The sequence below is a fragment of the Frateuria sp. GZRR35 genome (assembly GCF_051900415.1).
Taxonomy (GTDB): domain Bacteria; phylum Pseudomonadota; class Gammaproteobacteria; order Xanthomonadales; family Rhodanobacteraceae; genus Frateuria_A.
In genome coordinates, this window is sequence record NZ_JBHZGL010000010.1 from 1 (window position 1) to 57,671 (window position 57,671).

Below are 57,671 nucleotides of genomic sequence, written 5' to 3' on the forward strand. Positions count from 1 at the left end.
CCTGAAACGCGTCGCCCGTCGGCCGCGACAAGCCGCGGCCGACGGGCGACTGCCGCCGCGCAGAACGGCATCCGGACGATGTCGCGGTTCGCCGGACGCACGTTGCCACCCTCACTCGCATCACACGCCAGGACGCTCTCGTGAAACGCTTCTACCTCTCCGGACAGCGCACGTTTCGCAACCGCGGTTGCGAGGCCATCGTGCGCAGTACGGTCGCCCTGCTGAAGGAACAATTCGGCGACGTCGAGGTGCTGGTGCCCTCGGTCAACATCGCGCGTGACAGCGCGCAGTGGCCGACCGCCGCCAGCGACGGCGTGCGCCTGGTACGCGCCTACCTGCCGCCGCCCTCGCGCTACTGGGTGCAGCTGCAAAGCCTTCCGCTGCCGTTGATCAAACGCGCCGGCTGGCCGTTCCCGCTGCCGCGCTGGCTGCGCCGACAGCTCGAATCGGTCGATGCCGTACTGGCCGTCGGCGGCGACAACTATTCGCTCGATTACCGCATCCCTTCGCCGATCATGAGCGTCGACGGCTGGGCCATGGACATGGGCAAGCCGGTGATGCTGTGGGGGGCTTCGGTCGGCCCGTTCGAACGTGAGCCCGAGTTCGTCGAACCGGTCACGCGCCATCTGGCACGCATGCATTTCGTCGCGGCCGGCGAATCGATGAGCCACGACTATCTGGTCCACAAGCTGGGCCTGCGCAACGTGATCCGCATGGCCGAGCCCTCGTTCATGCTCGGCAAGGAGCCGGTCGACCTGGCGCCGTTCTGGCCGCGCGGCGAGGGCCACGTGCTGGGCCTCAACGTGAGCCGGCTGATCGAGCGGCACAAGCGCCAGGACAAGGATCTGCACGCGGAACTTGCCGCCTTCATCCGCCACGCGGTGAAGGAATACCAGTTGGGCGTGCTGCTGATCCCGCACGCCGATCCGCTGCGCGAAGACCCGCGGGGCGGCGATGCGGCCTACATGGAGCCGCTGCTGGCGCGGCTGGCCGACCTGGGCGACTGCGTCAAGATGATGCCCAACGACTTCAACGCGGTGCAGACCAAGTACGTCATCAGCTACCTGCGCTTCTTCATCGGTGCGCGCGCGCATCCGGTGATCTCGGCGCTGTCCAGCGGCGTGCCGACCGTGTCGATCGCCTACAGCGTCAAGGCCTGCGGCATCAACCGCGACATGTTCGGCAACCAGGAAATGGTGCTGCAGGCGCGCAACCTTTCCTCGACCACGTTGCGCGAGGCGCTCGAACAGATGGTGCAGCGCGAGGACACGCTGCGCAGTCTGCTCGAGAAGCGCACCGCCGAGTGGCAACTGGCCGCGCGTGCGGCCGCCGCGCGCGTTCACGACTGCCTGTGCTGACACCGGGAGCCCCCATGCCGACCCTTACCACGGACAACCCGGCGCGCCCGGCGCTCGCCCCCGACAGCAAGGTCGCGCCGGTGAGCGTGGTGGTGCCCTGCTACCGCTGCGTCGACACCATCGGCCCGGCCGTGGCCTCGGTCGCCGCGCAGCGGCTGCCGCCCGCCGAAGTACTGCTGGTCGACGACTGCAGCGGCGACGGCACCCTCGAACGCCTCTACCAGGTCGCCGCCGACTATCCCGACGGCTGGGTGCGCGTATTCACGCTGCCGCGCAACGGCGGGCCCAGTGCGGCGCGCAACCGCGGCTGGGAACAGGCGCGCCAGCCGTACATCGCTTTTCTGGATGCCGACGACACCTGGCATCCGGAGAAACTCGCGATCCAGATGGACGTGCTCGCCAGCGATCCGGGCATCGCCCTGCTGGCGCATGGCATGAACGTGCAGGCACGCACCGATCCGCCACCGGCGTTCCGCCGCCCGGTCGCGGTGCGCGTGCTGCCCAACCGGCTGCCGCTGCTGGGTAGTCCGTTCCCCACCGCCTCGATGGTGCTGCGCCGCGACCTGCCGTTACGCTTCGACGAGCGTCGCCGCCGCGCGGAGGATTTCATGCTGTGGGCGCAGATCCTGCTCTCCGGCTACCGCTGCGCGCGGATCGAGCCGGTGCTGGCGTCCTGGCACAAGCCGCCGTTCGGCGCTGGCGGCCTCAGCGGCGACATGGAGGCGATGTACGCCGCGGCCATCGACGTGCGCCGCGCGCTCCACGAACAGGGCCTGATCGGCGGCGCACGGATGCGCGTGGCCGCCGTGCTGGGCGTGGCCCGTTACGCGCGCCGGCGTGCCATCACCTATGCGCGCCGGTTCTCTTCAGGCACGCGCGCCGCGGGCACCCACGCCACCCAGGCCGACCAGGCGAGCTGACGATGAACACCACCACCATGAACACGCCCATCGCGCTTGTCGACAGCCCCACCAACACCAACGCCCGCGTCCTGCTCGGGCTGATGCTGGTGGCGGCAGTGATCGTCATTGTCGACTTCGCGGTCGCGACCCGCGGCAACATCGGTACCGACACGTCGGTGTATGCAAGCTTCTACGAAAGCCTGATCCACCACGGCGAGGTGCAGAGCCGCTTCGAGCCGGTCTTCTATTACCTGAGCGTGGTCCTGGCCGCCACCGGCATGAGCTTCCCCGCCTACGAGGGCGTGATGTTCTTCGTGATGGCCGGCACCGCGCTGGTCGCGACGCGTCGCTACCACACGTTCCTGGAGAGCGAGACCGGCTACAGCACCTTCCTCGCCGCCTCGCTGCTGTTCCTGTTCATCTCGCCGGTGATGTCCAACGCGACGATCAACGTCATGCGCCAGGGGCTCTCCTCGCTGCTGGTGTTCACCGCGCTGCTGGCGTTCTACCAGCGGCAGTGGCGCGCATTCATCCTGTGGGGGCTGATGGCGACCGGGTTCCACTACTCGGCGCTGCTTTACCTGTTCTTCGCGCCGGTGCTGCTGCTCAACACCAAGCTGCTGCGGGTGGCCGGCATCCTGGCGTTCCTGGCCTACTGCAGCGGCGTGACCATGGTGCTGGTGCGCGCGATCGTGCCCAGCGTCTACACCATGGTGATGGCCTATGACGCCGGTTCGTCCTACAAGGCGGGCGTGCGCCTGGACTTCGCGGTGTTCTCGCTGTTCTGGTACGTGCTGCCGTGGGTGGTCGCGCCGATGGTGCGCGAGCCGGTACGCGAGCGCATCAACCAGAGCACCGCCGTCTACCTGGTGCTGATGCTGCCGTTCTTCGCGGTGGGTTGGGGCAACTTCTCCAACCGCTATCTGCTGCCGGCGTGGCTTTCGGTGTCGCTGATCCTGGCCGCGATCTGCTGCGACAACCGCTTCTCGCCGCTGCGCAACCCGGTCGTGCTTCGCATGGGGCTGGTCGGGGCTGCCGGCGTGTTCTGTTACTACGTCACCCATGGTGTGGTGCTGTGAGATTCGCGCCGCGGCACGCAGGCGCCACCGGCGTGCTTCACCCGTCGCCTGCATCGCGCCTGCTATGGGTAAGCGGGCGCGCGCGTCGCCGAGTGGCACCGTAGCGGCCCGTTCCCCGTCGTGTCCGCGCCAGTCGTCCCACGCCGTCCCGAGGCGTCTGCAAAGGAAAACCTTCCCATGTCCATCGCCACCGCTCCCGTGCAGGATGCCGATCCCCGCATCAAGCTCCGGGTCTCGCCGTACCGCAACGACGCCGACTTTGCGCCGCTGTCGGGACTGGGCGGCGGTCGGCCGCTGGATCCGGTCTCGATCGCCGATGTGCTGCGCAATGCCTTTGTCTATCCGCCGCACACGATCTACCGCGACGTCCGCGTGGCGGTGATCGGCTTCGATCCGGAGCGCGACCTGCACGCGGCACCCGAATACCGCTTTCCGTTCCGCTCCTCGCCCGCGCCGCAGCGCCCGAACGCGCAGGTCGCGGACGAGGATGCGCTGCTTCAGACCTACCATCGCCTGCTGTGCGAGGCGGTCACGCGCTCGACCGCCGGCATGCAGGCGCCCTGGATGCTGCAAAGTGGCGGCAAGGATTCCAGCTCGCTGGCCATCGCCGTGGCCGAAGCGCGGCCGGACACCACCTGCCTGACCTACCTAGGCGGGCGCGAGGAGGACGAAGTCGAGTCCGCGCGCGCGGTCGCGCGCCAGCTCGGCCTGCGCCACGAGGCGCTGGTGTGCGAGCCCGGGCGCGCCTACGACCGCTACCTGGCGATGGTCTCGCGCCTGCCGCTGCTGTCGGCCGACTTCGCCATGCTGTCCTACGCCGACCTGGTCACCGAAATCGCGAAGTCCGGCGGCGATGGCGTCGTCGATGGGCTGGGTTCGGACATCTATTTCGGCACGCCGGTGGATGCGCGCAAGAGCACGCTGTTCCGCATGGCCCGGGACCTGCCGGTGCCGGCGAAGCTGTTCGAGGCCGGCCCGGTCAGCCGCAGTTTCGTCGCCTGCTTCGTGCTGGCCACGCTGGGCATGGACCCGTTCGAGCGTTACTTCCCCGGTTCGCGCTTCAGCGACGCGGAGGTCGACCGCCTGCTCGGGTGCCCGGTGGCAGCGCAATCGCGCCAGCGCCTGCGCGTGTTCCAGGAGGAACTGGCCAACGCCCGCACCATCGAGGCGCGCAAGCGCGTCACGCTGGCCATCGTCGAGGCGGGCGCGGGCTTCCCCAAGGGGCAGTACACCACCACCGCGCTCGGCCTGCGCCAGGCCTATCCCTTCTGCGACGCGCAATTGGCCGAGTGGGTCTACCGCGAGGTGCCCGACGCGTTGCTGATCGACCGCGAGGGCCACAACAAGCCGCTGGTGCGCAAGCACATCGCGCGCCGCTTCGGCGAGCTGCCGTACGTACGGGCCAAGGGCTGCTTCCGCTTCGACCTGTGCGGGCTGGCGGCGGAGCGCTTCGAGCAGGTGCACGCGTTCGCCGTCGAGGCGCGTGACCTGGTCCCCGGCGCCGCGCGCTGGCTGGAGGACTACCGCGGCCGCATGGGCAACAAGTTCTTTGCTTCCAAGTTCTACCTGCTGGCGGTGGTGCTGCCGTGGCTGCTCAGCCGGGCCGACGCCCCGGTGCAGAGGCCAGACGCATGACCGGGCGCGAGGCCAACCCGCGCCGCCTGTTCCTGCAGCGCGCCCTGGCGCTGGGCGCCGCCACGCTGCTGCCGGCGCTGCCTTGCATGGCCACGGCCGCGGCCGCAGCCAACCAGATCGACGTGCGCTCCAAGGGCGCGCGCGGTGACGGCAAGACCGACGACACCGCCGCGATCCAGGCCGCCATCGACGCCATTGCCACCACTGGCGGCACCGTGCGCGTGCCGGCGGGCAACTACATGATCGACGCCGCGCGCGCGATCAGCCTGCGCTCGAACATACGGCTGGAAATGGCGCCCGACGCGCAGCTCACCGCCTTGCCCAACACGCTCAAGCGCTACCACGTGATCCGCGTGTGGCGGGCAAGCAACGTGCAGATCATCGGCGGCCGCGTGGTCGGCGAGCGCGACCAGCATCGCGGCGACAAGGGCGAGTGGGGCTACGGCATCAACATCCAGGCTTCGCACAACGTGCTGGTCGACGGCACCCACATCGCCGACTGCTGGGGCGACGGCATGTGGATCGGTGCGTTCGGCCGCGGCGCCAAGGCCGACATCTCCACCGACGTCACCGTGCAGAACGTGGTGAGCACCAACAACCGCCGCCAGGGGCTGTCGCTGGGGCCGTGCCAGCGGGTGCGCATCCTCAACAGCACCTTCAGCAACACCCACGGCACCAAGCCGCAGTCGGGCATCGACCTGGAACCCATGGGGCAGGGCGACACCAAGGACGTGCTGATCGAGGGCTGCACCCTGACCGGCAACTACGGCTGCGGCGTGGAGATCCACCACAACGTGTCGGGCGTGGTGATCCGTCGCTGCACGATCCACGACAACCATGGCTACGGCGTGCTGGCCGCGCAGATGAACGACCTGTGGGTGGACGACAACGTCATCACCAGCAACGGAATGAACGGGGTCAAGCTCGCCGGCCACACCCGCGACGTGAAGGTCACCGACAACACCCTGACCTCCAACAGCGCGCGCTCGCTGCGCCGCGCCCTCAAGGCCATGGTCTCCGACGCGGGCGGTGCGCATCCGGCGCAGCTGCACGTCGGCGACAAGACGTCCAACGTGCACGTGTCCGGCAACACGTTCTAGCGCGGCACGCGCCCAGGAGCGCAACAGCAAAGGAACCCGAGCGATGAAATTCGTCTTCTACGCCAACACCGACTGGTATCTGTACAACTTCCGCCTGTCGACCGCGCAGCGGCTGCAGGCGGACGGGCACGACGTGGTGATGCTCTCGCCGCCGGGCCCGTTCGGCGGGCGCTTCGCCGCGCGCGGCTTCCGCTGGCTCACCCTGCCGATGGACCGGGCGAGCCTGAACCCGCTGCGCGAGGCGGTGACCCTCAAGCACCTGGTGCGCATTCTGCGCCGTGAGAAGCCGGACCTGCTGCACAACTTCACGGTCAAGTGCGCCGTCTACGGCGGCGCCGCCGCGCGCATGGCCGGCGTGCCGGCCACGGTCAACGCGGTGGCCGGCATGGGCTACGTGTTCACCAGCAACGACCTGAAGGCGCGTTGCCTGCGCCCGATGGTGCAGGCGCTGATGCGCGGCACGCTCGATCATCGTCGCTCGCTGCTGGTGCTGCAGAATCCGGACGACGCGGAGATCTTCCGCCGCTCGCGGCTGGTTGCACGCGAACGCATCCACGTGATCCGGAGCTCCGGCGTGGACACCTCGCGCTTCCGGCCCAGCTCGATGTCCGGCCGCGACGGCCGCCTGCGCGTGCTGCTCGCCGCGCGCCTGCTGTGGGAGAAGGGCATCGGTGAATACGTCGAGGCCGCTCGCCAGCTCAAGGCGCAGGGACGCGACATCGAATTCGTGCTGGCCGGCGCGCCTGACCCTGGCAACCCGCGTTCGGTGAGCGACCAGCAGGTGCAGCGCTGGGCGGAAGAAGGCGTGATCACCTGGCTGGGCCACGTCGAGGACATGCCCGCGTTGCTGTCCACGATCGACGTGATGGCGCTGCCGAGCTACTACCGCGAGGGCGTGCCCAAGAGCCTGATCGAAGGCGCCGCAGCGGGCCTGGCGTTGATCACCACCGATCAGCCCGGTTGCCGCGAAGTGGTCACCCGGCACGGCATGGACGGCCTGGTGGTGCCGCCACGCAACGCCACCGCGCTCGCCACGCTGGTGGCACGGCTGGACGACGACCGCGACTTGCTGGCCCGGCTGGGTGCGACGGCGCGCGAGAAGGCGGTAAGCGAGTTCGACGAGCGCGCGGTGATCCAGCGCACCCTCGACGTCTACGAGCGCCTGCTGGGGACGGACATGCCGGGCGGTTCGCTGGCCGGGTCGGCCTCGTAGGGCGCCTACTACCTGCGGCGGGCCTGTAGGAGCGCCCTTGGGCGCGACCGCGGGGTCTGAATGTGCATGGCGGTCGCGCCCAAGGGCGCTCCTACAAAAGGCCGAGTACTCTGCGGTGGTTCTTGCAAGCAAAGAAAACGCCGGGGCAGCGTGGCTGCCCCGGCGCGAGGTCGTGCGTTCACGCGGCAGCCTGGCGGCTGCGCGTGGCGCGGATTACTTCCGCTTGGGCGAAAGCGTGTTGTTGGACTGGGTGATCGAATACGCCTTTTTGCTGATCTGGATGTCGCGGCTGGTGCCGCCACCGGCGCTGCTGGCAGACATGTAGCGGGTGCTGTTGTACTGCAGCTTGTTGTTGGCGATGTTCACATGGTGGGTCTTGGCGCTCATGCGAAGACCGGCCAGGCCGTTCCTGGTGGCGTGGTTGCCATGGATCTTCATGTGGTGCGCGTTGATCGACATCAGGCCGAAACCGCGATTGCCCGTGAACGTATTGCCCGCGAAGGTCACGTCGGAGACGTGGGCGTGCATCTCGATGCCGTTGCCATGGTTGCCGGAGATGATGTTGTTCTCCAGGCGAATGGTGTCGGCCGGGCCCTGCTCCTGCGGCTCGAAGTCGATGCCGGCTTCGGGCAGCGTGCCCTTGGTGTCCTTGAAGGTGCTGTTGACGATGTAGACGTGCTGCGCCGGTCCGATCGACAGGCCCTGGCGGCGGTTGTGCGAGGAGGTGACGTTGTTGAGCGTCACGTAGTTGGAGCGATCCAGGCGGCTGTTGCGTCCCAGGGCGCCGATCCACATGCCGTCGCCCCAGAACTCGGACAGGTGCACGTTGCGCACCAGCACGTGGTCGGAGCCGGAGATGTTGATGCCGTAACCCCACTCGCCGCGGCTGCCCTTGTGGCGGGCGCGGTCGCCGGTCATCTTGCCGCCGACGATCTCGACGTTGTTCGCGTTGTGCACCTTGACAACCCAGTAGCGGCTGGCGCCGTTGGGGATCACGCGCAGCTCGGCGCTGGGGTCGAGCTTCAGGCGCGTGTGCGAGTGCAGCTTGAGCGCCTTGGTCGCATCGATCATGTAGCGGCCAGCCGGGACGAACACGGTGCCGCCACTATTGGGGAGCGAATCGATCGCCTTCTGGATGGCCGCGGTGTCGTTGTGCGAACCGTTGCCGCGGGCACCGAAGTTCTTGACGTTGACCGTGCGCGAGCCGATCGAGATGTTGGGGGTGGCATCCCACCAGGAAGCAGCAGCAGCAGGAAGTGCCACGGCAGACAGTGCCAGCGAAGCAGCAATCACCAGGGGCTTTGCGAGGAACGAGCGCTTGGCGGTGGCCGGCTTCGCCGAGGACTGGGTGTCGTGCAAATGCATCATCAGGTTTTGACCCTCTCGTCACGTGGAAGTGACACGAACCATGCAGGACGTTCACGTGCCCTAACAAGCTCGACCATTGGGCTCTATTCATGAAAATCCGGACAGGCCAAGTGGAGCCCGAAGGCGTGACGTGACTCGCCCGTAAGCTTTCCGTTTCATGAGCGCAATCAACGTGTTAAATGTGAACGCCCGGGGTGCGTTCCGAGGGGTAATCGACATAGTCGTGCGATCGCGGTCACACCCTGCCGCCGCGGGGTGTCGCGGGGTCTTGTAGACGCTATCTTGACGCAGTGAAGCCAGGCTCGACGGGCATTCCTTCGGTGTCGAAGCGACTCCCCGGGGCCACTTCGGTCACGCGCGGTCGGCGGTCCAAAAAGGCATTGGCGGAGAAGGGCTGTCGGGCATGGCGAAGGGACCATGGCGGTCAAGCCAGTGGCTCCGCCTGCCCCTGGACAGGAGCGCGCACGGTTCAACGGGGTTCCGCTACCGGAGGTCGATGACGCATCGGCGATCCATGGATAAGGAATCCCGCCCGTGGCTCTGTAGAGCGCACCCTGTGCGCGACCGGCCGCCTGCCGCTTCGGGTGGTCGCACACAGGGTGCGTCCCTTTGAGGGTCAGGCCGGGCTGTTGCCTGCGTGGACAACGGTTGTATGCATACCGTGGGCACAAAAAAAACGCCGGGCAATGCTGCCCGGCGTTTGTCGTGCGGCAGGCCGTATCCGGCCGAGGCTCAGTTGGGCGTCAGCTGGTTGCCCGAGATGGTGTTGGAGTAAGTCTTCTTGCCGAGCTTGATGTCGCGGTTGTCCGCGCCGCCGGAGCGGGTGGGCGACATGTAGTGGGTGCTGTTGTACTGCAGCTTGTTGCTCTTGACCGATGAATGGTGCGTCTTGCCGCTCAGGCCCACGCCGGCCAGGCCGTTGCGCGTGGCGTAGTTGTTGGTGATGGTCAGGTACGGCGCGCTGATGGCCAGCATGCCGAAGCCGTCGTTGCCGCTGAGCGTGTTGCCGGTGATCGTGATCTGCGAAATGTTGTAGTGCAGCTCGATGCCGTTGCCCGCATTGCCCGAGAAGGTGTTGTTCTCCAGGCGGATGGTGTCGGCCGGGCCCTGGTCCTGCGGCTCGATGTCGATGCCGGCCTCGGGCAGCGTGCCCTGGGTGTTCTTGAAGGTGCTGTTGACGATGTAGACGTGCTGCGACGGTCCGATCGACAGGCCCTGACGACGGTTGTGCGAGGAGGTGACGTTGTTGACGGTCACGTAGTTGGAGCGGGTCAGCTTGCCGCCGGACTTCACCGCGCCGATCCACATGCCGTCGCCCCAGAACTCCGACAGGTTGACGTTGCGCACCAGCACGTTGCTGGAACCGGAGATGTTGATGCCGTAGCCCCACTCGCCGGTGTTGCCCTTGTGCTGGGCGCGGTCGCCGGTCACCTTGCCGCCGACGATCTCGACGTTGTTGACCTCGAACACCTTGACCACCCAGTAGCGGCCGGCGCTGTTCGGGATGACCTTCAGTTCGGCGCTCGGATCAAGCTGCAGACGCGTGTGCGAGCGCAGGGTGAGCGGCTTGAGCGCGTTGATCATGTAGCGGCCGGCGGGAACGACGACGGTGCCGCCGCTGCTCGGCAGCGAGTTGATGGCGGCCTGGATGGCGGCGGTGTCGTCGTGCGAACCGTTGCCCAGCGCGCCCTTGTTCTTGACGTTCACGGAAGCGGAACCGATCGAGATGTTCGGGTTCGCGTTCCACCAGTTGGAAGCGGCAGCAGGAAGTGCCACGGCAGACAGCGTCAGCGAAGCAATAGCGATCATCAAGGACTTTTTCATGGAGAAATCTCGCTTGGTGGTGCCCGGCTTGGCCGAGGACTGGGTGTCGTGTTGGTTGGTCATCAGGAGGTTGACTCGCTCGTCACATGGAAGCGACGCGAAAGATGCAAGTCCTTCACGGCGCTAACAAGCTCGACCATTGGTTTCGGTTCATGGAAATCGGGCGGGCCCGTGTGTGGCAAACCCTTGATCCACCGGGGCTGGCGGGCGACGCGCCGCTGCGGGCGCGTGCGTGCGATTGCCCGGGAATGGGCAGCGATGGCGGCTGCACGAAGCGCGCAGGTAGCCGTGGGACAGGCAGGCGCCCGCCTGATGCGGATGTATGCAGGGAAGCGGCGCTTCCTATACCCGCGGTTGACGTGCCTCGCTATTCACTGAATAGGTGCCTAGGACGGCACCTCCACTGCGGCTCCCCGGAACTGTTCTGGCCGCGTCGAAAGTCTGTATTCCTGCGTGAGGTCTCGTCCCCACATCCGTGCCGGGCAATCCGGGCGCGTTGATCCGCGAGACCCGCTTGCCCCATGGAGGACACCATGATTTCAAGAAGGCGTTTTCTTCAATCGTCCGCTTCCCTTGCCCTGTTGCCGCTGTTGCCCCGCGTGGTCAGGTCCGCCGATGCGGTGGTGCGCACCCGGCCCAGCTGGGAGACGTTCTGCACGGGTCCCTTGTACGAACCCTTCGTCGCCGCGATCGGCGCCATGCGGGACAACCGTGGCACCACCACGCCCGCGAACTGGGGTTACTGGGTGTCCGTCCACCAGAACTTCTGTCCGCACAAGCTGCCGTACTTCCTGGCCTGGCATCGCGGATTCCTGTATCGCTTCGAGGAGAACCTGCGCACCGTCTCGGGCATACCGGACATGGTGCTGCCGTACTGGGACTACTACACCCACCCGCAGATCCCGCCGGAGTTCCTCGACACCACCTCGCCGCTGTGGCGCAAGGAGCGCACGGGCGACGATGTCACCGAGGCGCTGAGCCTCGATCCGTTCGCCGACGACGTGATCAACTTCCAGCGCGGCAGCGGCAACGCGTTCGAGACCAAGCTTGAGAACGCGCCGCACAACCCGGTGCACAACCTCATCGGCGGCGCGATGGGCGACGTGGCCATCTCGCCGCGCGACCCGCTGTTCTGGGTGCACCACGCCAATATCGACCGGTTGTGGCTGGCCTGGTTCGAGGCCGGCGACGGGCGCCACATGCCACGGGCCTACCAGAACTACTGGCAGGGTTCGTTCCAGTACGGCGACGCGGTGGAGGACGTGCCGCGCGTATGGGCACGGAACCCGTCGCGGTACATGTTCTACCTGTACGAGAACGAGGCCATGCCCGCCGCGCTGCCACCCACCGAGCCGCCGCCGAGCACCTCCACGGCGACCGCGCGCGCCACCACGCTGTCGACCTTCTCCATGCGGGGCACCGCCCCGCTGCGGCCGGCAAGCGTGGGTACCACCGCGCTGGGCACGTCGCAGTCGCTGGTGCTGGACGAACACTCGGTCACCGTCGATGTCGCGCTGACCGCGCAGGACGCCAGCCAGGTGCGTTCGATGCTGCTGCAACCGCAGGCCGCACAGGCCACCGCCAAGCCCGATCCGCTGCGGCTGGTGCTCGATGGCGTGCAGCTCACCGGGCTGGGCGCCAAGGGCGGGTACTTCTACAAGATCTACGTCAACCTGCCCGAGCAGGCCGGCGTGAACCAGCCCGAGCGCACCTACCTGCTCGGCATGCTGGGGTCCTTCGAGATCGGCGTGGCGCAGATGCAGGCGGCCATGCAGGGCAAGGGCATGCAGGGCATGCACGACATGCGCGCGGCCGGCGGCAAGCCGGACGCACGCTTCGTGTTCCCGCTGAGCGAGGCGCTGCGCGGCATCTGGCCGACGGACCTGGACACGCTCAGCATTTCCTTCGTACGTGCCAACGGCCGTGCGCATCCGGCCAAGGGCCACACCATCCACGTCAAGTCGCTGCGTGTGGAGGCGGACGACTGAGCGGTTCGTACCGCTGATCGAACGGCCGGCCCATGCCGGCCAGCCAGGGGCGCCGTAGCGGTACGGCGCCCTTGTCGTTCGTGGTGGCTCCCGTCCGTCCGGGCGGGGGATTTCTTGCGGTCCGTGCAACGCGTGACCGGGGCGGTGGCGGCGAAGTGGCAGCCGCCTGCCAGCGTGCTCTACAGCCCTTGTGTGATGCGCTTCTCGCCCGGCCGGGCGGGGTTTCGGGGCGTCCGGGAGCCTTTTGCCAACCTGATCATATTTCGCTCACTTGGGTGTTTCGGTCGAGCTTGCTTAGGTACGTGACGATCGCGCATTTTTTGCGTGAGCTTCGCGTGACGAAGCCCTACCCGACAAAACACCTGAGACACCGCCCGATCATGAACACTTCCTTTAAGAATCAGCAGCTTGCCGCCTCTGTCCGTACCTCCGTCACGGTGAAGAACTTTGTGAAGAAGCCGCTGATGCTGGCGTTTGCCGCGCTGGCCCTTTCCGCCGTCGCCGCTCCCTCGTTCGCCGCCGACTGGTGGACCGCGATGCCCAAGCCGGTCATCGGCAAGACCATGACCGTCGACGTGCGCACCAAGGGTGCCTTGGGCAACGGCGTGCACGACGACACCGCCGCCATCCAGGCTGCCGTCGACGCGCTGCCGACCTCTGGCGGCACGGTGTTCGTGCCGGCCGGCCACTACATGGTCAACGCCACCAAGCCGATCAAGCTGCGCTCGCACACCCGCCTGCTGATGGACCCGGCGGCTACCCTGGAAGTGATCCCGACCAGCAACAGCCGCTACATGGTCATCCAGATCTACAACGCCACCGACGTGCGCGTGGTCGGCGGCAACCTGGTCGGCGACCGCGTCAAGCACCTGGGCGACACCGGCGAGTGGGGCTACGGCATCAACGTCACCGCTTCGACCAACGTCGTGCTGAAGAATGTCAACCTCTCCAACTTCTGGGGCGACGGCGTGTGGATCGGCGCCAAGGACGTCAACAAGGTTCACGTGCGTTCGGACTACGTGACCGTCGACGGCATCGTGTCCAGCAACAACCGCCGCCAGGGCCTGTCGATCGGGCCGTCGCAGCACGTCTATATCGTCAACAGCACCTTCCAGGGCACCAACGGCACGCTGCCGGAGGCGGGCATCGACATCGAGCCGATGACCGAAGGCCTGACCAACACGATCCGCCTGGAGAACAACACCTTCGCCGACAACCACGGCAACGGTATCGAGATGCACGCCAACATCTCCGACATCGTCATCGTCGGCAACACGATGAAGGGCAACTACGGCTTCGGCGTGCTGGGCGTGTCCGCCCCGGGCGTGACCGTCACCGGCAACTTCATGACCGAGAACGGCCTGGCCGGCGTGCGCCCGAGCGGCCAGTCGCACAACTGGTCGATCACCGGCAACACGCTCAAGTACAACAGCACCCGCTACATGTCGGCCACGAAGGAAGGCGGTGCGCTCAGCCGCGACCTGCAGTTCGGCGCCAACACCTACAACATCTCGGTGTCGGGCAACATCTTCTCCAACGCCAAGTACAACACCTACACCCGCTAAGCCGCATCGGCTGGGTACTCCCCGGGGCAGCCACCAGGCTGCCCCTTTTTTTTGCCCGCGCGACGCGCCGGCGGCATTGACGACGCATTGATCCGGGCCGGTCAATCCTAGGTCGTTAAATTTCCGCACGGTCGAGGTCGGTCATGAACAAGGAGCGTGAAGCTCACGTCATCCTGGAAGGGGACGCCCAGGCCCGGGTCATGCCTTCGGGTGCGTTTGCACCGGTAAGCGTGGTGGTGCCGTGCTACCGCTGTGCGGAAACCATCGACGACGCAGTCGCCTCGATCGCCGCACAGACATTGCGTCCGGCGGAGGTGCTGCTGGTGGAGGACGCCAGCGGCGACGACACGATCGAAGCGCTGCATCGCGTCGCCGCGGCCTACGGTAGCGACTGGATCCGGGTGATCGCACTGCCCGCCAATCGCGGGCCATCGCACGCGCGCAACGTCGGCTGGCAGCAGGCGCAGCAGCCCTATATCGCGTTTCTGGACGCCGACGACAGCTGGGGCCCGCGCAAGCTGGAGCTGCAGATGGCTGCGCTGGAGGCCGACCCGGAGATCGCGCTGATCGCCCACCAGATGCTGGTGCGGCCGCGAGGCACCGTGCTGCCGCCGCCGCAGGCGCCGGTAGGCGTGGACATCGTGGGGCGCGGCACCTTGCTTGTGCGCAACCCTTTTCCGACCGCCTCGGTGGTGTTGCGTCGGGATCTTCCGTTCCGATTCGACGAGGACTTCCGCCGCTCCGAGGACTACCTGCTGTGGTCGCAGATCGTGCTGTCCGGCTACCGCTGCGCCAAGATCGACCAGGTGCTGGCCATCTGGAACCGGCGCGAGAACGGCGAGGTCGGCCTGAGCGACGATTTCGACGCGATCCACCGCGGTCGGCGCGACCTGCGCCGCAAGCTGGTGCGCCAGGGCCTGCTCAGCCGGTACGAATACCTGTTCGCCAGCACCATCGGCCTGGCCAACAAGATGCGCCGCACGGTCGTGCGCGGGCTGCGTCGCCGCGCCCATGCACCGGCCTGACGGGCCCGCGTGGAGGTCGTCGGCGGGCCCGACGCAGACACTCCCTCCACGTTTCCGTCGAAAGAATGGTCGGGGCTTGCCGCCCGCCCGCAGGACACTGCACGGCGCGGCATCCCTCTCCGCGGGCGAGTAAGGAAGACTGCCATGATCGTTTCGCACAAGCACAAGTTCATCTTCCTCAAGACCAACAAGACCGCCGGCACGTCCATCGAGATCGCGCTGTCGAAGTTCTGCGGTCCGGACGACATCATCACGCCCATCTCGCCGGTCGATGAAGAAGTCCGCCAGGCGCTGGGCTACCGCGGGCCGCAACATCACCTGGCCCCGTGGTACGAGTACGGGCTTCGCGACGTCGTGGAACGGGTGTTCAAGGGCAAGCGCCGCTCCCGGTTCTACAACCACATGACCGGTCGGGAAGTACGCGATTTCGTGGGCCCGGAGGTGTGGAACAGCTATTTCAAGTTCTGCTTCGAGCGCAATCCCTACGACCGCCTGATCTCGTACTACCACTGGGCGCACCGCTCGGCATCGTCCCAGTTGCCGTTGTCCCGATTCATCCGTACGCCGCGGGCGTTGATGCTCAAGAAGCGCGGATACGAGGTGTACACGCTGGGCGGCAGGGTGGCGGTCGACCGCATCTGTCGCTTCGAGTCGATCAACGAGGAACTCGAAGAGGTACGCAAGATCATCGGGCTGCCCGAACCGCTCGAGCTGCCCCAGACCAAGGTGAGGAAGCGCAGCGACGCCCGCAGCTACCGCGAGGTGCTGGGCGAGGAAGAGCGCGACTGGGTCGACCGGACCTTCGGCGACGAAATGCGCTTGCTGGGTTATCACTACTGAACCTCACGCGTGGCTTGCTCCTTCAGGGCGAAGGGAACGCTGAACGACACCCGCCGAACCGCCGCGGACATTGGATTCCTCTCTCCTCCGGGGAGAGCGCCCGGGTGAGGGGCGCGCTCGCGGAAGGCGCCCAACGGACCGTGGCTTCTCAGATCCCTCCCTTTTTTAGGGCAACCGGTTCCCCGCGAGCTGGGCTTCTCCCGCAGGGGAGAGGGCTCAGCCTGAGGTACGTCAGGGCTTTGCTCATGCTTGCGCTTCTTGAACGACTATTTCACGGCAAAACCTCAATCATCGGAGCGGCGAACAGGTCGCGCGGACGCCCTCGCGGGGACGTCCGAAAGGCGCCGAGCCTGCCGCTTGCGAAAGCGCGGTACGGCCTGCAATCCGAACGACGTGAAGGGCTTGGCTAGATGGATCCGATCGACCACAAGCACGGCAACAGGCCAGGGGGATGCATGAACCTCAGCGTGGTGGTGCCTGCCTACCGTTCCGAGCGCTGGGTCGAGCGCACGATCCGTTCGGCGATCGCCGAGGGTGTCGCCGAGCACAACATCATCGTGGTCGAGGACGGCGTGCTCGACGGTACCGGCAAGGTCGTCCAGGCCACCGGGGCGCGGCTGTTCTCGCTGCAGCAGAACGGCGGCGCGCCGCGTGCGCGCAACCTGGGGCTGGCCCAGGTGGACACCGACTACGTGATGTTCCTGGATTCGGACGACTACGTGGAGAACGGCCTGCTTGCCGGCCTGGTCGACGCGCTCGAACGCGAGCGCGCGGACGTGGCGATCGGTCCGTGGGTGTACGACGGCGAGGGGCGCGAGCGCGGCATGCTGCGCCAGCCGCCGGCGCTGGACAACGGCGAGCGCATCTTCCACTGGGTGATGCACGCGTTCTTCCCGCCCTGCTGCATCGCCTGGCGCACCGACGCGATCCGCGCGATCGGCGCCTGGGACGAACGGCTGCGCAAGGACCAGGATGGCGAGCTGATGATCCGCGCGCTGATCCGCGGTCTGAAGGTGGCCATCTCCGGCCAGGGCAATGGCGTGTACTGGCAGCACAACTCGCCCCACCGCGTCACCAAGGCGCAGATCAAGGACGTGATGTACGCCGCCGACGTGGTGTTCGAGCAGATCGAGGGCTGGGTGCGCTCGCGCCTGTCCAGCGGCCGCGGGCAGGACGAACGGCTCGCGCTGGGCCGCCTTTGCTGCAAGACGGCCTGGGTCGCCTACGCCTACGGCGACAGTGCATCGGGTGCGCGATGGAGCGCCAAGGCGCGCGCGTTCGGCTTCCACAACCGTGGCTACAACGCCCGCAGCGCGTTGCTGGCTTCTTTCCTGGGCACCCGCATCGCCTCGCGCGTCAAGGCCAGCACCAGTTCGGTATACCGGCGCATCGCGCAGCGATAGGACGTCCCCATGCGCCGCAGCGGCGACCCTTCGTGCCCGGACCGCCGCTATACGGCCGGTTCACGCCAACCCCTCCAACGTTCGCGGCCCCGACCCACGGTCGAGCCCGCCTCCGATCCGCCGATGACCGACACGCACGCAAGCGCCGCCCACCGCATCCTGTTTGAAACGGACCACCTGCACCAGGACCTTCGCAAGCGCAGCGTGCGGGGCGCGGCGGTGACCATTTCCAGTCAGGCGGCGCGGCTGCTGCTGCAGGTCGGCGGTATGGCGTTGCTGGCGCGGCTGCTGTTACCGGAGGACTTCGGCGTCTACGGCAAGACCATCGCACTGACCGGCTTCATCACCACCATCCAGACCGGTGGGCTGTCGCTGGCAACCGTGCAGCAGGCGCAGATCAACCACGGCCAGGTCAGCACGCTGTTCTGGCTCAATGCGTTGCTGGGGCTCACGGCGGCGGCGCTGGTCGCTGCGCTCAGTCCGGCGATGGCGTGGTTCTACAAGGACCCGCGCGTGCTGGCGATCGGCCTGGCCATGGCCGGCGTGGTGCTGATCAGCAGCCTGGGCGTGCAGCACCGCGCACTGCTGCAGCGACAGATGCGCTTCATGCAGAAGGTGAGCGGTGACCTGCTGGCGCTGTTGTCGGGCTTCGTCGCCGCGGTGATCGCCGCGTCGATGGGCGCCGGCTACTGGTCCTTCGTCATCCAGCAATACACCATGGCGCTGGTCACGCTGGTGATGCTCTACGGCTTCTGCCGCTGGGTGCCCGGACTACCTCGCCGCCGCAGCGGCGTGCGCCCGATGGTCAAGCTCGGCGCCAACCAGAGCGCGTCGAGCATCCTCAACTTCGCCAACCGCAACGTCGACAACGTCCTCATCGGCCGCTACATCTCCGATGCGGCACTGGGTTTCTACACGCTGGCCTATCGCCTGCTGCTGTTGCCGATCCAGCAGATCAACGCGCCGCTGTCCTCGGTGATGTTGCCGGCGTTGAGCCGGTTGCAGCACCAGCCCAAGCGCTTCTGCCGGTTCTATTACCGCGCGCTGGGCGCGATCGTGTTCGTCGGCATGCCGATCGTGTGTTTCCTGTGGGTGGATGCGCGCTCGGTCATCCAAATCGCATTGGGGCCGAAGTGGCTGCCCACGGTGCCGTTGTTCCAGGCGCTCGGCGTGGCCGCGTTCATCGGCACCTTCAACATCGCCGGCAACTGGGTCTACACGTCGCTGGGGCGCACCGATCGCCGGTTGTTCTGGCAGGGCATCGCCACGCCGGTGACGCTGGCGGCGTTCTTCATCGGCCTGCCGTGGGGCGCCTTCGGCATCGCCGTCTCCTTCAGCGCCACCCGCGTGCTGCTGGTGGTTCCCTCGTTGCACAACGCCTATCGCGGCACGCCGGTCGACCTGTGGACCACGGCCAAGACGCTGGCGCGACCGGCGGCCACGTCTATCGGCGTAGCGGCCATCCTGTGGGGTCTGCAGCACACGATGACCGAGTGGCCGGTGCGCTGGGTGTTCCTGGATGCGTTGATCTATGGCGGCCTGTACCTCGGAGCGTGGCTGGCCAATGCATCCGGGCGCGCGCACGTGCGCGACCTCATGTCGGTGCTGGAGGAGTTGCGCTCGCGCAAGCGCTGAAAATGCGGCGGGCATGAGATTGCCCGGTCGAGCAGGAGGACACCATGCAGGGAACTTGGTTTCGCGCGTCGCGTCCGCTGCGCCAGGCGGCATCGGGCGCATTCCGCTTCTGCCGGCATCGCACGGCCGCGGTGTTTCCCCGTCCGGTGATCTTCGGCGGCAGCCCCAAGTCGGGCACCACCGCCATCGCGGCGCTGCTGGCCGAAGCGACCGGCCTGTCGATCAGCAACGATCCCTTCTGGCGCGTGCTGCGCAGCGACGGTGACGGCTACCTGTTGCCGGACGTGCTGGAAGGAAACCTCAAGCTCGATGCCTTCGTGCGTCGGTATCCGGCGTACTTCTCCGCGCGCATCGTGAAAGATCCCGATTTTGCCTTCCTCTACCGCGAGCTGCAGCAGGTGTTTCCCGAGTCGCCGCAAGTTTTCATCGTGCGCGATCCACGGGAAAACATCCGCGGCATCCTGGACCGGCTGCACATGCGCGGCGACCTCGATCACCTGGGGCCGGCCGAGAATCGTACGCTCGCCCGCGAAGGCGGCTGGCGCACGATCCTGGACGGCCGGGGACTGGGCCTGGACGGGCGGGCGAACTATATCGGCCGGCTGGCCCAGCGATGGGTGCGGGGTGTCGACGCGTACTTCGCCGCGGGCACGCCGGTGCACCTGGTGCGCTACGAGGATTTCCTGGAGGACCGCGCCGCCTTCATCGCCGACCTCGCCGACCTGCTGGGCCTCGAGCTTCGGGCCGACGTCGACGCGAGGCTGGCCCGGCGGGCGGGCCATCACGGCCAGCGTTCGCTTTCCACGGAAGCCTTTTTCGGCAAGCGCAACCTCTCGGTCATCGAGCGCACCTGCGGCGCGCACATGGCCAGGTTCGGCTATGCCTGACAGCCGTCGGGCGGGGCAGGGAGCCCGACCGTTCACCCGTTTGCGACGGCCCGGATGGCAACGTCTGCTGCGCTGCGGCCAGGGGCCACGGAGCTGCCGGGGCCCCGGCGAACAACAAGGCAACGATGCGCAAAAACGTAGCCGTCGCCTGCAAACCATGCGCGTACCCGATACCGCACACAAGGAGATCCAAGGTGACGGCCAAAGTTTTCTGCATCGGCTTCCACAAGACCGGAACCACCAGCCTCGCCGAGGCGCTGCAGGTGCTCGGCTACCGGGTGACCGGGCCCAATGGCGTGCGGGATCCGGACATCGCCACCAAGGTCCGCCCGATGGCCTGGGAGCTGGTCGAGAAGTACGACGCGTTCCAGGACAACCCGTGGCCGATCCTCTACAAGGAGCTGGACTTGCGCTACCCGGGCAGCAAGTTCGTGCTGACCATGCGCAGTACCGAGTCGTGGCTGCGCAGCCAGCTCAAGCACTTCGGCGAGCGCGAGACAGCCATGCGCAAGTGGATCTACGGCGACACCCACGGCTGCCCGCAAGGCAACGAGGAGGTCTACGTCCGCCGCTACGAGACGCACAATAGCGAGGTGCAGGACTACTTCCGCGATCGTCCGGACGACCTGCTGGTGATGGAATTGGCCAAGGGCGACGGTTGGGAAAAGCTCGCACCGTTCCTGGGCAAGCCGATGCCCGCCATGCCGTTCCCGCACGCCAACAAGGCGGGTGATCGCGCACTGGTCGCGAAGCTGCTGAAGAAGGGCAAGGCACAGCTCGCGCATATGGGCGTGCATCTGGCCTGACGACCGGTAATCAACCGTACCGATACCCAAAACGCCCCGGCCGGGGCGTTTTTTACATGCGGGTCATGCCTTGCCGTCGAGGCACGCTTGCGGGCGATGGTTCTTCGCGACCGCCACAAGCATCGCCGCGCAAGCGGGCTCCTACGGACACCGTCGACTCCTCAGGCTTCGGTGGGGTGCTCGGGCCAGCCGAAGCGCTCGCCCAGCGAGAGGTCCCAGGCTTTGGGCGTGAACACGTAGGTACCGGCGCCCGGGGTAACGGTCAGCTCGCCGACGTAGACCTTGCCCTGGTGCACGTAGAAGTCCACGCGCAAGTAGCCGAACGGCCGGGCAAGCTTCTTCGCCAGTGCCAGCATCTCCGGCAGCGCCTCGGGCTTCTCGGTGGTGCCGGTGCTGGGCCGAAGCAGCGGCAGGTCCATCTCGAAGGGCGCCGGCGACCAGTCCTCCAGGTACAGCTGCTGTTCGAGATCGCGGAAGCGGCCGTGCATGTGCTGGATGAACACGAACGGCTCGCGCCCTGGTGCGTTGAACACGTTGAACTTGTAGTCGTCCGGCGCGTCGTTGCCTTCCAGCAGCGCCTTCTCGAAGAGGATCTTCGGCGGGATCGACAGGTAATGCTTTTCCCGGCTGCGCGAGGCGGCGCCGGCGGCAAGCCAGCCGTTGGCCAGCGCGGCCAGCTGTGCGGGGTCTTCCTTGCGCATGTCGCGGACGATCTTCACCTGCCCGAAGCCGTTGCTCGTCTTCATCACGAACGCGGCGGGCAGGTTGTCGAAGGTCGCAGGCGTCACCGTGTCGCAGGACAGGTACGCCGGCACCACATAGTCCGCACCTACCGTGCGGGCGACGTAGTCGCGCGCGGCGACCTTGTCGGCCAGCGTGGTGAACACGGGCACCGGATAGCGCATCCGGTAGAAGATCTTCTCGGAGAAACGCTTGGGGTTCCGGAAATTGCAGAACCGCCCATGTACCTGCAGGGACTTGTACTGGTAGAACCCAGCGTCCGGAAGCGAATTGAAAAGGCGCTTGATCGCCTTCTTGGGCGCGAGGATCTTCATGACGCTCTCTCTTCCTGTCCTTCCGACAACCCGTTCGGAGACGGTACGCAAGGCGGGTTCTGGTGCCATCCGACGACGCGCCTGACCGGGTGCCTGAACCACGGCCCGGACAGCGGGCCGACTCTACTTCAAGGCCCCGAACCCGTCACGGCGCATGCCTGCCGGTGAGTGCCTCCGGGACGGCGATGGGTTGGGTCGCCGGAGGGAACATCATCTGTGTATTGGGTGGCGCAGGTCCCGGGAGACCCGACGGACGCAACCGAAATCGTCTGTTCGACGCAGCTTCAGATCGCCTGCCGCGCGCGTTGCGCCTGGTCGCAAGCGGCCCGGGCACTCGGGGCGAGATACCCGAACTTCTCCACGATGAACCGGTCGCGGTCGCCAACGAGCTTTTCGGTCTGCTCGTCGTAGTAATAGCCCGGGCCGCGCTTCTTTGATGAGGTATTGGTCTTGGGCCGCTCCATCAACTCGGCGGCCTTCTGTTTGGGCACCTCGACGTTCGCGGCCCGCAGCGCTTCCAGCAGGTCGGCCTCCAGGTGCTCGTTGCGGATGAACCGGTCGACGAAGCAGTGCTGCCGTTCGTGCTCGATCAACTGCTCGGGGGTGGTCACGGCCCGCAGCGTGCCGAACTGGTTCTTGTGGCAGGTGAACAGGCGCATGTAGCGCCAGGTCAGCAGACCCGCGAAGCGGTTGACCGGAAAGCGCCAGTAACCTTCGCCGATATCGCGCCAGTAGCCCGGGTCGTGCAGCATGCGTACCCATTCGCGGAAGGCGCCCGGGTCGTTGATGTCGCGGAACGTGCGCTGCCACTCCCTGGTATGCCAGTTCGGCCGCATGCTCATCACCAGGCGCAGCACGGAGAAGAAGTCCCGCTTCCAGCCGTGGTCGCGCAGGCGGATGCCGGGCGTGCTGAGGTTGCTGTAAAGATCGCCCCGCCCGTCGCAACAGTAGGCCCAGAGCGACACGTGCCAGTCCCATGGATCGCGCACCGAGCCCAGGAAGAAGCGGTCACCGGCAAACACCTCCTCGGGGGCCTGGTTATGGCGCATCACCAGCCGGCCGCCGACGATCTCCTTGAGCAGGTTGCGGATGTGGGTGCATCCGGTCTTCTGCAATTCGAGAAAGACGATCCTGTCGGAAACGAACATAGTTACTCCCGGTTTCTTGGTCAGACGCGCCGCGCCGGCCAGAAGGCTCGCCTGCGCGCCAATGCGCGGGCGTGCCTCCTGGCCGGCAGCGCATCGCGCAGGTGTAGGCGACCGCCGTAGCGGCGACGTTGCCATCGCTTCTGTCGTAGAGCGGTGAACTGCTGACCTCGCTTGCCCGCCACGGCGCATCACACCGCCGATTCACCCACCTACGACAAACGCGATGGCACCGTCCCGGCGTTTCGTGGCACGTCGCCGTGATGCACCGACCGCCATGCACGGATGCCGCCGCCCGCGGGCAACAGCCAACGATGGAGCCGATATGTTTGTTTCCGACAGGATCGTTTTCGTGGAGCTGCAGAAGACCGGATGCACCCACATCCGCAAGCTTCTCAAGGAGATCGTTGGCGGCGAGCTCATCGACAAGCACAACCAGGCCGGATCGCACCTGTTCACCGGCGACCGCTTCTTCCTGGGCTCGATCCGCAACCCGTGGGACTGGTACGTCTCGCACTGGGCCTACGGCTGCGACTGCAAGGGCACCGTCTTCTACAACGTCACCACCGACGGTTGGCGCGGCCGCGGCCGCGGCTGGAAAAAACACCCGATGCAGACGCTGGCCGAGTTCCTGCAGAGCCGCCCAAACCGGCACGCGGAGGAATGGCGGCGGACCTACCGCGACGCCAACGACCCGGGTGCGTTCCGGCAGTGGCTGCACATGCTGCACGACGCCACCTACTGGCCCGACGTCGGCGAGGGCTACTGGAAATGGCCGGCCAGCCGCGTCGCCGGCCTGCTGACCTGGCGCTACATGAAACTGTTCACCTGCCGCGAGGGCGGGCTCGGCGCGCTGAAATCGATCGTGACGCCGGAACAATTGGCGGCTCACGAAGGCCGTCACTGTTTCATCGATGGGTTCATCCGCAACGAGCGGCTGGAATCGGACCTGCTCGATGCCCTGGCGCGCGCCGACATCGCCGTACCGCCGGCCACGGTCGAGGAAATCCGCACGCGCCCGAAGACCAATACGTCCTCGAAGAAACACGGCGCGCAGTTCTATTACGACGCGGCGACCGAGGCGCTGGTCGCCGAGCGCGAAAAGCTGATCGTGGAGAAATTCGGCTACCTCGCCCCGGGGGCCGGGGCGTGCGACCGGCGCGCGACCGCGCCTGTATAGCGGGGCGCGTTCACGCGCGGGTCATCCCGACGGCGCCGCCGATGGCGCCACGGCGCGCCAACGGACCATGTTCCGGCGACCTCCGTTTCATCTCGCCGGCACGCCCTTCTGACAGCGCTTCGACGCTTGCGTTGAAAGAATTGCCCAGCCCGCCGGCGTTTGTTCTACAGGCGTATGCCGGCAGTGAAGTGGGCCCCTTTCCGGCGATGTCCAGACGGCCCCTTGTTCCGGAATCGCATAACGCAAAGCTACCGATTTCTTTCACAAACGCTTGTCCAAGATGCAACGTCACGGTTGCCTTCTTGGCGCCCCACTGCAACAGGACTGCCCATGACCCTGGCCGCCACGCCCCAAGACCACGCCGCCCCGCGCAACGAACCCGCGCGGGATACCGATCTCCAGCGCCTTGCCGCTTCCTCGCACCTGAAGCGGCTGGAGGCCGAGGCCATCCACATCATGCGCGAGGTGGCGGCCGAGTTCGCCAACCCGGTGATGCTGTACTCGGTCGGCAAGGACTCCTCGGTGCTGTTGCACTTGCTGCAGAAGGCGTTCTATCCGGCGCCGCCGCCGATCCCGATGATGCATGTGGACACCACCTGGAAGTTCCGCGAGATGATCGCTTTCCGCGACCGCCGCGCGAAGGAAACCGGCTGCCGGCTGATCGTGCACACCAACCAGGAAGGCGTGGCGCAGGGCGTGAACCCGTTTAGCCACGGCGCCAGCGTGCACACCGACATCATGAAGACCCAGGCGCTTAAGCAGGCGCTGGACAAGTACAAGTTCGACGCGGCCATCGGCGGCGCGCGCCGCGACGAGGAGAAATCCCGCGCCAAGGAGCGCGTGTTCTCCTTCCGCAACGCGCAGCACCGCTGGGATCCGAAGAGCCAGCGCCCGGAGCTGTGGAGCCTCTACAACACGCGCATCCACAAGGGCGAGAGCGTGCGCGTGTTCCCGCTGTCCAACTGGACGGAGCTCGACATCTGGCTCTACATCTACCGCGAGAACATCGAGGTGCCCTCGCTGTATCTGGCGAAAGAGCGCCCGACGGTCGAGCGCGACGGCCAGCTGATCATGGTCGACGACGACCGCATGCCGCTGGAGCCGGGCGAAGTGCCGCAGATGCGCAAGGTGCGCTTCCGCACGCTCGGCTGCTACCCGCTCACCGCGGCGATCGAGTCCGACGCCGACACGCTGCCGGCGGTGATCCAGGAAATGCTCATCGCGCGTACGTCCGAACGCCAGGGTCGCATCATCGACCAGGACGCCTCGGCCTCCATGGAAAAGAAGAAGCAGGAAGGGTATTTCTGATGGATCTGCAAATCACCGACTCCGCGCCGGACAACGCCGTCACCGCGATCAACGATTACCTGCAGCGGCACGAGACCAAGAGCCTGCTGCGCTTCATCACCTGCGGCAGCGTGGACGACGGCAAGAGCACGCTGCTGGGCCGCCTGCTGTACGACACCAAGCTGCTGTTCGACGACCAGTTGGCCGCGCTCGAGGGCGACAGCCTGCGCCATGGCACGCAGAACGGCGCGCTGGATTTCGCGCTGCTGGTCGACGGCCTGTCCGCCGAGCGCGAGCAGGGCATCACCATCGACGTGGCCTACCGCTTCTTCAGCACGGACAAGCGCAAGTTCATCGTCGCCGACTGCCCGGGGCACGAGCAGTACACGCGCAACATGGCGACCGGTGCCTCCACCGCCGACCTTGCGGTCGTGCTGGTCGACGCGCGCAAGGGCCTGATGACGCAGACGCGCCGCCACACCTACATCTGCAGCCTGCTCGGCATCCGCCATGTGCTGCTGGCGGTCAACAAGATGGACCTGGTGGACTACGCGCAGAGCACGTTCAAGCGCATCGAGAGCGACTACCGCCTGGTCGCCGCGCAGATGGGCATCGAGAACGTTACCGCGATCCCGCTCTCCGCGCTGGCGGGCGAGAACGTGTCCAGCCGCTCGCAGGTGATGGGCTGGTACAACGGGCCGAGCCTGCTCGAGCACCTGGAGACCGTGCAGGTCGAGCGGGTCACCAGCAAGCTCGGTTTCCGCATGCCGGTGCAGTGGGTGTGCCGTCCCAACCAGAACTTCCGCGGGTACGCGGGCCAGGTGGTCGCCGGCTCGATCGCGCCCGGCGACGAGATCGTCGCGCTGCCCAGCGGCGTGCGCTCGCGGGTTGCGCGCCTGGTCACCGCCGACGGCGACCTGCCGCGCGCGGCCGCCGGCGACGCCGTGGCGATCCAGCTCGAGGACGAGCGTGACATCAGCCGCGGCGACGTGATCGCGTCGATCTCCTCGCCGCCGCAGGTGGCCGACCAGTTCGCCGCGCACCTGTTGTGGATGGACGCGGCAGCGTTGCTGCCAGGCCGTCCGTACTGGATGAAGATCGGCGCGCGCATGGTCACCGCGCAGGTGACCGAGATCAAGCACCGGGTCGACGTGAACACGCAGGAGAAGCGTGCCGCCAAGCGCCTGGAGCTCAACGAGGTGGGCTTCTGCAACCTGAGCCTGGACCACGCGATCGCGTTCGAGTCCTACGAGGACTGCCGCGAGCTCGGCGCGTTCATCCTGATCGACCGCCAGACCAACGCCACGGTGGCCGCCGGCACGCTCAACTTCGCGTTGCGCCGCGCCGACAACATCCACTGGCAGCACACCGACGTCGATCGCGTGGCGCGTGCGCGCATCAAGGGCCAGATGCCGGCCTGCCTGTGGTTCACCGGCCTGTCCGGTTCGGGCAAGTCGACCATCGCCAACGTGGTGGAGAAGCGCCTGCACGCGATGGGCTACCACACGTACATGCTCGACGGTGACAACGTACGCCACGGCCTGAACCGCGACCTGGGCTTCACCGACGAGGACCGCGTGGAGAACATCCGCCGCGTGGCGGAGGTGTCCAAGCTGATGGTCGATGCGGGCCTGATCGTGATGGTGTCGTTCATCAGCCCGTTCCGCAGCGAGCGTGGCATGGCACGCAGCCTGTTCGAGAACGGCGAGTTCCGCGAGGTATTCGTCGACACGCCGCTGGAGGTGTGTGCACAGCGCGATCCGAAGGGTCTCTACGCGAAGGCGAAGGCCGGACAGATCCGCAACTTCACCGGCATCGACTCGCCCTACGAGCGTCCGGAAAACCCGGAGATGCACCTGGACACCATGGGTGCCTCCGTGGACGAGCTGGCGCAGCGGATCATCGACGGTCTGCTCGGGCAGTAACGCGGTCCCTCGTGGCCGCTACAACCGGACCTGCGGTTCCAAGCCCCCTCCCGTTTCGGGAGGGGGCTTTTTCGTGGGCATGCAGGCTGGGCGAACTCGCCTGGTGCTCTTTAACCCTTTCCCTCCGGGGAGAGGGAGCCGGCTGGTCGCGTTGTCCGAGCTGCGCGTACTTGCTCTTGAACCCTCTCCCCTTCGGGGAGAGGGCAGGGTGAGGGGCCGGGGCTCGCGGGGGAGGGTGTCGGACGAGAGTTCTTCAGAGCTTCTGCGACGAGCAGGCCCCGAGGCTAGTGCGCCCCCTCACCCCAACCCTCTCCCCGGAGGGGAGAGGGAGCCGGTTGCTCGCGTTGCCCGAGCCGTGCGTACTTTGCTCTTGAACCCTCTCCCCTCCGGGGAGAGGGAGCCGGCTGCTCGCGTTGTCCGAGCTGCGCGTACTGGCTCTTGAACCCTCTCCCCTCCGGGGAGAGGGCAGGGTGAGGGGCCGGGGCTCGCGAGGAAGGGTGTCGGGCGGGGAGTTCTTCAGAGCTTCTGCGACGAGCAGGCCCCGAGGCTAGTGCGCCCCCTCACCCCAACCCTCTCACCGGAGGGGAGAGGGAGCTGGCTGCTCGCGTTGTCCGAGCCGTGCGTAATTGCGCTTGAACCCTCTTCCCCCTCGGGGAAGGGGGAGCCAGTCGCTCGTGGCCTCAATCGAGGGTGCTGGCGACATGCGTCGCCGGCGCCGTGGCGTTCCTGCCGTTCGGCGGAACGTCTTCTCCGTAGGGCCCGGGTTCGGGCCAGCCGAACTTCGCGCCCAGCGCCTCGTCCCACGCCTTCGGCTCGAACACGTACCGTCCGGCACCGGGCGTGAGCGTGAGTTCGCCGACGTAGATGCGGCCCTGGTGCAGATAGAGGTCCACGCGCATGTAGCCCAGCGGCTCGGCCAGCTTGCGCGCGACATGCAGCATCTCGTCGAGCTTTTCGGGGCGGGGGGCGACGCAGCCGCTGGTCTTCTGGTGCAGCAGCTGGAAGGGCGCCGGACGCCAGTCCTCAAGGTAGAGATCCTGGGTCAGGTGCTCGAAACGCCCCTGCATGTGCTGGATGAAGACGTACGGCTTCTGTCCCGGGCCGGGGTTGAACACGTTGAACTTGAAGTCGGCCGGCGGCCGGCCATCGGTCAGCAGGGCGTGTTCGAAGATGATGCGCGGGCGGATATAGCGGTAATGCTTCTCGCGCATGCGCATCGGGAATTCCGACGCCATCCACTGGTTGGCCAGACGCGCCAGCACCACCGGGTCCTCGTCGCGCTTGTCCAGCACAATACGAAGCTGACCGAAGCTGTGGTTGGCCTTCATCACGAAGCAGCCGGGCAGGGCGTCGAAGGTTTCCGGGCCGACTTTCTCGGCGATCAGGTAAGCCGGCACCAGATACTGCGAGCCCACCGCGTTGGCCACGTAGCCGCGCACCTCGACCTTGTCCGCCAGCCGGGAGAACAGCGGCGAGGGGTAGCGCATGCGGTGGAAGATTTTTTCCGAGAAACGGCGTGGTTGCTCGAAGCGGCAGGGCCGGCCGTGCGTCATCAGGTATTTGTATTGGTAGAAGGCGCAATCGGGCAACGCCATCACCAGCGGCGACACCTGTTCCCTGAAAGCTTTGAGCTTGCGCGTCATCGTGCTGCCTGCTGCGGGGCGGAGTGTCCGCGACCGCTCCCCGCTCCGGGTCGTCCGCCGTCGCGGTGCTGAGCCCGGGGCGGCAAGCGGTCTTGCGATGTCGGGTGAACGGTCAAACTCACGCTCTGGCGATTTCCATGGATAAGGGATGACGTGATTGTTGGGCGTGCGTAGTCGATGCAACGTGCAATGTCATGGAAGGGCAGGTGTATGCGTGCGCAGGCGGATCGGCCGGTCGCATGGCGGCGGGGGCGGGACTGTGGGCTTGCCTGTGGCGTGGGTCGGCCCGCATGCGTTTCTCGATGCGGGCCGGCCGGGGAGCCGGAGGGGCGAGTCGGGCGTGCCGCAAGCGCCTGGCGGAAAGGTCCTATTTGGCGGCCGAACCGCGCTTGGGGCCCTGGCTGTTCTTGCTGTAGGAGGACAGCAGGGTGACCGACGAGCGCAGGCGCACGACGTTGCTCGGCAGCTCCGCTGGCTCCAGCGCGGGCCGCGGCCGCGGCACGGAAGGTGCCGACTGCTGCTTCTGCCACAGGCGGGCCATTGCCGTCACGTAGATCGTCGTCAATGCGCCGAAGGCGATCAGATTGCTGCCGGGCGCGAGCGAGTGGGTCAGCATGCCGGTCAGCGCAAACAGGATGGCGAGCATCACCAGCGCCACCAGCGTGGTGCGCGGGCCCAGGCCGGCGCGCAACATCATGTGGTGAATGTGGCCGCGGTCCGGCTTGAACGGGCTCTTGCCCTCGCGGATACGGCGCACCACCACCTGCAGCGTGTCGAGCACCGGCAGCGCGACGCACCAGAGTACGTCGATGGTGGAAAGCTCGTTGTCAGGCACGCTCTGACTCAGGTGGATCAGAGTCCAGGCCAGGATGTAGCCCACTACCATGCTGCCGGCGTCGCCGAGGAAGATCTTCTTGCCGACCAGGCCCAGGTTCGCGGCCAGGTAGGGCACCAGCGCGCCGGCCAGCAGCACCAGCACGATGACGCCGGGCCACTGCGGCTGGCCCTGGTACAGGATGATCGCGGCGATGCTGACCAGGGCGAGCATGCCGGCCAGGCCGTCGATGCCGTCCATCATGTTGAAGGCGTTGAGCAGGCCGATCACCGCGACCACCGTCAGCGGGATGCCGAACAAGCCCAGCTCGAACTCGTGTCCGAACAGGTGACCCAGCGTATGGATATGCACGCCGGTGAACGCGACCATGGCCAGCACGGCGGCGGTCTGCACCAGCAGCCTCGCACGCACGCTCAGGTCGAAGCGGTCGTCCAGCGCGCCGACCAACGCCAGCACGGCCGCGGTGGCGAGTAGTACGTTGGTGAAAAGGTGGGTCTGTCCATCGACGACGGCACCGGCAAGCACGCCGAGGAAGGCCGCCAGCCCACCGATCAAGGGGATGTGGCCTACGTGATGCTTGCGTTCATCCGGGCGGTCCACCAGGCCCCAGGCCCCGGCCAACCGATACAGGATGGCGATCGCCAACGCAGACACGCAGGCAGCCGTCAGACAAGCGATAAGTATCCGGGAGTACTGCATAGTGGCTAGTCCCATCGTCCTGATCGGGCCATGCCGGCAGACGTAACTATCCCGTCGCTGACACGGCACCACCTGCATGCGCAGGCAAAACCGGATATCCCCGTTCCCTGGCCCTCGCGAAAGGGCTTCCGAACAGAGTAGGCAGGCACCAGTGCAATTCTCGTCAACAGGAAACAGGCGCGACTTGCCTGCAAGGGAGGGGCCCAGGGGCCTGTCGCGACCGCTTCGCGATTCAGTGAAGAATCAGTCGAAAAGCAGGTTGATGACCACCAGCGTGGCCACCAGCATCGCTAGCGTCAGCGGTATGCCCACGCGCAGGAAATCCTTGCCGCGGTAGCCGCCGGGGCCGGCCACCATCATCAGCGCCGGATGGCCGGAGCTCAGCAGGAACGTGTTGGACGAGGATACCGCCACGATCAGTGCGTAGGCTGAAGGATTGCCGCCGGTGGCGACCGCCACGCTGATGGCGATCGGCACCATCATCACCGTCGCGCCCACGTTGGACATCACCTGCGAGAACAGCAGGGTGAGCACCGCCAGGCATGTCTGCAGCACCCACGGCGAGGCGCCGCCCAGCTTGTCCAGCACCTCCTGGGCCAGCCAGGCGGCCGTGCCGGTGGCATCCATGGACCAACCCAGCGGAATCAGGCACGCGGTCACGAAGATCGTCTTCCAGTTGACCGCCTTGTAGGCCTCGTCCATGTTCAGCACGCCGGTCAGCAGCATGCCGATCGCGCCGGTCATCATCGCCACGGACAGGTCCAGGTGGGTAAACAGCGCCAGGCACTTGGCCAGCAGGAAGAAGCCCACTGCCTGCCAGATCTTGCCCGGGCGCTGCTCTTCCTTGGGAATGTCGGTGACGACGACCAGGTCCTTGTCCTCGGCCGCCAGCGCCAAGTCGCGCCAGCTCGAGTGCAGCACCAGCGTGTCGCCGGCGCGCAGGTTCACGCCGCGCACGTCGTCGCGGAACACCTGGTCGCCACGGTTGATCGCCAGCACCGAAATGCCATAGCGCTTGCGCAGCCGAAGGTCGCCCACGTTCTGCTTGAGGAAGCGCGAGGACGGCGGCAGCACCGCCTCGGAGATGCCCGCGCGGGTCGGGTTGAACAGCTCACCCAGCTGGCGCATGCGCGGGGAGACCTTGCACAGCTGGTTGTTGGCGAAGTGGCTGATCTCCTCGCGCGGCGCGAGCACGCCGAGCACCGAGCCGACCCAGATCACGTAGTCCACCGGCGGCGCCATGCGCGCGTCGTTGCCGCTCTTGATCGCCAGGATCAGCGGCGCGCCGTGCAGTTGTTCCACCTCGCCGATGCTCATGCCGACCAGTGGGCTTTCGGCGGTGACGGTCAGCTCCGCGGTCTCGCCGCCGATGCCGTAGGTTTCGGCGAAGTAGCTTTCGGTGCGGCCCGGGGTGACCTTGAGACGCTCGTCCTCGCGCTCGGGCAACAGCTTGCGGGTGAAGAGCCAGAAATAGGTGATGCCCAGCAGCGCCAGCACCAGGCCGACCGGGGTCACGCTGAACAGGCCGAATTTGGGGATCGTGTGCGCGCCCGGCGGCAGGTTGGCATTCGCGCTGGCGATCAGGTCGTTGAGCACGATCAGCGGCGAGTTGGCGATCAGCGTGGTGTTGGTCGCGGTCAGGATGCAGAAGCCCATCGGCAACAGCAGCCGCGAGATCGGCACGCCGGTACGCGCGGACAGGCGGCTGGTTACCGGGATCATCAGCGCGGCCAGTGCCTGGCTCGGGATCACCGCGCTGAACAGGCTGGTGACCGAGTTGATCACCACGCCCAGACGCGATTCCTTGCCTCGCGCCATGCGCATCACGAAGTTGGCGGTCAGCGAGAGCACGCCGGCACGGTCCAGTCCCGCGCCCATGATCATGATCGCGATGATCGCGATCACCGCATTGCCGGCGAAGCCGTTGAACACGCGGTCGGAGGGGATCAGCCCGGTCAGGCCGATCACCACCACCACCAGCAGCGCCACCATGTCGGCGCGGATCCACTCCAGCACCAGCATCAGCATGGTGAAGCCCACCAGCCCGAGCACCAGGATCATTTCGGGGGTGAGCGCGAGGGCCACTAGCGAGCGTCCAGGTAAGGCTGGAGGTCGAAGGCGATGGTGTTTTGCAGTGGATGCCTCACGCGGCGGCGGCCCGTCCCTGTTTGCCCGCCAGTATAAGCGGGGCGTTGCTGCGGCTGGTGAACCTGGAGGCTGCGCATCGCCACGCCGGTGAACCCTCTCCTCTTCGGGAGAGGGCAGGGTGAGGGCCGGGGCTCGTGGGAAGCCGCCGATGCGCAAAGCCTCAACCCATGGCCCCGTGAGCAGGGCTGGGGCCAGTGCGGCCCCTCACCCCACCCCTCTCCCCGGAGGGGAGAGGGAGCTGTTCACTCGCAATGGGGCCAATACACGCGGCCTTGCTTTTTGAACCCTCTCCCCTCCGGGGAGAGGGCAGGGTGAGGGGTCGGGGCTCGCAGGGAAGCCGACCCATGCGCGAAGCTCTCAACCCATGGCCCGGTGAGCGGGGCCGAGACCAGTGCGGCCCCTCACCCCGACTCTTCCGGGAGAGGAGGCGCCGAGCATCACGCCCTGCGGTAGAGCAGATCCCATACCCCGTGCCCGAGCTTCAGCCCGCGCCGCTCGAAATGCGTCTCGATGCGCCAGGCCGGCTTCTCGGCGTACTGCCCGGGCGCGATGGCATTGCGCCAGGCCGGAGCGGCTTCCATCACTTCCAGCATGTGCTCGGCGTAGGGCTCCCAGTCGGTGGCCAGGTGCAGCAGGCCGCCGGGCGCCATGCGCGTGGCGAGCAGTGCGACGAATTCCGGCTGCACGATGCGCCGCTTGTTGTGGCGCTTCTTGTGCCAGGGGTCGGGGAACCAGATGCGCGCTTCGGCCAGCGAGTCCGGTGCGATCTCGTGCTCGAGCACTTCCACCGCGTCGTGCTTGTAGAGGTGCACGTTGCCGGCCTCGCGTGCGGCCAGCGCATTCATCAGGCGGCCGACGCCGGGGCCGTGCACTTCCACGCCGATGTAATCGCGCACCGGATCGTGCTCGCTCGCCCAGGCCAGCGCCTCGCCGTTGCCGAAGCCGATCTCCAGCACGCGCGGGGCGGCGCGCCCGAAGCGCGCATCGAAGTCCTGCAGCGCGCCGGTGTAGTCGATGCCGAAGCGCGACCAGTGGGCGTCGAAGGCGCGCTGCTGCGCGGGCGTCATGCGGCCCTCGCGCAACACGAAGCTGCGGATGCGGCGCAGGTAGGGGGAGCTCTGGGGATGTTCGGGCTGGTCGTTCACGGCATGCGCCTGGAGTGCGATGGCATGGCGACGGACGCGCCATGCCGCGGGGGGCGCATTGTAGCGGCGGCGCCGCGAGGGCGCCGCCAAGGATCAATGCTCGGGATCGAACCGCCGCGCCGAGACGTGGCGTGGATGCGCCGCCGGCGCCTGCGACCGCGGCGCCTGCCGTGGCGTCGGTGCGGATTCGCGTTGCTGCGCGGGGGCCGCGTGCGGCACGGGCCTCATCTGGCGGAAGTCCGGCGGCCGCTGGAAGCGTTGCGGTTGCGGCGGCGGGGCTGCCCGGTTACGCAGTTCCGCGTCGAAGTCGGGTCGGCGCATGTTCGACGGCAGGGCTCCACGGTCGTTGCCGCGCAAGTCCGGCGCCCGCTGCATGGTCTGCCGGGGCGCGATCCGCGCGTCGGCGGGCGCGCGCTGGAGGTGGGGGCCCACGTCGGCGTCGGGCCGATGCGTCGGTGCCCGCGGCGTGCCGTTGCGCTCGATGCGCGGCACCTGCGGCAGCGTCGGTGCGGTGCGCGCCGCGCGTTCGCGGTCGGCCTCGGCGGTGGCGATGAAGCTCACTCCGGGGCGGGGTTCGGCCGACGGACGCGCCGCATGACTGCGCACGAAGCGCGCCGAGCGCAGTTCGCCCTGGCGAAGCGGGGCGTCGCGCGGTGTCGCGCGTGCGGAGGGCCCGGTGCCGCGAGCCTCACGCATTCCATTGCGATCCGCCCGTGCGTCCAAGCGCGGGCCGCGCACATCGGCAGGGGCTGGGGCGCGCCGCACCCCCGGCGAAGCGTCCGCACGCCTGGCCGGAGCGATGTGCGCGATCGCCGGCAGCGTGTCGGCATGCGGCCGCAGCACGCGCACGTGGGTGGGCGTGGGCGTGGCGGCGCGCGGCCGGGACGCGTCGATACGCCCGGCCACGCGTTCCATGCGCGGCGCATGGCGCGCCACGACTTCACGCCGGAAACCCTGCGCCGGCAACGGTCGCGCCTTCGGGCCGCGTGGCGGCGCGAAGCTGTGCGGCGTGGGTTTCGGCGTGGCGTTGCGGGTCAGCAGGCGAGCGCCGTCGAGCTTGCGAGGGTCGATGTCCAGGCGATGGCGCTGCACGCGGTCGGCGCCGGCGAAGACACGTCCCGGCACGGCCGTGAAGCCGCGCGGACCGCCGCCATGCAAGGCGCGCACCGGCGGGGCGATGCCGCGGTGCCAGTCGCGGTAGCGGCGGTCGACGCGCTTGACGATCACCGTGTTGTGCACGTGGATGTTGGTCACGTTGACCTGGGTGTAGTAACGGCGGCTGCTGCGATACCACGGGTCGTAGACGTCCCCCGGGCCGAGCGGATACCAGCCGACCGGGGCGCTGCCCACCGAAGCGCGCCAGTGGCTGCCGCCGACGAAGGCGACCAGCGCGGGCGCGTAGACCGGTCGCCAGCCGATCGGGCCCGGCACCCAGCACCAGCCGCGGCTGCGCCAGGCCCAGCGGCCGTAGTGATAGGGCGCGAAACCCCAGGGCGCGTCGTCCACCCAGGTCCAGCCCCACGGGCCAACCCAGGCCCAATGGCCGTCGCGGTAGGGCGCCCAGCCGGTATCGACCCGCGCCGGATACCAGACCCGCCCGTACTCGGGATCGCTTTGCCATTCGCCGTACTGGTCCAGGTCCTGATAGCCGATCACGTCCTCTGAGACGTAACGGCGCGATTCGGAATCGGCGTAACGGCGGCTGCGCTCGTCGCACCAAGCATCGAAGTCGTCGCCGCCGGCGATGTCTTCCACGTCCACGCCGGTCAATGCGGAGTCGCCGAAGCGGTAGCTGCGCCCGGCGATCACCAGCCGTCGCGCGTCGTTCTCGCCGTAGACCGTGGCGCTGCCGTCGAAGGCCGTGACGCGGGTGGACCGGCCGTCACGATCCACGTCCACGCGGTAGCTGCCCGGGTGGTCGACCACCAGCGCTACGTTGGGCGTGTCGATCTCGTAACTCTGGCCATCGTCGAGCTGGCGGACGGTGAGATTGAGGGTGCCCTGGGTGAGTTCGAGCTGGGCCAACTGGTCGTCCAGCTGCAGGAAACCCACGTCGGTGCCGCCGTCCAGGCGCACTGCGGCGCCGTCCAGTTCCAGCTCGGCGCGTGCGCCATCGGTGCTGGACAGCCGGTCGCCCGTGGTCAGCGGCCGGTTGATCCCGGCATCGCCCCAGTCCTGCGCGCCCGAAGGAAGCAGGCCGACGTCGCCTTCCAGGTAGGAAAGGCGGGCGACCCGGTCGGGCGGATCGCCCGCGGTGTCGTCGGTCGCCTGCGCGTGCAGGGCGCCGGCGCCGCACAGCAGCAGGGTGGCGGCGCAGGAGCGCCAGAACAGCTGCAGTTTCGAAAGTGCACGCATGGGTCGTCCCTCCGCCGTGTACGCGCCATGGAAACGGCTGACGTCACGAGGCGATGACCGATTATGGGCGGACGCGTGATCCTGTAACGCGCCGGGTCGGCAACGGTTCAGCCGGCCGCCATGTGCGGTTCATGCCCCGTGCGGGAAGCGCGCACCGGGCGCAGGCGGGCGTGGCCCCGTTCCCCAACTCCCGCCTCCCGGGTTACCATCGGCGGCGAATGCGGGTGTAGCTCAATGGTAGAGCTGTAGCTTCCCAAGCTACTGACGAGGGTTCGATTCCCTTCACCCGCTCCAACCCACTTCGTTGGCCCTGGCAGTCGCTGGCAACCATGCGGCTTTGTGCCGTTGGCGATGCGGGAGGCGGCTTCCGGGTCCAAAGGGCAACGCTGGACAACATGGCTGGCGCTGCGATCGCGAAGGCGAGGCGGCTGGCATGCAGCCGGATCATCAAGCACGGAGCCGCCATGCCCCAGATCAAAGCCCAGACGCTGGTCATCGCCATCCAGGCCGTCGATTGGCAGGTGCGTTCCCTGCGCGAAGAGGTGGCCAGCGGCGGTGCAGGCGAAGACGCATACCACCTGCTCGAAGACTGGTCGCGCGCCGCGGAGGACCTGGAACGCGCCTACGACAGCGAGGCGGCTACCGTGATCAACCTGCCGCCTTACCACGAACTGGTCGGCGGTTAACTCACGCCCGCTCGACCGCCATGGCGGAAGCTGCACGTCCCTATCGCTCTCTCCCCGGCCACACGCCCATGACAGACGTGATCACCCTCGGTTGGCGGGAACGGCTGGCGCTGCCGCAGCTGGGTATCGACATGCTCAAGGCCAAGCTCGATACCGGCGCCCGATCCAGCTCGCTGCACGTGGATACTCTCGAGCCGTTCGAGCGCGAGGGTGCGACCTGGCTGCGGTTCTCGATGACCGTCGGCCGGCGCCTGCATCCGCGCAGCGTCCGGTGCGAGGCGCCGGCGCTGGGCCGGCGCGTGGTCACCGACACCGGCGGGCACGGCACCGAGCGCTGGTTCGTGCGTACCGACGTGCTGCTGGCCGGCGAGCGCTATCCGATCGAGGTCAGCCTGACCGACCGCCGGCACATGCTGTTTCCGATGCTGTTGGGCCGCAGCGCGCTGCTTGGGCGTTTCGCGGTCGACCCCTCGCTTTCCTACACCCAGCCACGCCCGCGCCCGGTTTTTGCCGCCGAGCCGGTGGCGCGGATCGCCAACGAACCTCACCACGGCCAGTTTCCATGAAGATCGCGATCCTCTCGCGCAACACGCGGCTCTATTCCACCCGCCGGCTGGTCGAGGCCGCGCGCGATCGCAACCACGTGGTCCGCGTGCTCGACCCGCTTCGCTGTTATGTGCGCATCGCTCCAGGGCAGGCGTCGGTGCGCTACAAGGGCAAGGCGTTGCGCGACATCGACGCGGTGATTCCGCGCATCGGCACTACCGCCACCTTCTACGGCACGGCCGTGCTGCGCCAGCTCGAAATGATGGGCGTATACACGCCCAACTCGTCGGACGCGGTGTTGCGCGCGCGCGACAAACTGCGCTGCCTGCAGATCCTCGCCTCGCACGGGCTGGACATGCCGGTGACCGTGTTCGGCGACAACCCCGACGACACCAACGACGTGCTGGCGATGCTCGGCGAACCGCCCCACGTCATCAAGCTCAACGAAGGCAGCCAGGGCACCGGCGTAGTGCTGGCCGAGAAGCGCAGCGCCTCGCAGAGCGTCATCGAGGCCTTTCGTGGCCTGTACGCCAACTTCCTGGTGCAGGAGTTCATCGCCGAAGCCAAGGGCAGCGACCTGCGCTGCTTCGTGGTCGGCAAGAAGGTGATCGCGGCGATGCAGCGCGAGGCGAGCCCGGGCGACTTCCGCGCCAACCTGCACCGCGGCGGCACCGCGGTGAAGGCCACCCTGAGCGCCGAGGAAAAACGCATCGCCATCCGCGCTGCCGGGGCGCTGGGCTTGGGGATAGCGGGCGTGGACCTGCTGCGCTCGGACCGCGGTCCGCTGCTGCTGGAGGTCAATGCCTCGCCCGGGCTGGAAGGGATCGAGACAGCCACCGGTGTGGACGTCTCCGGCCACATCATCCGGCACCTGGAAGACCAGGCAGGCGCCTGAGCTTTTCTTCACGGGTACTGCACTAGAACGTCCGCGCCGGGCACGTCCGTTAACGGCCATGTGAGACATGGTTAACCGCACCGTAACCGCCTGGGCCCTATAAAGACCCCACTGCATGTGCTGGCGGCGACCGCTTGGTCGACACCGGCAGATTCGGTATCGGGGCAGTAAGCTTGGGCCCAGGTGCAGCGACGACGAGTCGGGCATCTGGGCCTTTTTATTGGCCGCGGCCCGGTCCAGCCGCCATCCGTCGGCGAGCTTGTTAAGCTTGCTGCCCTGATCGACCAGTAGCCTTTGGAGTGGCGCATGCGTGTCCTTGTGATCGAAGACAACAGCGATATCGCGACCAACATTGGCGACTACCTGGAAGACCGCGGACACGTGGTCGACTTCGCCGGCGACGGCGTGACCGGCCTGCACCTGGCCGTGGTGCACGACTTCGACGTGATCGTGCTGGACCTCACCCTGCCGGGCATGGACGGCCTGGACGTGGCGCGCAAGCTGCGTCACGAGGCGCACAAGCAGACCCCGGTGCTGATGCTGACCGCGCGCGACGCGCTGGAACAGAAGCTCACCGGCTTCGAGTCCGGCGCCGACGACTACATGACCAAGCCGTTCGCGCTGCAGGAGCTGGCCGCGCGGCTGGAAGTGCTGGCACGTCGGGGCAAGGGCCCGCAGAGCCGCGTGCTCAAGGTCGCCGACCTCACCTACAACCTGGACACGCTCACCGTCAGCCGCGACGGCAAGTCGATCCAGCTGAACCCGATCGGCCTCAAGCTCCTGCAGGCATTGATGGAAGCCAGTCCGTCGGTGGTCACCCGCCAGGACCTGGAGCAGCGCGTGTGGGGCGAGGAACTGCCCGATTCGGACTCGCTGCGCGTGCACATCCACGGCCTGCGCGCCGCAATCGACAAGCCGTTCGACAAGCCGCTGATCCACACGCGCCACGGCATCGGTTACCGCATGGTCGAGCCGGATGCTGTCCAGGCGTAAGCTGCGGTTCCGCCTGATCGTCTCCTTCGCGCTGTTCGGCTTCGGCCTCAGCGCGTTGTTTGCTTTTGCGGCGCTCAACATCCGTACGCGGGTGGAGGACCAGCTGGTCAACGCCAGCCTGCTCGACGACGCCCGGTACGCGAACCACTACGCCCAGGAGCATCCCAACGCGCCGGGCCCCGGTTCGCAACTGATCACCGGCATGACCAAGAGCGACCGCACGCTCTACAAGGCGCCGCTGGCCTGGCAGGGTCTGGATACCGGTGTCCACGACATCTTCGAGCAGGGCGAGGATGGCAAGCAGCACCACTACAAGCTTGCGGTGTATCGCGAAAACCACATCATCAGCTTCGTTCGCTACGACGTGACGCGCGAGGAGCTGGGCAAGCAGCAGCTGTTGATCAGCGTGATTGCGGCGGTGTTCCTGTTTGGCCTGCTCTCGCTGGCGATCGGCCTGTGGCTGTCGCGCAAGGTGTTGAAACCGGTCAGCGAACTGGCCACGCGCCTGCGCGATTTCCGCAAGGCCGGCAAGGCCGAGCCGCTGGCATCGCATTTTGCCAATGACGAGGTCGGCGAGCTGGCGCTGGCGCTGGATGAATACGCCGCACGGCTCACGGCGATGGTCGAGCGCGACCGCGAGTTCAACTCCGACGTCAGTCACGAACTGCGCACGCCGCTGGCGGTGATCGCCAGCACCACCGAACTGCTGCAGGGCTCACCCGATCTCACGGACAAGCTGCGCGAACGGCTAAAACGCATCGAACGCGCCTCCCGCCAGGCCACCGAGCTGATCGAGGCGCTGTTGCTCCTCTCGCGCGCCGAACGTCGTGGTCCCACCCGCGGCGAGACCACGGAGGTGGCCAAGGTCGCCGCCGACGTGATCGAGAGCCAGCGTCCGCAGATGCGCGACAAGCCGCTGGACATCGAGCTGACCATCCGCGATGCGGTGAGCGTGAACGCACCGGCCTCGGTGCTTTCCGTGGCGCTCACCAACCTGATCGGCAACGCGATCAAGTACACGCTCGAAGGCCAGGTAAAGGTCGAGGTAGGCAGCGGCCGCATCGAGGTGATCGATACCGGCCCGGGCATCAAGCCGGAGGACGCCGAACGGCTGTTCCAGCGCGGCGTGCGCGGCGAGGGTGCCGGCGGCAGCGGCGCCGGCCTCGGTCTGGCGATCGTGCGCCGCTTGTGCGACCTCTACGGCTGGCAGGTGTCGATGCGCCCGCGCAACGACGCCAACGGCGCCATCGCCAGCCTGGTCTTTTAACCCGCGTGACGCTGCTCCCTCTCCCCTGGGGAGAGGGCTGGGGTGAGGGGCCGGGGCTCGCGGGAACATCAAAAAAGAAGGGCCGCATTGCGGCCCTTCTTTTTTTTACGAAGCGCTGCCGTCGCTCAGACCGGCTCCAGCCAGCCCCACTGGTCGTTGGTGCGCCCGTCGAACAACCCGAAGTAAAGCTCCTGCAGCCGCCGCGTCACGCGCCCGGCCGTGCCGTTGCCGACCTGCTTGCCGTCGATCGAGCGGATCGGTGTGACCTCGGCGGCAGTGCCGCACATCAGCACCTCGTCAGCCAGGTACAGGTACTCGCGCGGCAGGTCGCGCTCGACCACCTCGATGCCGTCCTCGCGCGCCAGCGTCTTGAGCGTGTCGCGCGTGATGCCGGTGAGGATCGAGGCGCTGGCCGGCGTGGTGTGCAGCACGCCGTCGAAGACCAGGAAAAGGTTCTCGCCTGCGCCCTCGCTGAGCAGACCGGTGTTTGCCAGCGCGATGCCTTCGCCGAAGCCAAGGCGGCGCGCCTCGCGGGCGATCAGCTGGCCGGACAGGTAATTGCCACCGGCCTTGGCGCCGGCCGGAATGGTGTTCGGCGCGAAGCGCTGCCAGCTCGACACGCAGGCGGTGATGCCCTGTTCCAGCGCCTCCGGCCCCAGGTACGGACCCATCGGCCAGGCGGCCACGGCCACGTCGATCGGCGTTTCGGCCGAAAGGCCGAAGCCGCCCAGACCACGGTAGGCCACCGGGCGCAGGTAGGCGGCGGTGAGGCCGTTCTTCTTGATCACCTCGCGGCAGGCCGCGGCCAGCTCGTCCTGCGAGTAGGGCAGCACCATGTCGTAGATGCGCGCCGACTGGTACAGGCGCTTCAGGTGGTCGGTCAGGCGGAAGATCGCCGCGCCGTCGGGCGTGGCGTAACTGCGGATGCCTTCGAACACGGAGGAACCGTAATGCAGCGCATGCGACATCACGTGGGTGGTGGCCTCGCGCCACGGCTTGATCGTGCCGTTCTGCCAGATCCACTCGGGGTACTGCTGCGCCATGGCGATTCTCCTTGCAGGGGACCGCCCATGATAACCGCTGGGCACCGTTGCCCGCGCGTGCCTACTCCTGGCGCAGCCACAGGCAGCCGGCGCGGGGTTCGATCGCGAAGCGCGTGTCGCCGCTCTCCATGCTGCCGTCCTCGGGCACCGTGTGGACGATCAGTTCGGATGCGCCGGCGTCGCCGGCATCCTCTCCGGGCAGATCGATGCCCACCAACGGCCGCCGCATCAAGGCGGCCAGGGCACGGATGTCGGCCACCACGGCATGCTCGCCGTAGCCACCCCACAGGATCAGCCCCGCCAGGCGGTTGGCGTCGGCGTTGGCAAAAGCGTCGATCACCGCGCCGCGCAGCTGGTCCACGTCGGCGGCGCAGGTGACCGCGGGCGGCCGCAGCGAAGGCGTCTGCGCAGGCGTGGATGACGTGGGCGCCAGCGTGGCCTGCAGGTTGGCGCAGGGCTGGTCGGTGAAAACCGGATGGCCGTCCGCGGCGATGCAGTGGTAGATCGGCGACTGCGCGCGGGCGGGCAGGGCGGCCATGGCCAGCAACAGCAACAAGGCGAGGCGCAGTGGGGGCATCGCCCGAGCATAGCGGCCCGGCCGGAAAGCTTCAGTGCAGTTGCACGAGCACCGCTTGCGTGGCCCTGGCGCGGTTCAGCGTGTAGAAGTGCAGCCCCGGCGCGCCACCGTCGAGCAGGCGCCGGCACAACTGCGCGACCACCTCGGCACCCAGTGCGCGGATCGACTCGGCGTCGTCGCCGTGGGCCTGCATGCGCTTGACGATCCAGCGCGGGATTTCCGCGCCGCAGGCGTCGGAGAAGCGCTTGAGCTGGCTGAAGTTGGTGATCGGCATGATGCCCGGCACGATCGGTACGGCCACGCCCAGGCGCCGCACGTCGTCCACGAAGCGGAAATACGCATCCGGGTTGAAGAAGTACTGCGTGATCGCCCCGTTGGCGCCCGCATCGATCTTGGCCTTGAAATGGGCCAGGTCGCGCAGCGCATCCTCGGCTTGCGGATGGGTTTCCGGGTACGCCGCCACTTCGATTAGGAAGTGATCGCCGGAGTGTTCGCGGATGAACGCGACCAGCTCGGCCGCGTACCGGAAGTCGCCCGGCGAGGCCATGCCGGAGGGCAGGTCGCCGCGCAGCGCCACGATGCGCCGGTATCCGGCGGCGCGGTAGCCGTCCAGCAACGCGGCGATCTCTGCCTTGGTGCCGCCCATGCACGACAGATGCGGCGCCACCGGCAGACCGTGCTGCCGATGCAGCCGCGCGACCGTGTCGCCGGTGTAGCTCAGCGTCGAGCCGCCGGCCCCGAACGTCACCGAGGCGTAGTCGGGCGCATGCGCCTTCAGTAGCTGTGCGGCGCGGTCCAGTTGCGCGCGCTGCTCGTCGGTCTTGGGCGGGAAGAATTCGAAGCTGATCGCGGGCATGGGCGATAAGGTCCTTGCAGGGCAGGCGGGCATTCTATCCGTTCATCGCGATAAAAGGATAGAAGTCCAAACGGCTGATCGCCCGCTCGCCGGTCGGGCCTCGCAGCCGTTCATCGCCGTGGCCGACCGCTCGTCATGTTTTTCGCCAGCGACGGTTCGCGGGCGGGCAGGCTTTTTCCATCCCAACCCGACAGGAGACCTGCCATGCACAGCCTTAACCTGATCCGCCGCGGCATCCGCCTGGCCGCCCTCGCCCTGGCCGTCGGCGCCGCCGGCCTGGCCGCCCGCGACGCATACGCTGCCGACGCCCCCGACCACGGCATCACCGTCACGGTGGTGGGCGAAGGCCGGCCGGTGCTGATGATCCCGGGCCTCAACAGCGGCGCAAACACCTGGAAAGAAACCTGCGCCGCGCTCCAGGCGGACCACGTGCAATGCCTGATCGCCCAGCTGCCGGGCTTCGCCGGACAGCCGGCGATCGCCAGCGGACACTACCTGGACGACATGAGCGAGGGCCTGCTCGATTACCTCGACCAGCACCATCTCGCGCATCCGGTGGTGGTCGGCCACAGTCTGGGCGGCGTGGTCGCGCTGAAGATGGCGATCGCGCGGCCTGAGGCGATCGACAAGCTGGTGATCGTCGACGCGTTGCCGTTCCTGCCCGCCGCGCAGAACCCTGCTGCCACCGCGGAGTCGATGAAACCGATGATTGCCGGACTGCGGGCGCAAATGCTCAAGGCGGACGATGCGGCCTACCGCGCCCAGGCCGAAGCGGCGGCACGCGGCATGGTGCACGCCCCGGCGCGCGTGGCGCAGATCGTCGGCTGGGGCATGGCCAGCGACCGCGCCACCACGGCCGAAGCCATGGGCGAGATGATGACCACCGACCTGCGCCCGTCGCTGGGCGCGATCAAGGCGCCCACGCTGGTGCTCGCTTCGTGGGCGGCCTACGCGCCCTACGGCGCCACCAGGGAGTCGACCGCCCAGCTGTTCCGCAGCCAGTACACGAAGCTCGATGGCGTGCGCGTGGAGATGAGCCAGGCCGGCTACCATTTCCTGATGTGGGACGACCCGCAGTGGCTGCAGTCGCAGCTGCGCGGCTTCATCAACGGCAAGGCCACGGCCGCGCGCTGAGCGCGGCCCTTGAGCGGGGGACGACGGTGCGCGACGGGCGGCGGTGGTTCGGATGGATCAACCTGGTGCCCTGGGCGATCTACCTGGGGATCAGCCTGGTCTTCGGCGCGGGCTACGGCATGTCCGGTTCCGGTGTGCTGCTCCTGTTCGTGACGATCGCGCTGGCGCTGTACCTGGTCTCCTACGGCCTGCGCGCGCTCGCCCTGCGGCGCGGCTGGCTGCAACGCGATGGCTGGGCGTTGAGCGGCCGCCTGCTCGCAGGCGTGCTGATCGGTGCGCTGGTGGTGCAGGCGATGGTGGCGCTGGTCATGGTGCCCGCGGTGGCGCTGCACTGGGTCACGATGCCGGGCGGGCGGTTGGACTACCGCCCCGCCGCGGTGCTGGTCTACTGGTTCAACGCCGCCATCGTGCTGGGCCTGTGGACCGCCGGCTGGGCCAGCGCCCGCGTGCTGGAACGCGCCCGCCACAGCGAGATCGCACGCCTGCGCGCCGAGGCCGAGCGCAGCGCGCTGGAGCGCGACGCCCTGCGCGCCCGGCTCAACCCGCACTTCGTCTTCAACGCGCTCAACAACCTGCGCGCGCTGATCAACGAGGACACCGAACGCGCACGCGAGATGGTCACCCGGCTGTCGAACACCCTGCGCCACGCGCTGGAACAGAACGATCGCGAGCACGTACGCCTGGCCGAGGAACTGGCGGTGGTCGACGACTACCTGGCGATCGAGGCGGTGCACTACGAGCAACGCCTGCGCGTGAACCGCCAGATCGCGCCCGCCGCGCTGGATGCGCGGCTGCCGCCGATGGCACTGCAGTTGCTGGTGGAGAACGCGATCCGCCACGGCATCGCGGTGACGCCCGGCGGCGGCGAGCTGGACCTGCGCGCGGATTGCATGGATGGCGTGCTTCGGCTGGAAGTGGCCAATCCTGGCCGGCTCGGCACCGGCAACGGCGGCCATGGCGTCGGTCTGGCCTACCTGCGCACGCACCTCGGGCGGGATGGCCTCTTTGAACTGACCGAGCATGAAGGCTGCGTCCTCGCCCGCCTGGAGATCGCCCAATGAACCTGCGCATCCTGATCGTCGACGACGCCCGCCTCGCGCGGCAGGAGCTGCGCACGATGCTGGCGGGCATCCCAGGCGCGGAATGCGTGGGCGAGGCCGACGACGTGCCGTCTGCGCGCGAGGCGATCGCCGGGCTCAGGCCGGACCTGTTGCTCTTGGACATCCAGCTGCCTTCGGGCAGCGGCTTCGACGTCATCGAGGGCGTGCAACCGCTGCCCGCCGTAGTGTTCACCACGGCCTACGACCAGTACGCGGTGCGTGCTTTCGAGGCCAACGCGCTGGATTACCTGGTCAAACCGGTCGCACCCGAACGCCTGCGCGCGGCGCTGGAGCGCGCGGGCGCGGCGACCCCGGCACCACCCGCGCGTGAGCTGCTCGGCGCCGAAGACAAGGTGTTCCTGCGCGAAGGCGAACGCTGCTGGTTCGTCACACTGGGCGAGATCCAGCGCATCGTGGTCGACGGCAATTACGCCCGCGTGTGGTTCCGCGACCAGTGCGTGCTGCTGGCACGCAGCCTCAACGCGCTGGAGGCACGGCTGGACCCGGCGCTGTTCTTCCGCGCCAACCGCAACACGCTGGTCAACCTGCGCATGGTGCGCGCGGTCGAGCCGTCGGTGGGCGACGGTTACGTGCTGACGCTCAAGGACGGCAGCGAAGTGGAGCTGTCGCGCCGGCAGGCGCGCGAGTTCCGCGAGCAGATGGCCTTCTAGCGCGCCCTTGTGCGGCCTCGCGCCGGCCCCATCACGGGAGCTCGCACAAGGAGCGTTGCCATGATCGAGCTGTACAAGCTGCACTGGTCGCATTACGTGGAGAAGGTCCGCTGGGCGCTGGATTTCAAGCGCCTGGACTGGCGCGGCATCGACATCGTCGCGTTCCGCAAGGACGAGATGAAGCGCTTCGATTGCGCGCAGACCGTGCCGTTGATCCACGACACGGCCACGGGCGTGGCGATCAGCGATTCCTCGCCGATCATCCGCTACCTGGACGAAACCTATCCGCAATTCCCACTGCTGCCGGCCGACCCGGCCGAGCGCGCGCTGGCCTGGCGCTGGATGGTCACGCTGGACTCCACGCTCGGGCTCAACGCGCGGCGGCTGGGCTACACGCAGGTCATCATGGAATGCCCCGGCATCCTGTCGCGGCTGTTCATGCCCGGCGTGTGCGGGGGGCTGTTCACCTGGCCGGTGTTGCGGACACTGGTAGCACCGGTGCTGGGCACGATGCTGGCGTTGCGGTTTCGTTTCCATCGGAATCGCCAGGATCGCGTCTACGAGCAGCTCGAGGAACAGTTGCTGCCGATTGCCGGACATCTGGACCGCGAGGGATTCCTGGTAGGACACACCTTCACTGCCGCCGACCTGACACTGGCCTGCCTGCTGCGACCGCTGCGGATCGTGCCGCACTTTGCCGATCACCCGCGGCTGCAATCGCTGTTCGCCTGGCAGGAGCGGTTGTTCCGCGAGCATGGCCGCGATGCGGCGTTTCCCTATGAGACCTTGATGGCCGCTCACCGGCAGAAGCGTGGCAGCGTGCGCGGGCGGGTAAGCTGGCTGTCGCCGGATCGCGCGGTGCCGATGGGAGATGCGCAGCCGTTGTCGCTGGAGACGGCCGGCAACGACATCCACGAGGTCAGCCGCTGGCAGCTGCTGCCGGCGCTGCCGGCGTATTTCAGGTTGCGGTGGTCCGGGCGGATCAAGCGGATGCCGTATGTGCCTGCGGCGTGGCTTGGGGCGCAGTGATCCTGCGCGGTCGAAGCGCTGCCCGTTGGAACGCCGCCGCAAGAGTGGCCCCTCACCCCAGCCCTCTCCCCGCCAGGGGAGAGGGAGCAGAAGCAGATTCCCCGTGGCGTATTGATCCTGCCTCGAGCTGGCTCCCTCTCCCCTCCGGGGAGAGGGTTGGGGTGAGGGGCCGGGGCTCGCGGGAAACAAAAAAGGGCCGCATCGCTGCGGCCCTTTCTTCGTGGAGTAGGGCGCTCAGTAGCGGTAATGATCCGCCTTGAACGGCCCTTCCACCGGCACGCCAAGGTAGGCAGCCTGTTCGGTAGTCAGCGTCGTCAGCTTCACGCCGATCTTCTCCAGGTGCAGCCGCGCCACTTCCTCGTCCAGCTTCTTGGGCAGGATGTAGACCTTCGGCTCGTAGCTGTCCTTGTGCGCCCACAGGTCGATCTGTGCCAGCGTCTGGTTGGCGAACGAGTTGGACATCACGAAGCTCGGATGACCGGTCGCGCAGCCGAGGTTCACCAGCCGGCCTTCAGCCAGCAGGAACATCGAGCGGCCGTCCTTGAAGGTGTACTTGTCCACCTGCGGCTTGATGTTCAGGCGCTCGGCGCCCGAAGCATTCAGCGCATCGACCTGGATCTCGTTGTCGAAGTGGCCGATGTTGCAGACGATCGCCTGGTCCTTCATCGCCTGCATGTGCTCCAGGCGGATGACGTCCTTGTTGCCGGTGGTGGTGACGTAGATGTCACCGCGGCCCAGGGTCGACTCGACGGTGTTGACCTCGAAACCTTCCATCGCCGCCTGCAGGGCGTTGATCGGGTCGATCTCGGTGACCACCACGCGCGCACCGTAGGCCCGCAGCGAGTGCGCGCAGCCCTTGCCGACGTCGCCGTAGCCGCACACCACCGCGACCTTGCCGGCCAGCATCACGTCCATCGCGCGCTTGAGACCGTCGGCCAGCGACTCGCGGCAGCCGTACAGGTTGTCGAACTTGCTCTTGGTGACCGAGTCGTTGACGTTGATCGCCGGGATCAGCAGCTTGCCTTCCTGCGCCAGCTGATAGAGGCGGTGCACGCCGGTGGTGGTCTCCTCGGAGACGCCCTTGAAGTCCTTGACCACGGTGTGCCAGTAGCCGGGGCGCTCCTTGTGCACGCGCTTGAGCAGGTTCTTGATCACCTGCTCCTCGTGGCTGCCCGAGGCGGTGTTGACCCAGTCGCTGCCGTTCTCGAGCTCGTAGCCCTTGTGGATCAGCAGCGTGACGTCACCGCCGTCGTCCACCACCAGCTGGGGACCGAGGAAGCCGCCCTTGCCGTCGGGGAAGCTCAATGCGTCGAGCGTGCAGTCCCAGTACTCCTCCAGCGTCTCGCCCTTCCAGGCGAACACCGGCGTACCGGTGGCGGCGATCGCGGCGGCCGCGTGGTCCTGGGTGGAGAAGATGTTGCACGAGGCCCAGCGCACGTCGGCGCCGATGTCCTTGAGCGTCTCGATCAGCACCGCCGTCTGGATCGTCATGTGCAGGGAGCCGGTCACGCGCACGCCCTTGAGCGGGGCCTGCGGGGCGTACTTGCGGCGGATCGACATCAGGCCGGGCATCTCGTGCTCGGCGATGTCCAGCTCCTTGCGGCCGAACTCGGCCAGGGAGATGTCGCGGATCTTGTAGTCGTGGCCCGGCGGGGCTTGGATGGCGGCGTTCATGCTTGTCTCCGGTTCTTTGGGGAACCTTGGCCTGTGCGGGCGAAGGTCCGCATGGGTGAGCGCCGTTGTTGCACATGTCCGCCGAGCCTGGCCGTCGTGCGACGGTCGCAGCGCCCCTCGGTGGGCACGAAAGGCGGCCATTATACCGTCCGCGCGATCTCTCTGTAGGAGCGCACCTGTGCGCGACCGGGATGCATGGCGGTCGCGCACAGGTGCGCTCCTACAAGGGCTTGGCGGGCGATTCGCTAGTCTTGGGAAACCCTCCCGGAGAGCCGCCCATGGAAGCCAGCCGCGACACCGACTACCTGCCCCACGATGGCCCCCTGCGCGAGGACGTCGGCCGGCTCGGCCAGTTGGTCGGCCTGATGCTTGCCGAGCAGGGTGGCGAGCGCTTCTTCGAACGGGTGGAAGCGGTACGCCAGGCGGCCATCCACCGCCGTCGCGAGGGCGACCCGGTCCCCACGCTGGCCGATGCGCTCGCGGACCTGGATACCGATCAGGCCGAAGCGTTGGCGCGCGCCTTCGCCACCTATTTCCAGGCGGTCAACATCGCCGAGCGCGTACACCGCATCCGTCGCCGCCGCGACTACCAGCGCGAGGGTGGCCCGCCGCAACCGGAATCGCTGCTGGACGTGCTGGGCCGGCTCAAGCGCGAGGGCGTCGGCGCGGACGAACTCCTGGGCTGGCTGGCGAGGCTGTGGATCGAGCCGGTGTTCACCGCCCATCCCACCGAGGCCATGCGCCGCTCGTTGCTGGAGAAGGAGCAGGCGATCGTGCGCGCGCTGGTCGACGGCTTCGACACCGGTCGCACCCCGCAGGAGCGTGCCGAGGACCAGGACCGCATCTACATGGCGCTGTCCACCGGCTGGCAGACCGCCGAGGCCTCGCCGGTGCGTCCCACCGTGCAGGACGAGCACGACCACGTCGGCTTCTACCTGTCCAACCCGATCTACCGCATCGTGCCGGCCTTGTACGAGTCGCTCGCCGGCGCGCTGCAGGCGGTTTACGGCGTGGCCACGCCGCTGCCGCGACTGCTCGGTTTCGCCAGCTGGGTCGGCGGCGACATGGACGGCAACCCGAACGTCGGTGCCGACACGATTGCCGCTGCGCTGGCGACCCAGCGAGCGCACGTGCTGGAGCGCTACATCGCCGACGTCGCCAGCCTGGCGCGACTGCTCAGCCAGACCGCCGGTCGGGTGGCCGTCGACCCCGCGCTGACCGCGCGCCTGGCCGACTACCGCGAACGCTTCCCGCAGGCCGCGGCGCGCATTCGCCCGCGTCATGCGGACATGCCCTACCGCTGCCTGCTCACGCTGATCGGCGCGCGGCTGGAAGCGACCGGCGACAACGGCGCGGAAGGCTACGCCTCGGCAGCCGAGCTGCTGGACGACCTGCAATTGATCGATCACAGCCTGCTCGGACACTGCGGCCTGCACGCCGGTGCCTATGCCGTGCGCCGGCTGGTCTGGCGCGTGCGCACCTTCGGCTTCCACCTCGCGCGGCTGGACGTACGGCAGGACTCGCGCGTGCACGACGACGCACTGGCGGCGTTGCTCGACGATGCCGATTGGGCGAGCCGTGCGGCGGCCGACCGGGCGGCCGCGCTGTCGGCGTATGCCGCCGGGAACGACCGCTTCGCGATCAGCCATGCCGAACCGGTGACCGCGCTCTACGACGTATTCGCCACGCTGGGCGACGCCCGCCGCCGCTACGGCAGCGAGGCGGTCGGGCTGTACATCATCAGCATGGCGCGCTCGGCGGCGGACGTGCTGGCGGTGCTGGCGCTGGCGCGCTACGGCGGGCTTGTGCAGCCGGCTCCCCGCAGGGAACGGAATTCGGGCGGGGGGCCACTCTGGCCGGATGCCAGCAACGAAGCGCGGGGCTCTGCGCCCTCTCCCCTCCGGGGAGAGGGCCGGGGTGAGGGGGCAACCTCGCGGGGAACCGACAACGAAGCGCCCGCCTCTGCTCCCTCTCCCCGGAGGGGAGAGGAAGCTGGCAACGCGATACCCCTGGACATCGCTCCACTGTTCGAGACCGTCGACGACCTCAAACAAGCCCCCGCCACCCTGCGCGCCCTGCTCGAAGATCCCGTCTACCGCGCCCACCTGCGCGCCCGCGGCGATCGCCAGTGGGTCATGCTCGGCTATTCGGACAGCGGCAAGGACGGCGGCACGCTCGCCTCGCGCTGGGCGCTGCAACGTGCGCAGGTGGAACTGCTCGACGTGGCGAACGAAGCCGGCATCCACCTGGCCTTCTTCCACGGCCGCGGCGGCTCGGCCAGCCGCGGCGGCTCGCGCATCGCCCCGGCGCTGATGTCCTCGCCGCGCGGCTCGGTGGCTGGCGTGCTGCGGGTGACCGAGCAGGGCGAGGTGATCCACCGCAAGTACGGCATCCGTGCGCTGGCCCTGCGCAACCTGGAACAGACCGTCAGCGCCGTGCTGCGCGCCTCGCTGCGCCCGCGCGCGCAGGAGCCGCGCGAGGCGCGCTGGCGCGAGCAGATGGAGGCGCTCGCCGCGCACAGCCGCCGGCACTACCGCGCACTGGTCGAGCGCGAGGGCTTCGTCGACTACTTCCGCACCGCCACGCCGATCGACGTGGTCGAGCGCATGACCCTGGGCTCGCGCCCGGCCAGCCGCCGCAGCATGCGCGGCGTCGAGGACCTGCGCGCGATCCCGTGGGTGTTCGCCTGGACCCAGTGCCGCTCGATCATCACCGGCTGGTATGGCCTCGGCTCCGCACTGGAGCAGGGTGCCGCCACCTTCGGCGAACAGGCGCTCGCCGACATGGCGCGCGACTGGCCCTTCCTCGCCAACGCGCTGGACGACGTGGCGATGGTGCTGGCCAAGTGCGACCTGGACATCGCCGAGGCCTTCTCGCGCCTGGCCGGCGACCTGCACGCGCCGTTCTTCGCGGCGATCCGCGAGGAGTTCGCGCGCACCCGTACCTGGCTGCTCAAGCTCAAGGGCGGCGACACGCTGCTCGCCGACAATCCGCGGCTGGCGGTCTCGATCCGGCTGCGCAATCCCTACGTCGACCCCATGAGCCTGCTCACCGTCGACCTGCTCGAGCGCTGGCGCGCCGGCGGACGCGAGGACGACGCCCTGTTGCGCGCGCTGGTCGCCTGCGTCAACGGCGTCTCGCAAGGCCTGCAAAACACCGGCTGACCACCCCGTCCCCACCCCGTCCCCACGCCGGCAGAGCGCGCGGCCGGTCCGTGACCGGGCCGCGCATCCGTCGCGCCCGCTTCGCGGGGCTTGCGGCGTGACGGCTTGATCAAACCTTAGCGTCGACCGCACGCCCGGCGTAGCCGCGTGCGCCGGGTGCTTGTCAAACAAAAGCGGGCCAATCAAGTTGACGGGCCGCCGCGGGGGATGCGGCGGTCCAAGCGTGCATCGCAAAAGGGGAGCCATGCATATCCGATGAAATGACTTTGAACAGGAAGCCAGAACCATGAAGTCAGGGCATGCCGTTGTATTGGGGGGATGGTTGTTGTGGGCCGCGGGCGTGAGCGCGAACACGTCCCCGGCACCGAAGAAAGTGTGGATTACGGTCGACGCGAAAACCTACGCGCTGGTGCAACAGCTCGCACCGGACGTACACGCGCTCGAAAGCCGCTACGTGATCGCCGGCACGCAGAAGAGCGGTCGCAACCTGGTCGACAAGGTGAGCATCGTGCCGGTGGACCCGCGCCTGCTCGGGCCGCTCTCGCGTAGCGTGCACGCGGTGCTGCATCACTGCGCCGGGTACATGGCCTACGACTCGCTCGATGCGGCGCGCCAGTCGTTGCAGCCGCGCCAGACGCTGGCCACGGTCACCCGGCCGGACTACGCCATCACCCACCAGGCGCTGCTGCAGCCGATGCTGAGCCAGCAGACCGCCGGCAACATCGGCCAGACGATCCAGGACCTGTCGGCCTTCCAGAACCGCTACTACAACGGTGACTATGGCGCGCAGGCGGCTGACTGGGTGGTCGGCAAGTGGCAGGGCATCACCGCCGGGCGCAGCGATGTCACGATCGAGCAGGTTCGCCGCGGCACCGATCGCATGCCCTCGGTGGTGCTCACCATCCGCGGTGCCGACGAGCCCGACCAGGTCCTGGTGATGGGCGGCCACCTGGACACGGTCAACTGGAACGACGCCAACGGTCAGCCGCACGAGACCTCGCGCGCGCCCGGCGCCGACGATGATGGCTCCGGGGTGGCCAGCCTCACCGAGGCGCTGCGCGTGATGATGGCCAGCAATTACAAGCCCCGGCGCACGATCAAGCTGATGGCCTACTCGGGCGAGGAGTTCGGCCTGTACGGCTCCAAGTACATCGCCAGCGACTACGGCAACCGCAACGTGGACGTGATCGGCGTGCTGCAACTGGACATGACCGATTACAAGGGCTCGGCCGGCGACATCTATCTGGAAGACGACTACACCGACGCCCAGCAGAACCAGTTCGTCGAGAACCTCGCCGCCACCTACCTGCCGACCCTCGACGTGCAACACGACCGTTGCGGCTATGCCTGTTCCGACCACGCCTCCTGGTACAACCAGGGCTACGCCACCTCGATGCCGTTCGAAGCGAAGCTCGGCGACGACAACCCCTACATCCACTCCAGCCAGGACACCTACGCCAACGTCGGCAACCAGTCCGCGCATGCGTTGAAGTTCTCGCGCCTGGCGCTGGCATTCGCGGTGGAACTGGGCGATGTCGCCGGCAGCGACACCCCGCCGGGCGACGACGGATTGCAGAACGGCGTGCCGCTGACCGGCCTGTCCGGTGCCTCGGGCAGCAAGGCCAGCTACAAGGTCACCGTGCCCGACGGCGCCAGCAACCTGGTCATCGCCACCTCCGGCGGAAGCGGCGATGTGGACCTGTACACCCGCTACGGCAGCGCGCCGACCACCGCCAGCTACGACTGCCGCCCGTATCGCAACGGCAACACCGAAAGCTGCAGCGTGGCCACCCCGCAGGCGGGCACCTACTACATCCTGCTCAACGGCTATGCGGCGTACTCGGGCGTCAGCCTCAAGGCGAGCTGGAGTGCCGGTGGCGACCCCGCGCCCGGTGGCGTGTTCAGCAACACCACCGACCTGCCCATTCCCGACAGCGGCAGCGTCACCAGCGACCTGACCGTCGGCGGTCGCAGCGGCAACGCGCCGGGGACGCTCAAGGTCGCCGTGAAGGTGGTGCACAGCTACCGCGGCGACCTGCGCCTGACCCTGATCGGCCCCAATGGCGGCAGCATGGTGCTCAAGCAGCCCAGCGGAAACGACGGCACGCCGAACATCGACACCACCTACACCGTCGATGGCTCGGCACAGCCGGCCAACGGCAACTGGAAACTCAAGGTGGATGACGTCTATTCCGGCGACACCGGCTACCTCGACCAGTGGAGCCTGGCGTTCTAGAGCCATCAACCGGCGGGAGCCTGCGGGCTCCCGCCGTCACCTGGCGGTGTCCGTTCCCGGACCCGGTCGCCGGAAATGGACGCCGCGTCGGCGGCTGCCGGCCCGGAAAAGCCCCGAATCCCCCGGAAATCGCGCTTGGCACGCCCGTTGCTCCAAGCCGGGCATGGACATCGCCAATACCCAACTCCTGCTTCGTCGTCGCCGCCGCCGCTACTGGCTGGCCGGCGCAGGCGTGGTACTGGTCAGCGTCGCGGCGTTCGCGCTGGCCCGGCTGGGGCCGGCCCTGCCACCGGCCGAGCGTGCCAGCCTGTGGATCGACACCGTGCAGCAGGGCGACATGCTGCAGGAAGTGCGTGCCACCGGCACGCTGGTGCCGCGCTCCAGCCGCTGGCTGGCGGCAGCCACCGCGGCGCAGGTGCAACAGATCCTGGTCTGGCCCGGCGCGACGGTGAGGCCGGACACCGTGCTGATGCGCCTGGCCAACCCCGAAGTCGAGGACGCGCTGCGCAACGCGCAGGCCCAAGTCGCTGCGGCCGAGGCCGAGGTCGCGGCCAAGCGTGCCGAACTGCATTCCCAGTTGCTCGACGAGCGCGCCGCGCTGGCCCAGGCGCAGTCCGACTACGCGCAGGCGCAGGTCAAGGCGCAGGCCGACGCCAAGGCGGTGCAGAAGGACCTGATCCCGCGCGTGCAGTACCAGCAGGGCCTGATCGCGCTGAAGCAGCTCAAGGCGCGCATGCAGATCGAACAGGAACGCGTGGACAGCTTCGCCGGCAGCATGAAGGCGCAGTTGGACGCGGCGCAGGCGCGCGCGCAGCAGCAGCGCAGCAACCTGATGCTGCGCCAGCGCCAGGCCGATGCGCTCGACGTCACCGCCGGCATCGCCGGCGTGCTGCAGGAAGTGGCCGTGCAGGAAGGCGCTCGCGTGGCCGAGGGCACCAGCCTCGCACGCGTGGCGCGGCCGGACGTGCTGATCGCGCGGTTGCAGGTCCCCGAAGTGCAGGCCAAGGACGTGGCGATGGGCATGGCCGTCGGCGTGGACACGCACAACGGCATCGTGGCCGGCCGCGTGGAGCGGATCGACCCGGCGGTGCGCAACGGCAGCGTGCAGGTCGACGTGACGCTCACCGGCCCGATGCCGCCCGGCGCCCGGCCGGATCTTTCAGTCGATGGCCGCATCCGCATCGCCAGGCTGGATCGGGTGCTGTCGGTCGGTCGTCCCGCGCTGGCCAAGGCCGACAGCGATCTGAGCCTGTTCCGCTTCGATCCCGCCGGCGACACGGCCACCCGGGTGCCGGTGCGCGTGGGCGCCGCCTCGGTCGACCGCGTGCAGGTACTGCGCGGCCTGAAGGCGGGCGACCGCGTCATTCTTTCCGACACCAGCCAGTGGGATGGTTATGACCGCATCCGAATCGAATGAACATGAGCCGGCAGGGTGGGGGCCAGCCCGCCACGCACGCCACCACCTGCGCCAGGAAGGAGGGCTCAAGCCCACCCTGCGCGGCCACAGTCCTTCCAGGAGAACCCGATGAACCCGACCGCCGACGTCATCACCCTCGAAAGCATCCGCAAGATATTCCAGACCGACGAGGTGGAAACCCACGCACTGTCCGACGTGCACCTGACCATCGCGCGCGGCGAATACGTCTCGATCTCCGGCCCCTCCGGCTGCGGCAAGACCACGCTGCTCTCCATCCTCGGCCTGCTCGACACCGCCACCGATGGTCGCTACGTGCTCAACGGCCATGACGTCGCCGCGCTCAACGCGGCCGAGCGTGCGCGCATCCGCAACGCGGAGATCGGCTTCATCTTCCAGGCGTTCAACCTGATCGGCGACCTGTCGGTGTACGAGAACGTCGAGCTGCCGCTCACCTACCGCGGCGGCATCGGCGCCAACGAGCGCCGCGCGCGGGTGCAGGAGGCGCTCGAGCGCGTGGGCATGTCCCACCGCATGCGCCACTATCCGGCGCAGCTTTCCGGCGGCCAGCAGCAGCGTGTGGCGGTGGCGCGCGCACTGGTCGGCAAGCCGGCGATCCTGCTCGCCGACGAGCCGACCGGCAACCTCGACTCGCGCAACGGCGAGGCGGTGATGGCGCTGCTGGACGAACTGCACAAGGGCGGCGCGACCATCTGCATGGTCACCCACGACGCCCGTTACGCGGAACTCGCCCAGCGCAAGATCCGCCTGTTCGATGGGCGCGTGGTCGATGAGGAAACCTTCGACCGCCTGCGTCGCGAGGACGAGCAGCGGCTGGATGCATTGATCGGCCAGCGCATCGAGATCGACGCATGAGCATCGGGTTCGCCGAAGTCTGGCGAACCTGGCGCGCAAGCCTGCGCCGGCCCGGCTTCCTGCTGCTGGCCAGTGGCGTGCTGGCGCTGGGCGTGGGTTCCAGCGTCGCGGTGTTCAGCCTGATCGACCGCGTCCTGCTGCGGCCGCTGCCCTACCACCAGCCTTCGCACCTGGTCGCCGTGGGCCCGCTGGAGGAGACCGGGGTCAGCGGGATTTCGCCGCAGCAGTACCAACAGCTGCAGGGGATCGAGGGCGTGCGCGACATGGCGCTCTACATGCCCGGCGCGCCCTCGGTGAACATCTCCGGCCACGGCGAGGCGGTGCTCGCCTCGTCGCTGCAGATGGATCGCCACCTGCTGCCCACGCTGGGTGTGCGTCCGTTGCTCGGGCGCAACTTCACTGCGCAAGAAGACGCACCGCACGGCCCGGCCGTCGCCATCGTTTCCTACGGACTGTGGCAGCGGCGCTTCGGCGGCAAGGCGGCAGTCGTCGGGACCAGCCTGCACATCGAAGGCCAGCCGCACACGATCGTCGGCGTGCTCCCGGCGGATTTCGACGTCGAAGGCGATGTGGTGCTGCCGCTGGCGATGCCGGCCAACAGCCGCTCCGACGGCACCAACTACGAGGCGGTCGCGCGGCTGCAATCCCCCGCGCAGCAACAGCGTGTGGCCGCCCAGGTCGACGCGCGCCTGCGTGCGTTCTACGCCCAGTCCACCGGCGCGTACGGCGACTGGTGGCGGCGCCGGCATTTCGGCGTGCAGGACCTGCATGCTTTCCGCCACGTCGGCGATGGTTTCCAGCTCGCGCTGTTCATGGGCTGCGCGCTGGTCGTGTTGCTGATCGCGCTGGTCAACCTGACCAACCTGATGCTGCTGCGCGCACTGTCGCGCCAGCACGACGGCGCGGTGCGCGGTGCGCTGGGCGCATCGTCGTGGCGGCTGGCGCTGCCGGTACTGGCCGAGGGGCTGCTGGTCGGCGTGCTCGGGGCCGTGGCCGGGCTGGGCCTGGCGGCCGCCGCGCTGGCGCTGCTGCGCGGCTTCATGCCGGCCGGCTGGCAGCCGGACAGCCTCTACCCGGGCACGGTCGCGTGGCTGGTCGCCGCGGCGGTCGGCGTGCTGGGCGCCTTGCTGAGCGCAGTGGGCAGCCTGCGGCGGCACGCCATCACGATGGACGACCTGCGCGAAGACGCTCGTAGCGGATTGGGGCGGCGCGGCGGTCGACTGGGGCGCTCGCTGGTGATGGCGCAGGTGGCGCTGGCCACCGCGCTGCTCTGCGCCTGCGGATTGTTTGCGCACACCTTGATCGATGCCGCTCGCGTGCCATTGGGTTACCGCACGCAGGGCATCGTCACTTTCGAACTGGCGCCGATCAAGGCGCTCTACCCGGACGCGGCGGCCGTGTCGCAGTTGTCCCAGCGGCTGGTCGGGCGGTTGCGCCAGGCGCCGGGCGTCGAACTCGCGAGCGC

The 57,671-nt window shown here is 67.9% G+C and carries 45 protein-coding genes, 1 tRNA gene and 1 riboswitch (1 of these 47 running past the window's edge); of the genes, 32 read left to right on the forward strand and 14 right to left on the reverse strand.

Features of this window, described 5'->3' with window-relative positions; all coding sequences use genetic code 11:
- Positions 1-140 precede the first annotated feature (140 nt).
- The 6 genes from ACFWZ3_RS12230 to ACFWZ3_RS12255 all read left to right on the forward strand — a co-directional run bounded on the left by ACFWZ3_RS12230 (position 141) and on the right by ACFWZ3_RS12255 (position 7,287).
- Positions 141-1,358: a polysaccharide pyruvyl transferase family protein gene (locus ACFWZ3_RS12230; protein ID WP_439707998.1), complete on the forward strand. Its 1,218-nt coding sequence runs from the start codon at positions 141-143 to the stop codon at positions 1,356-1,358.
- 14 nt (positions 1,359-1,372) lie between these two features.
- A complete protein-coding gene (locus ACFWZ3_RS12235) occupies positions 1,373-2,278 on the forward strand; it encodes a glycosyltransferase family 2 protein (RefSeq protein WP_439707999.1) in 906 nt (301 codons plus the stop codon).
- 2 nt (positions 2,279-2,280) lie between these two features.
- Positions 2,281-3,339: an EpsG family protein gene (locus ACFWZ3_RS12240; protein WP_439708000.1), complete on the forward strand. Its 1,059-nt coding sequence runs from the start codon at positions 2,281-2,283 to the stop codon at positions 3,337-3,339.
- A gap of 177 nt (positions 3,340-3,516) precedes the next feature.
- A complete protein-coding gene (locus ACFWZ3_RS12245; RefSeq protein WP_439708001.1) occupies positions 3,517-4,974 on the forward strand; it encodes an asparagine synthase-related protein in 1,458 nt (485 codons plus the stop codon).
- Positions 4,971-6,074 carry a right-handed parallel beta-helix repeat-containing protein gene (locus ACFWZ3_RS12250; protein WP_439708002.1) on the forward strand — a complete coding sequence of 368 codons (1,104 nt, stop codon included), beginning with the start codon at positions 4,971-4,973 and terminating at the stop codon, positions 6,072-6,074. The genes ACFWZ3_RS12245 and ACFWZ3_RS12250 overlap by 4 nt, the downstream gene beginning before the upstream one ends.
- Positions 6,075-6,117: 43 nt before the next feature.
- Positions 6,118-7,287: a glycosyltransferase family 4 protein gene (locus ACFWZ3_RS12255; protein ID WP_439708003.1), complete on the forward strand. Its 1,170-nt coding sequence runs from the start codon at positions 6,118-6,120 to the stop codon at positions 7,285-7,287.
- A 213-nt stretch (positions 7,288-7,500) separates the two neighbouring features.
- Here ACFWZ3_RS12255 and ACFWZ3_RS12260 read toward each other — a convergent pair whose 3' ends face one another.
- From ACFWZ3_RS12260 to ACFWZ3_RS12270, 3 genes are all read right to left on the reverse strand, one after another.
- Complete coding sequence (locus tag ACFWZ3_RS12260) at positions 7,501-8,655, reverse strand: right-handed parallel beta-helix repeat-containing protein (protein WP_439708004.1); 1,155 nt, start codon at positions 8,653-8,655, stop codon at positions 7,501-7,503.
- A gap of 732 nt (positions 8,656-9,387) precedes the next feature.
- Complete coding sequence (locus ACFWZ3_RS12265) at positions 9,388-10,542, reverse strand: right-handed parallel beta-helix repeat-containing protein (protein WP_439708005.1); 1,155 nt, start codon at positions 10,540-10,542, stop codon at positions 9,388-9,390.
- 493 nt (positions 10,543-11,035) lie between these two features.
- A complete protein-coding gene (locus ACFWZ3_RS12270) occupies positions 11,036-11,179 on the reverse strand; it encodes a hypothetical protein (RefSeq protein ID WP_439708006.1) in 144 nt (47 codons plus the stop codon).
- Here ACFWZ3_RS12270 and ACFWZ3_RS12275 point away from each other — a divergent pair.
- From ACFWZ3_RS12275 to ACFWZ3_RS12310, 8 genes are all read left to right on the forward strand, one after another.
- Complete coding sequence (locus ACFWZ3_RS12275; RefSeq protein ID WP_439708007.1) at positions 11,178-12,467, forward strand: tyrosinase family protein; 1,290 nt, start codon at positions 11,178-11,180, stop codon at positions 12,465-12,467. The two genes, ACFWZ3_RS12270 and ACFWZ3_RS12275, sit on opposite strands and share 2 nt — an antisense overlap.
- 449 nt (positions 12,468-12,916) lie before the next feature.
- On the forward strand, positions 12,917-14,032 hold the full coding sequence (locus ACFWZ3_RS12280; RefSeq protein WP_439708008.1) for a right-handed parallel beta-helix repeat-containing protein: 1,116 nt from the start codon (positions 12,917-12,919) through the stop codon (positions 14,030-14,032).
- Positions 14,033-14,175: 143 nt separating this feature from the next.
- The gene (locus ACFWZ3_RS12285) at positions 14,176-15,057 is read left to right on the forward strand and encodes a glycosyltransferase family 2 protein (protein ID WP_439708009.1); all 882 of its coding nucleotides are present in this window, start codon (positions 14,176-14,178) and stop codon (positions 15,055-15,057) included.
- 144 nt (positions 15,058-15,201) lie between these two features.
- Positions 15,202-15,897: a sulfotransferase family 2 domain-containing protein gene (locus tag ACFWZ3_RS12290; RefSeq protein WP_439708010.1), complete on the forward strand. Its 696-nt coding sequence runs from the start codon at positions 15,202-15,204 to the stop codon at positions 15,895-15,897.
- Between the two features lie 455 nt (positions 15,898-16,352).
- Entirely contained in the window at positions 16,353-17,300 is a 948-nt protein-coding gene (locus ACFWZ3_RS12295; RefSeq protein ID WP_439708011.1) for a glycosyltransferase family 2 protein, read from the forward strand.
- A gap of 123 nt (positions 17,301-17,423) precedes the next feature.
- Positions 17,424-18,935: a lipopolysaccharide biosynthesis protein gene (locus tag ACFWZ3_RS12300; RefSeq protein ID WP_439708012.1), complete on the forward strand. Its 1,512-nt coding sequence runs from the start codon at positions 17,424-17,426 to the stop codon at positions 18,933-18,935.
- A gap of 44 nt (positions 18,936-18,979) precedes the next feature.
- On the forward strand, positions 18,980-19,822 hold the full coding sequence (locus tag ACFWZ3_RS12305) for a hypothetical protein (RefSeq protein WP_439708013.1): 843 nt from the start codon (positions 18,980-18,982) through the stop codon (positions 19,820-19,822).
- Between the two features lie 194 nt (positions 19,823-20,016).
- Complete coding sequence (locus ACFWZ3_RS12310) at positions 20,017-20,628, forward strand: sulfotransferase family protein (RefSeq protein WP_439708014.1); 612 nt, start codon at positions 20,017-20,019, stop codon at positions 20,626-20,628.
- A gap of 161 nt (positions 20,629-20,789) precedes the next feature.
- Here ACFWZ3_RS12310 and ACFWZ3_RS12315 read toward each other — a convergent pair whose 3' ends face one another.
- The gene (locus ACFWZ3_RS12315; RefSeq protein WP_439708015.1) at positions 20,790-21,683 is read right to left on the reverse strand and encodes an ATP-grasp fold amidoligase family protein; all 894 of its coding nucleotides are present in this window, start codon (positions 21,681-21,683) and stop codon (positions 20,790-20,792) included.
- A 284-nt stretch (positions 21,684-21,967) separates the two neighbouring features.
- Entirely contained in the window at positions 21,968-22,831 is an 864-nt protein-coding gene (locus tag ACFWZ3_RS12320; RefSeq protein ID WP_439708016.1) for a hypothetical protein, read from the reverse strand.
- A 322-nt stretch (positions 22,832-23,153) separates the two neighbouring features.
- Between ACFWZ3_RS12320 and ACFWZ3_RS12325 the strand changes: the two genes are divergently transcribed.
- From ACFWZ3_RS12325 to cysN, 3 genes are all read left to right on the forward strand, one after another.
- Positions 23,154-24,008, forward strand: coding sequence for a hypothetical protein (locus ACFWZ3_RS12325; RefSeq protein ID WP_439708017.1), 855 nt, complete (start codon positions 23,154-23,156; stop codon positions 24,006-24,008).
- A gap of 330 nt (positions 24,009-24,338) precedes the next feature.
- A complete protein-coding gene (gene cysD / locus ACFWZ3_RS12330) occupies positions 24,339-25,316 on the forward strand; it encodes a sulfate adenylyltransferase subunit CysD (protein ID WP_439708018.1) in 978 nt (325 codons plus the stop codon).
- Complete coding sequence (cysN, locus tag ACFWZ3_RS12335) at positions 25,316-27,220, forward strand: sulfate adenylyltransferase subunit CysN (RefSeq protein ID WP_439708019.1); 1,905 nt, start codon at positions 25,316-25,318, stop codon at positions 27,218-27,220. The genes cysD and cysN overlap by 1 nt, the downstream gene beginning before the upstream one ends.
- A 680-nt stretch (positions 27,221-27,900) precedes the next feature.
- Here the strand turns inward: cysN and ACFWZ3_RS12340 are convergent.
- From ACFWZ3_RS12340 to ACFWZ3_RS12360, 5 genes are all read right to left on the reverse strand, one after another.
- A complete protein-coding gene (locus ACFWZ3_RS12340; RefSeq protein ID WP_439708020.1) occupies positions 27,901-28,863 on the reverse strand; it encodes an ATP-grasp fold amidoligase family protein in 963 nt (320 codons plus the stop codon).
- Between the two features lie 367 nt (positions 28,864-29,230).
- Positions 29,231-30,352, reverse strand: coding sequence for an undecaprenyl/decaprenyl-phosphate alpha-N-acetylglucosaminyl 1-phosphate transferase (locus ACFWZ3_RS12345; RefSeq protein ID WP_439708021.1), 1,122 nt, complete (start codon positions 30,350-30,352; stop codon positions 29,231-29,233).
- Positions 30,353-30,640: 288 nt separating this feature from the next.
- Complete coding sequence (locus tag ACFWZ3_RS12350) at positions 30,641-32,458, reverse strand: SLC13 family permease (RefSeq protein WP_439708110.1); 1,818 nt, start codon at positions 32,456-32,458, stop codon at positions 30,641-30,643.
- Between the two features lie 524 nt (positions 32,459-32,982).
- On the reverse strand, positions 32,983-33,612 hold the full coding sequence (trmB, locus tag ACFWZ3_RS12355; protein ID WP_439708111.1) for a tRNA (guanosine(46)-N7)-methyltransferase TrmB: 630 nt from the start codon (positions 33,610-33,612) through the stop codon (positions 32,983-32,985).
- 171 nt (positions 33,613-33,783) lie between these two features.
- Positions 33,784-36,045, reverse strand: coding sequence for a DUF6600 domain-containing protein (locus ACFWZ3_RS12360; protein ID WP_439708022.1), 2,262 nt, complete (start codon positions 36,043-36,045; stop codon positions 33,784-33,786).
- Between the two features lie 220 nt (positions 36,046-36,265).
- Between ACFWZ3_RS12360 and ACFWZ3_RS12365 the strand changes: the two genes are divergently transcribed.
- The 6 genes from ACFWZ3_RS12365 (at position 36,266) to ACFWZ3_RS12390 (ending at position 40,432) form a co-directional block, all read left to right on the forward strand.
- Positions 36,266-36,339 (forward strand) — tRNA-Gly (locus ACFWZ3_RS12365).
- Positions 36,340-36,509: 170 nt separating this feature from the next.
- Positions 36,510-36,731, forward strand: coding sequence for a hypothetical protein (locus tag ACFWZ3_RS12370; protein WP_439708023.1), 222 nt, complete (start codon positions 36,510-36,512; stop codon positions 36,729-36,731).
- A 68-nt stretch (positions 36,732-36,799) separates the two neighbouring features.
- Positions 36,800-37,297: an ATP-dependent zinc protease family protein gene (locus tag ACFWZ3_RS12375; protein ID WP_439708024.1), complete on the forward strand. Its 498-nt coding sequence runs from the start codon at positions 36,800-36,802 to the stop codon at positions 37,295-37,297.
- Positions 37,294-38,172 (forward strand): 30S ribosomal protein S6--L-glutamate ligase, encoded by an 879-nt coding sequence (gene rimK / locus ACFWZ3_RS12380; protein WP_439708025.1) that lies wholly within the window; start codon positions 37,294-37,296, stop codon positions 38,170-38,172. Before ACFWZ3_RS12375 ends, rimK begins: the two co-directional genes overlap by 4 nt.
- 306 nt (positions 38,173-38,478) lie before the next feature.
- A complete protein-coding gene (locus tag ACFWZ3_RS12385; protein WP_091340102.1) occupies positions 38,479-39,165 on the forward strand; it encodes a response regulator transcription factor in 687 nt (228 codons plus the stop codon).
- The gene (locus tag ACFWZ3_RS12390) at positions 39,149-40,432 is read left to right on the forward strand and encodes a sensor histidine kinase (protein WP_439708026.1); all 1,284 of its coding nucleotides are present in this window, start codon (positions 39,149-39,151) and stop codon (positions 40,430-40,432) included. The genes ACFWZ3_RS12385 and ACFWZ3_RS12390 overlap by 17 nt, the downstream gene beginning before the upstream one ends.
- A gap of 125 nt (positions 40,433-40,557) precedes the next feature.
- On the opposite strand, the gene ACFWZ3_RS12395 is transcribed toward ACFWZ3_RS12390, so the two are convergent.
- The 3 genes from ACFWZ3_RS12395 to metF form a co-directional block, all read right to left on the reverse strand.
- Positions 40,558-41,475, reverse strand: coding sequence for a branched-chain amino acid transaminase (locus tag ACFWZ3_RS12395; RefSeq protein ID WP_439708027.1), 918 nt, complete (start codon positions 41,473-41,475; stop codon positions 40,558-40,560).
- Between the two features lie 61 nt (positions 41,476-41,536).
- Complete coding sequence (locus tag ACFWZ3_RS12400) at positions 41,537-42,052, reverse strand: DUF4124 domain-containing protein (RefSeq protein ID WP_439708028.1); 516 nt, start codon at positions 42,050-42,052, stop codon at positions 41,537-41,539.
- Between the two features lie 31 nt (positions 42,053-42,083).
- A complete protein-coding gene (metF, locus tag ACFWZ3_RS12405; protein ID WP_439708029.1) occupies positions 42,084-42,908 on the reverse strand; it encodes a methylenetetrahydrofolate reductase [NAD(P)H] in 825 nt (274 codons plus the stop codon).
- Positions 42,909-43,112: 204 nt separating this feature from the next.
- Between metF and ACFWZ3_RS12410 the strand changes: the two genes are divergently transcribed.
- The 4 genes from ACFWZ3_RS12410 to ACFWZ3_RS12425 all read left to right on the forward strand — a co-directional run bounded on the left by ACFWZ3_RS12410 (position 43,113) and on the right by ACFWZ3_RS12425 (position 46,842).
- Positions 43,113-44,042 (forward strand): alpha/beta fold hydrolase, encoded by a 930-nt coding sequence (locus ACFWZ3_RS12410; protein WP_439708030.1) that lies wholly within the window; start codon positions 43,113-43,115, stop codon positions 44,040-44,042.
- 65 nt (positions 44,043-44,107) lie between these two features.
- The gene (locus tag ACFWZ3_RS12415; RefSeq protein ID WP_439708031.1) at positions 44,108-45,103 is read left to right on the forward strand and encodes a sensor histidine kinase; all 996 of its coding nucleotides are present in this window, start codon (positions 44,108-44,110) and stop codon (positions 45,101-45,103) included.
- Positions 45,100-45,813 (forward strand): LytR/AlgR family response regulator transcription factor, encoded by a 714-nt coding sequence (locus ACFWZ3_RS12420; RefSeq protein WP_439708032.1) that lies wholly within the window; start codon positions 45,100-45,102, stop codon positions 45,811-45,813. Before ACFWZ3_RS12415 ends, ACFWZ3_RS12420 begins: the two co-directional genes overlap by 4 nt.
- A 60-nt stretch (positions 45,814-45,873) precedes the next feature.
- Positions 45,874-46,842, forward strand: a complete 969-nt coding sequence (locus ACFWZ3_RS12425) for a glutathione S-transferase family protein (RefSeq protein WP_439708033.1) — start codon at positions 45,874-45,876, stop codon at positions 46,840-46,842.
- Positions 46,843-47,076: 234 nt separating this feature from the next.
- On the opposite strand, the gene ahcY is transcribed toward ACFWZ3_RS12425, so the two are convergent.
- Positions 47,077-48,516 carry an adenosylhomocysteinase gene (ahcY, locus tag ACFWZ3_RS12430; RefSeq protein WP_439708034.1) on the reverse strand — a complete coding sequence of 480 codons (1,440 nt, stop codon included), beginning with the start codon at positions 48,514-48,516 and terminating at the stop codon, positions 47,077-47,079.
- Positions 48,517-48,566: 50 nt separating this feature from the next.
- A riboswitch (S-adenosyl-L-homocysteine riboswitch) is annotated at positions 48,567-48,641 on the reverse strand.
- A gap of 153 nt (positions 48,642-48,794) precedes the next feature.
- Here ahcY and ACFWZ3_RS12435 point away from each other — a divergent pair.
- The 5 genes from ACFWZ3_RS12435 to ACFWZ3_RS12455 all read left to right on the forward strand — a co-directional run.
- A complete protein-coding gene (locus ACFWZ3_RS12435; RefSeq protein WP_439708035.1) occupies positions 48,795-51,680 on the forward strand; it encodes a phosphoenolpyruvate carboxylase in 2,886 nt (961 codons plus the stop codon).
- Positions 51,681-52,020: 340 nt separating this feature from the next.
- Entirely contained in the window at positions 52,021-53,916 is a 1,896-nt protein-coding gene (locus ACFWZ3_RS12440) for a M20/M25/M40 family metallo-hydrolase (protein WP_439708036.1), read from the forward strand.
- 163 nt (positions 53,917-54,079) lie between these two features.
- Positions 54,080-55,333, forward strand: coding sequence for an efflux RND transporter periplasmic adaptor subunit (locus ACFWZ3_RS12445; protein WP_439708037.1), 1,254 nt, complete (start codon positions 54,080-54,082; stop codon positions 55,331-55,333).
- 108 nt (positions 55,334-55,441) lie between these two features.
- Complete coding sequence (locus ACFWZ3_RS12450; RefSeq protein WP_439708038.1) at positions 55,442-56,206, forward strand: ABC transporter ATP-binding protein; 765 nt, start codon at positions 55,442-55,444, stop codon at positions 56,204-56,206.
- Positions 56,203-57,671, forward strand: partial view of an ABC transporter permease gene (locus tag ACFWZ3_RS12455; RefSeq protein ID WP_439708039.1) — the 5' portion only. Its footprint extends 961 nt past the window's final position; the window shows 1,469 of its 2,430 coding nt (coding positions 1-1,469); it begins with the start codon at positions 56,203-56,205; the stop codon falls past the right edge of the window. The genes ACFWZ3_RS12450 and ACFWZ3_RS12455 overlap by 4 nt, the downstream gene beginning before the upstream one ends.

Coding starts and splice junctions, on each gene's coding strand:
- ACFWZ3_RS12235 (WP_439707999.1), top strand. CDS start 1,373: ATGCCGACCCTTACCACGGACAACCCGGCGCGCCCGGCGCTCGCCCCC.
- ACFWZ3_RS12240 (WP_439708000.1), top strand. CDS start 2,281: ATGAACACCACCACCATGAACACGCCCATCGCGCTTGTCGACAGCCCC.
- ACFWZ3_RS12245 (WP_439708001.1), top strand. CDS start 3,517: ATGTCCATCGCCACCGCTCCCGTGCAGGATGCCGATCCCCGCATCAAG.
- ACFWZ3_RS12250 (WP_439708002.1), top strand. CDS start 4,971: ATGACCGGGCGCGAGGCCAACCCGCGCCGCCTGTTCCTGCAGCGCGCC.
- ACFWZ3_RS12255 (WP_439708003.1), top strand. CDS start 6,118: ATGAAATTCGTCTTCTACGCCAACACCGACTGGTATCTGTACAACTTC.
- ACFWZ3_RS12260 (WP_439708004.1), bottom strand. CDS start 8,655: ATGATGCATTTGCACGACACCCAGTCCTCGGCGAAGCCGGCCACCGCC.
- ACFWZ3_RS12265 (WP_439708005.1), bottom strand. CDS start 10,542: ATGACCAACCAACACGACACCCAGTCCTCGGCCAAGCCGGGCACCACC.
- ACFWZ3_RS12275 (WP_439708007.1), top strand. CDS start 11,178: ATGCGGGACAACCGTGGCACCACCACGCCCGCGAACTGGGGTTACTGG.
- ACFWZ3_RS12270 (WP_439708006.1), bottom strand. CDS start 11,179: ATGGCGCCGATCGCGGCGACGAAGGGTTCGTACAAGGGACCCGTGCAG.
- ACFWZ3_RS12285 (WP_439708009.1), top strand. CDS start 14,176: ATGAACAAGGAGCGTGAAGCTCACGTCATCCTGGAAGGGGACGCCCAG.
- ACFWZ3_RS12290 (WP_439708010.1), top strand. CDS start 15,202: ATGATCGTTTCGCACAAGCACAAGTTCATCTTCCTCAAGACCAACAAG.
- ACFWZ3_RS12295 (WP_439708011.1), top strand. CDS start 16,353: ATGAACCTCAGCGTGGTGGTGCCTGCCTACCGTTCCGAGCGCTGGGTC.
- ACFWZ3_RS12300 (WP_439708012.1), top strand. CDS start 17,424: ATGACCGACACGCACGCAAGCGCCGCCCACCGCATCCTGTTTGAAACG.
- ACFWZ3_RS12305 (WP_439708013.1), top strand. CDS start 18,980: ATGCAGGGAACTTGGTTTCGCGCGTCGCGTCCGCTGCGCCAGGCGGCA.
- ACFWZ3_RS12315 (WP_439708015.1), bottom strand. CDS start 21,683: ATGAAGATCCTCGCGCCCAAGAAGGCGATCAAGCGCCTTTTCAATTCG.
- ACFWZ3_RS12320 (WP_439708016.1), bottom strand. CDS start 22,831: ATGTTCGTTTCCGACAGGATCGTCTTTCTCGAATTGCAGAAGACCGGA.
- ACFWZ3_RS12325 (WP_439708017.1), top strand. CDS start 23,154: ATGTTTGTTTCCGACAGGATCGTTTTCGTGGAGCTGCAGAAGACCGGA.
- cysD (WP_439708018.1), top strand. CDS start 24,339: ATGACCCTGGCCGCCACGCCCCAAGACCACGCCGCCCCGCGCAACGAA.
- cysN (WP_439708019.1), top strand. CDS start 25,316: ATGGATCTGCAAATCACCGACTCCGCGCCGGACAACGCCGTCACCGCG.
- ACFWZ3_RS12340 (WP_439708020.1), bottom strand. CDS start 28,863: ATGACGCGCAAGCTCAAAGCTTTCAGGGAACAGGTGTCGCCGCTGGTG.
- ACFWZ3_RS12350 (WP_439708110.1), bottom strand. CDS start 32,458: ATGATCCTGGTGCTCGGGCTGGTGGGCTTCACCATGCTGATGCTGGTG.
- trmB (WP_439708111.1), bottom strand. CDS start 33,612: ATGACGCCCGCGCAGCAGCGCGCCTTCGACGCCCACTGGTCGCGCTTC.
- ACFWZ3_RS12360 (WP_439708022.1), bottom strand. CDS start 36,045: ATGCGTGCACTTTCGAAACTGCAGCTGTTCTGGCGCTCCTGCGCCGCC.
- ACFWZ3_RS12370 (WP_439708023.1), top strand. CDS start 36,510: ATGCCCCAGATCAAAGCCCAGACGCTGGTCATCGCCATCCAGGCCGTC.
- ACFWZ3_RS12375 (WP_439708024.1), top strand. CDS start 36,800: ATGACAGACGTGATCACCCTCGGTTGGCGGGAACGGCTGGCGCTGCCG.
- rimK (WP_439708025.1), top strand. CDS start 37,294: ATGAAGATCGCGATCCTCTCGCGCAACACGCGGCTCTATTCCACCCGC.
- ACFWZ3_RS12385 (WP_091340102.1), top strand. CDS start 38,479: ATGCGTGTCCTTGTGATCGAAGACAACAGCGATATCGCGACCAACATT.
- ACFWZ3_RS12390 (WP_439708026.1), top strand. CDS start 39,149: ATGCTGTCCAGGCGTAAGCTGCGGTTCCGCCTGATCGTCTCCTTCGCG.
- ACFWZ3_RS12395 (WP_439708027.1), bottom strand. CDS start 41,475: ATGGCGCAGCAGTACCCCGAGTGGATCTGGCAGAACGGCACGATCAAG.
- ACFWZ3_RS12400 (WP_439708028.1), bottom strand. CDS start 42,052: ATGCCCCCACTGCGCCTCGCCTTGTTGCTGTTGCTGGCCATGGCCGCC.
- metF (WP_439708029.1), bottom strand. CDS start 42,908: ATGCCCGCGATCAGCTTCGAATTCTTCCCGCCCAAGACCGACGAGCAG.
- ACFWZ3_RS12410 (WP_439708030.1), top strand. CDS start 43,113: ATGCACAGCCTTAACCTGATCCGCCGCGGCATCCGCCTGGCCGCCCTC.
- ACFWZ3_RS12420 (WP_439708032.1), top strand. CDS start 45,100: ATGAACCTGCGCATCCTGATCGTCGACGACGCCCGCCTCGCGCGGCAG.
- ACFWZ3_RS12425 (WP_439708033.1), top strand. CDS start 45,874: ATGATCGAGCTGTACAAGCTGCACTGGTCGCATTACGTGGAGAAGGTC.
- ahcY (WP_439708034.1), bottom strand. CDS start 48,516: ATGAACGCCGCCATCCAAGCCCCGCCGGGCCACGACTACAAGATCCGC.
- ACFWZ3_RS12435 (WP_439708035.1), top strand. CDS start 48,795: ATGGAAGCCAGCCGCGACACCGACTACCTGCCCCACGATGGCCCCCTG.
- ACFWZ3_RS12445 (WP_439708037.1), top strand. CDS start 54,080: ATGGACATCGCCAATACCCAACTCCTGCTTCGTCGTCGCCGCCGCCGC.
- ACFWZ3_RS12450 (WP_439708038.1), top strand. CDS start 55,442: ATGAACCCGACCGCCGACGTCATCACCCTCGAAAGCATCCGCAAGATA.